Genomic DNA, 57,137 nt, shown 5'->3' with positions numbered 1-57,137 from the left:
GATGCTGGAGGTGCGGCTGGCCAGCGAACGGGCCATGGCGTGCGGCTGGTAGCCGAGTTCCGCGGCGGCGGTCAGCACCGCGCGGCGGCGGTGGTCGCTGACCTTCGGCGATCCGCGCATGACGAGCGAGACCAGCGCGCGGGAGACGCCGGCGCGGGTGGCCACATCCTCCATCGTCGGTCGCGTCATCGGGTCGGCCTCTCCTGTGCTGCGGTGCCCGCGTCGTCGGCGGCCAACGCTACCGGCCGTCGGCGAGCCGTTCAATAGAGCGCTCCAATCGGGCGAACTTCCCCATTCGGTTCTCGGAATTCTCCCAGGTAGGGACTTATTTTCCGAGGTGAGGGCCATATTCACGAGGATGCGTCGACCCTTGACACCGGCGTGATCCAGGTTACATAGTTGGAGCGCTCCAATGACGGGGATATGTCAGCTGGCATCGACAGGCCGGAGATTCCGATGATCGAAACGCCGCATCCGCTACGCATCGCCGCCGCGCCGATCTCCTGGGGAGTGTGCGAGGTCCCCGGCTGGGGCCACGTGCTCGACGCGCACACCGTGCTGGCCGAGATGGCGGCGCTGGGCTTCACGGCCACCGAATTCGGGCCGCCCGGATATCTGCCCGAGGATCCCGGCGCGCGCCGGGCCCTGCTGGAGCGGTACGGCCTCAGCGCGGTCGGCGGATTCCTGGCGTTGCCGCTGCATCTCGACCGCGATCCGATCCTGGACGCCGCGGGCCGCACCGCCGCGCTGTACGCCGCCGCGGGCGCCGAGGTGCTGGTCCTGGCCGCCGCCACCGGCGCGACCGGCTACGACTCCCGCGTCCCGCTCGATGCCGCGGGCTGGCGGGCGCTGATCGACACCGCCGCGGCGGTCCGCGATCTGGCCGGTACGCACGGGTTGCGCACGGTTCTGCATCCGCACGTCGGCACCCAGGTGGAGACGGCGGCCGAGGTCGAGCGCTTCCTGGCCGGCAGCGATGTCGACCTGTGCCTCGACACCGGACATCTGCTCATCGGCGGCGCCGATCCGGTGGCGCTGGCCCGGCGCTGGGCCGATCGCATCGGGCATCTGCACCTCAAGGATGTGCGGCGCGACCTCGCCGACGAGATCCGTTGTGGCCGAATCGAATACAGCCGGGCCGTGCGGCGGGGACTGTATCCGCCGCTGGGCGACGGCGATGTCGACCTCGCCGCCATCGTGGCGGCCACCGAGGCCGCCGGATACCGCGGCTGGTACGTGATCGAACAGGACACGACGCTGTCGCCGGGCGACACCGCGTCCGGTCCGAGTCGTGACGCCGAGCGCAGCCTGCGATATCTGTCGCCGGATCGGCGGCACGGTGGCCTGCGGCCACTGGAATATCGCTAGGAGAGCAGGAAATCATGACAACGAAGTCGACACCGCGCCGCCTGCGACGTCTCGCACCCTGGATCGCCGTCGCCGCGGTGCTCGCCGCGTGCAGCGGGCCCGCCTCCGAGACCCCCACGGCACAGACCGGGACCCCGTCCCCGGCGCCGGCCGCGGCCGGCGCGCTGCACAATGTCGCGGTGGTCACCCACGGCAGCTCCGGCGACGCGTTCTGGAACGTGGTCAAGAACGGCGCCGAGGCCGCGGGTAAGGATCTCGGCGTACACGTCGACTATCAGGCCTCCGGCGATCCGGCCCAGCAGGCCAAGCTCATCGACAACGCGGTGGCCCAGCACGTCGACGGGCTGGTGGTGTCGATGGCCAATCCACAGGCATTGCAGACGTCGGTGCGCAACGCCGTGACCGCCGGGATCCCCGTGGTCACCATCAACTCCGGTGAATCCGCCAGCGCCGCGCTGGGCGCGATCGGACATGTCGGGCAGAGCGAGGAACTGGCCGGGCAGCAGGCCGGTAAGCGGTTGAAGGATGCCGGAAAGACCAAGCTGCTCTGCGTGATCCACGAGGCGGGCAATATCGGCGCCGCGCAGCGCTGCGCCGGGGCGACCACCGGGTTCGGCGTCACCACCACCCTCCAGGTCGACATCAACAATCCGACCGACGCGCAGGCCCGGATCAAGGGCGCGCTGGAATCCGATCCGGCGATCGACGCCGTGCTCACGCTGAACTCGCAGATCGCCGCGCGGGCGGTGGCGGGGGCCGGGGAGGCGCATTCGAAGGCCGTGGTCGCCACCTTCGATCTCAACAGCGACGTGGTGGACGCGCTGCGGGCGGGCACGCTGCTGTTCGCGATCGATCAGCAGCAGTACGAGCAGGGATATCTGCCGATCGTGATGCTGCGGCTGTACAAGTCGAACGCGAATACGCTCGGCGGCGGCACCCCGATCCAGACCGGACCGGCCTTCGTGGACAAGGGCAACGTCGAGGCCATCGCCAAGCTCATCGGCCAGGGCACCCGCTGAGGCCCGGGAAGACCATGGTCTCCGCTACCGGGACACCGCCGCCGCGCGGCTCGTCGGAACCGCCGTCGCGCGGCTCGTCGGAACCGCCGTCGCGCGGCTCGTCGACACCGCCGCGGCGCGGACTGTTGCACCGGCTGCTGGTGCGGCCGGAGATCGGCGCCGCGCTCGGCGCGCTGCTGGTCTTCGCGTTCTTCTCGCTCGCCACCGGCAGATTCCTCAGCGCGCTCGGCGTGGCCACCTGGCTCGACGACGCGTCCACGCTGGGGATCATGGCGGTGGCGGTGGCGCTGCTCATGATCGGCGGTGAATTCGATCTGTCCGCCGGTGTGATGACCGCGTCCACCGCGCTGGTCACCGCGCTGCTCGCGACGCGCTGGGGGTGGAACGTGTGGCCCGCGCTGGTGGTGTCGCTGCTGTTCGCGCTGGCCGTCGGCGCGCTCAACGGCTGGCTCGTGATGCGTACGGGACTACCGAGTTTCATCGTCACGCTCGGCACGTTCCTCGCGCTGCAGGGGATCAACCTCGGGGTGACCCGGCAGATCACCGGCACCGTGCAGGTCTCGGGGATGCGGTCGGCGGCCGGATACTCCTCGGCCGGTTCGGTATTCGCCTCCACCGTCGACATCGGCGGCACCCGGTACCAGTCCTCGGTGCTGTGGTGGCTGGCGCTCACCGCGATCGCGGCAGTGGTGTTGCTGCGCACCCGATTCGGCAATCGGACCTTCGCCGTGGGCGGTTCGCTGTCCGCCGCGCGGGCCGTCGGCGTGCCGGCGGTGCGCACGAAGATCCTGTTGTTCATGACCACGGCGGGCGCGGCGTGGATCGTCGGCTCGATGAACGTCCTGCGGTTCGCCGGGGTCCAGGCGAATCAGGGGGTGGGACTGGAGTTCCAGTACATCATCGCGGCGGTGGTGGGCGGTTGCCTGCTCACCGGCGGCTACGGTTCGGTGATCGGGGCGTCGATCGGCGCGCTGATCTTCGGGATGGCGCGGCAGGGAATCGTGTTCGCGCGCTGGAACAACGACTGGTTCATGCTGTTCCTCGGCGTGCTGCTGCTGGCGGCGGTGCTGGTGAACAATGCCTTCGCGAAGCGAGCCGAAAGGGTGCGCCGATGAGCCCGTTGATCGAAACCGCCGGTGTCGGAAAGAGTTACGGCGGCGTGGTGGCCCTGCGGGATGTGTCGATGGTGGTCGAGCCCGGCGAGGTCACCTGTGTGCTCGGCGACAACGGCGCCGGGAAGTCGACGCTGATCAAGATCCTCGCCGGGGTGCACCGGCACGACACCGGTGAACTGCGGGTCGAGGGCGAGGCGGTGCGGTTCGCCTCGCCGCGGGCGGCGCTGGACCGCGGAATCGCCACCGTGTACCAGGATCTGGCGGTGGTTCCGCTGATGAGCGTGTGGCGCAATTTCGTCCTCGGCGCCGAACCCACCCGGGGGATCGGGCCGATCCGGCTGCTCGATCGCACCCGCGCGCTGCGCACGACCCGGAACGCGTTGTCGGACATGGGTATCGAGCTCGACGATCTGGAACAGCCGGTGGGCACGCTGTCCGGTGGGCAGCGGCAGTGCGTGGCGGTCGCCCGCGCGGTCCACTACGGGGCGAAGGTGCTGATCCTCGACGAACCGACCGCGGCGCTGGGGGTGAAACAGGCCGGGGTGGTGCTGCGCTACGTCGTGCAGGCGCGTGACCGCGGGCTGGGGGTCGTGCTCATCACCCACAACCCGCACCACGCGTATCCGGTCGGCGACCGCTTCGTGCTGCTCGAACGCGGTGCGGTGTGCGGTTCCTATCGGAAGTCCGAGATCGATGTGAACGAGCTGACCCGGCAGATGGCCGGTGGCGCGGAACTCGAAGCGCTGCAGCACGAATTGCGGCGGGTGGTCCGGCCGTGAGCGGATTCGGCGGTTCGCGGGGTGAACTCGGCGGGCTGCCGGAGGCGTTGACGATCGGGCGGGTCGGGGTGGACCTGTATCCGGAGCAGAGCGGGGTGCGGCTGGCGGAGGTGCGGACCTTCGCGAAGTCACTGGGCGGCACCGCGACCAACGTCGCCGTGGCCGCCGCTCGGCTGGGCCGGCGTACCGCGGTGCTGACGAAGGTCGGCCCCGACGGCTTCGGCGACTACGTGCGAACCGCGTTGCGGGAGTTCGGGGTCTCGCCCGATCATGTGGCGACCGCGCCGAATCTCCAGACGCCCGTGGTGTTCTGCGAACTGAACCCGCCCGCGGATCCGCCGCTGCTGTTCTATCGCGCGCCCATCGCACCCGATCTCACCCTCACTCCGGCCGATGTTCCGTGGGAGGTGGTGGATGCCGTGCCGCTGTTGTGGGTCACGGGCACCGGTGTCAGCGCCGAACCGGCGCGCGGTACCCAGCACGAGGTGCTGCGCCGCCGTGCTCGGCGTACCCACACCGTGCTCGACATCGACTACCGGCCGATGTTCTGGCCCGATACCGAGACCGCCGCGCGCGAGATCGGCGCGATGATCGACCATGTGACCGTGGTGGTCGGTAATCGGACCGAGATGCAGGTGGCCGTCGGTACCGCCGATCCGGACGAGGCCGCCGACCGGCTGCTCGCGCGCGGGGTCGGGCTGGCGGTGGTCAAGCGCGGCGCCGATGGTGTCCTGGTCGCCACCGAGTCCGAACGCTGGACGGTACCGCCGTGCCGGGTCGAGGTGGTGTGCGGACTCGGCGCCGGCGACGGCTTCGGCGGCGCGCTGATCCACGGTCTGCTCGCCGGCTGGGATCCGCACCGGATCGCCGTGTACGCGAATGCGGCCGGGGCCCTGGTGGCTTCGCGGCTGGCGTGTGCCGACGCCATGCCCACCGCCGCCGAGATCGAGGGGCTGCTGTGTGAGTGAGGTCGCCGGCGTTCCGGTGTGGCCGGTATCGCTGGCAGTCGGCTGTGAAGTCGATGTGCCGGAACATAATTCGGTCGAGTCGAGGGAGGTGTGGTGTATCTGACCGGTGAGCGGTGGCGGGAGCTGCTGCGGGTGCGGGTGGAGGAGCCGGCGGCGGTGCGGCGGGCGTATGCCGATCGGCGGCGGCGGTCGCGGCTGTTGTCCGCGCGGGGCACGCTGTTTCTGCTCGCGGCGGACCATCCGGCGCGCGGTGCGCTGGGGGTCGGGGCGGACCGGACGGCGATGGCGGATCGGCGAACATTGTTGGAGCGCTTGTTGATCGCACTCGACAATCCCGCCGTGGACGGGGTGCTCGGTTCGCCGGACGTGGTCGAGGAGCTGTTGCTGCTCGGGGCGCTGGACGACCGGATCGTGATCGGCTCGATGAACCGCGGCGGACTCGCGGGCGCGGACTGGGAGATCGACGACCGGTTCACCGGATACGACGCCGAATCGCTGGTGCGATTCCGGCTCGACGGCGGCAAAATGCTGCTGCGGCTGGTGGATTCGGATGCCCGGACCATTCCCACACTGCACGCCTGCGCCCGCGCGGTGTCGGAGTTGGCCGCGCACGGGCTCATGGCGATGGTCGAGCCGCTGCCGTACAGCCGCGACCACGCGGGATCGCTGGTGATGCACAAGGATTCGGCCGCCTTGCAGCGGGCCGTCACCGTGGCGTCCGGGCTGGGGGTCACCAGTGCGCACACCTGGCTGAAAATCCCCGCGCCGGAGGACATCTCGGTCCTCGACGCGACCACACTGCCGGTGTTGCTGCTCGGCGGCGCACCGTCCGGTGATCCGGCCGTCGATCTGGCGGCCTGGGGCGGAGCGCTCGGTCACGATGTGGTGCGCGGGTTGGTCGTCGGCCGCAGCCTGCTGTACCCACCGGACGGCGACGTCGCGGGCGCGGTCGCCGCGGCCGCCCGGCTGCTGGGAGCGTGAGGGCGGTGGCAACCGGATCGGGGGTGTGGCAACGCCGGGGTTGCCCTTCCGGTGGGACGGCGGCAGACCGGTGTGCCGGGTACGCTCGCGGGCGGGATCTCGCAGGACGGCCGGGTTCTCGGCCGCGGGTCCGGCGGCGGTGGGCAGCGTCCGGAATGTCCAGGCTGCAACGGGTGTGGCTGGATCGGGACGGGAGTCCGGAGGTGAGGTCGGTATGAGTTCATTGCATCGGCCTGCCGGAACTCTCGCCGACGGCGGCGATCCGGTGTTGCTGACGCCGGAGGGGGCCGGATGGACCTATGCCGGGTTGCGGGTGCTGCGATTGGCAGCCGGGCAGCAACGTATCGTGCACACTGGTGGGTACGAGGCGTTCGTGCTGCCGCTGGCCGGTGGTTGTACGGTACGGGTGGACGGGCAGGTGTTCGAATTGGCCGGGCGCGATTCGGTATTCACACGCGTGACGGATTTCGCGTACGTGCCGCGCGATGCCGAGGTGGCGCTCACCGCGGCGGCCGATGCCGAGATCGCCCTGCCCATGGCGCGGTGTGCGCGCCGGCTCGAGCCGAGATACGGTCCGGCCGAACAGGTTCCGGTGGAGGTTCGCGGTGCGGGCCGGGCCACCCGGCAGGTCACCAACTTCGGGGTGCCGGGGGTGTGGGAGCATGCCGACAAGCTCAATGCCTGTGAGCTGATCACCCCGGACGGGAACTGGTCGTCGTATCCGCCGCACAAGCACGATCGGGCGACCGAGTGCGAGGTGGTCAACGAGGAGATCTACTACTTCCGCATCGCCGGGCCCGACGGGATCACCCCCTCGCCAACGGGTTTCGGGCTGCACCGGACCTACACCGCCGACGGGTCGCTGGACGAGAACGTCGCGGTCCGCGACGGCGACGTGTTCCTGATCCCGCGCGGCTACCACGGTCCCTGCGTCGCGGCGCCGGGATATCCGATGTACTACCTGAACGTGCTGGCCGGTCCGGCGCCGCAGCGTTCGATGGCCTTCTGCGACGATCCCGCCCACGGCTGGGTGCGCGACAGCTGGGCGGGTGTGCCGGCCGACCCTCGTTGCCCGGTCACCGGTTCCGCCGGCCGGGTGCGCTGAGACCACATCACTGTCGATTTCACTGAAACGGTTACGGAGCACGAGGGGCCATCGAGATGGAACTGACTACTGCGCAGGCACTGGTGGCCTGGTTGATCGCTCAGCACTCCGAAACCCTGGACGGACGTGAAGTGCCGTTGTTCCCAGCGGTTTTCGCGATCTTCGGGCACGGCAACGTGCTGGGGCTGGGTACCGCGCTGCAGGAACGCAGCGATCTGATCCCGGTGTGGCGCGGGCACACCGAGCAGGGCATGGCGCTGGCCGCGGTCGGCCTGGCGAAGGCGGCGCACCGCCGCCAGGTGGGTGTCGCGACCTCCTCGATCGGGCCCGGTGCGCTGAACATGGTCACCGCCGCCGGGGTCGCGCACGCGAATCGGCTTCCGCTGCTGCTGCTTCCGGGCGACACCTTCGTCGGCCGGGCCCCCGATCCGGTGCTGCAACAGGTGGAGCACTTCGGGGACGGCACCGCCACCGTGAACGACGCGTTCCGTTCGGTCAGCCGGTATTTCGATCGGATCACCCGGCCCGAGCAGTTGCTCGCGGCGCTGCCCCAGGTGGCGCGGGTGCTCACCGATCCCGCCGACGCCGGGCCGGTGACGCTGGCCCTGCCGCAGGATGTGCAGGCGGAGGTCTTCGACTTCCCCGAATCGCTGTTCGAGCCGGTCGTGCACTCCGTCGCGCGCCCACGCGCCGACCGCACCCGGCTCGCCGTGGCCGCGGCCGCGCTGCGGGACTCCGATCGGCCGCTGCTGGTGCTCGGCGGCGGCGTGCGGTACTCCGGGGCCGGTCCGCGGGCGCTGGAATTCGCGCAGTGGCACGGTATTCCGATCGTCGAGACCACCGCGGGGCGGACCCTGGTGCCGCACGACCATCCGCTGTACGCGGGGCCGCTCGGCATCACCGGTTCGACCTCGGCGAATGCCCTTGCCGCCGAGGCGGATCTGATCCTCGCGGTGGGAACCCGGTTGCAGGACTTCACGACCGCGTCCTGGACGGTGTTCGCCCCCGAGGCCCGGCTGGTCAGTATCAACGCCGCCGGATTCGACGCGGTGAAGCACGGTTCGGTGGCCGTGGTCGCGGATGCCGATGCGGCGCTGCAGGATCTGCCCGGCCTGCTCGACGGCTGGGAGGCCGACCGGCAGTGGACCGACCGCGCCGCCGAGGTGCGCGCCGAATGGGACGGTTACGTCGACAAGTTGCGCGCGCCGGCGGCCGGGCAGCCCAGTTATGCCCAGATCGTCGGCGCCGTCAACGACCTCAGCGGTTCCGGTGACTACGTGATGACCGCGGCCGGCGGCCTGCCCGGCGAGGTGGTCGGCGGCTGGCGCGCGAGCGGGGGCGAACCCACCATGGATGTCGAATACGGCTTCTCCTGTATGGGATACGAGATCGCGGGTGCGTGGGGCGCGGCCATCGCCCACCGGCGCGGGCTGGTGACCACACTGCTCGGTGACGGTTCGTATCTGATGCTGAATTCGGAACTGTTCTCCGCGGCCTTCGCCGGGCACCCACTGGTCGCGGTGGTGTGCGACAACGGCGGGTACGCGGTGATCGCGAGATTGCAGGAGAGTCAGGGCGGCGTGCCGTTCAACAACTTCTACGCCGATTGCCGCACCAATCATCCGGCGCCGCCACGAGTCGATTTCGCCGCGCACGCGCATTCACTCGGTTGCGCCGTATTCACCGCCGACGATCTGGTCGGATTCCACGAGGCGTACGCGCAGGCGCGGGTGGCCGCCCGGACCGGATCGCGGCCCGCGGTGGTCGTGGTCCGCACCCAACCGGCGACCTGGACGGACACCGGCGCGTGGTGGGAGGTCGGCGTGCCCGAACATCTCGGCGGGCGAGTGGATTACGACGCCGGAAAACGGGCACAACGGCGTTACCGCTGACGGCGAACCGGTATCGCGGCTCGTCTGGACTGCGGGCGGTTGTCTGGCTATCGTTCGCCGGGGCGTCTGTTCCGATCGATGACGATCAGACGACGAGAAGGTAAGGGCGAATGGCACACGGCACGGTCAAGTGGTTCGACAGCAAGAAGGGTTTCGGGTTCATCGCCGCGGACGACGGCGGACCGGACGTCTTCGTCGAGTACACGGCGGTCGTCGGAGAGGGCTTCCGTTCGCTGGTGGCCGGGCAGCGGGTGCGGTTCGAGGTCCGCCGGGCGAAGGCGGGCCCCGAGGCCGTCGACGTCTTCGTTATGCCCGCGCTATAGTGTGTCGTAGCCCACAGTCGTGGTAATTCTGTTGCATCGGTCACTTCTCCGCAATTCTGGTTAACGGGTATTTATCAACCCGAGATACAACGGGGTGCCGGCCAGTTCAACTGGATAGCACGATCGAAAGGTATTTCATGATCCCCGTAATCATCGACACCGGAAGTGCGGCTGTGAACGGTGTGTTCAACACCCTGGGTGCGGCCTTCAATGGCCTGGTCAACACCCTGTCGACGGGCTCTTTCGGCCACTGAGCTCGCACGATGGCCGTGTGACGCGGCCGTGCACGGGCCCCGGGCGGACGCCGCCCGGGGCCCGGCGCCTTTCCGGCCGACCATTACCCGCGAGCCGCGTACAGCATTCTCGGAGCATTTTCACAGATCTGCGTGACGACAATCACGAGATGATCACAAGGCCCTGGTTGCGGCGGTTATGGGTACCCGGCAGACCCGCGGCAACCACCACTGGTGAGGGGACTTGTGGCGGATGTGGTCACCGGCGTGGCAATCTGGGTACATCGAGACTGGGTCGCCCGGAAGGTTGGTCGGCCGAGCTCGTCTACAGAAGGTATGAAATGGCGCAAGGCGTAGTGAAGTGGTTCAACAGCGAGAAGGGCTTCGGCTTCATCGCTCAGGAAAACGGCGGCCCGGATGTGTTCGTGCACTATTCGGCCGTGGCGGGTTCGGGCTTCCGCTCCCTCGATGAGGGACAGCGTGTGGAGTTCGAGATCGGGCAGGGCCAGAAGGGCCCGCAGGCCCAGGGCGTCCGCGTGATCGCCTGATCGGCGGTCCCACCGACTTTGTCAGCGGCCCCGCGCCTCACGGCGCGGGGCCGCTGCGTTTCTCCCGGCCGGATCGAACCGGTCGGTAACCGATTCGAGATGTACGCCCGGCGCCGGGATCGGGTTGTGACGGGCTGGTGGGCTGGTGTTCAGGCCCTGGTCAATGCCACGGACGAGGATGGCGCTCAGCGGTAGCTGAGTGGCGGCTGCCCGATCGGGCGGAGATCCGAATCATGGACAGCGACGTGCATGCCGACCACAAGTACACGATGCGCATCAGTCGGCTCGCGATCGACAAGCTGGGAATCAAACTGTACGACCGGGTTTCGGCGGTTCTCGCCGAACTCATCGCCAACTCCTACGACGCCGACGCCACCGTGGTCGAGGTGGTGCTGCCGTGGGGTGTCACCCTCGCCGGAACCGTGCGGGTGGCCGAGGAACCGCAGTACGAGATCATCGTGCGGGACAACGGACACGGCATGACCGCGGCCGAGATGAACGAGCACTATCTGATGGTCGGCTCCGACCGGCGGCTGCGCACCGGCTCCGATCTCTCCCGCGAACGGCAGCGACCGGTCATGGGCCGCAAGGGAATCGGGAAACTCGCGGCCTTCGGGATCTGCCGCACCATCGAAGTCGTCACCGCCGGTAGCGAACCCGGCGACCGGACCGACGCGGGCTGGCCGGTGTCGCACATCGTGATGGATCTGCAGGACATGCTCTCCGACACCGAGAGCGACTACTTCCCGGCCGTCGGCGAACTCGACGGTACGGTCGCCGCCGAGCGCGGCACCACCGTGATCCTGCGCGACTTCTTCCGCAAGCGGGTGAACTCCGGTCCGGAGCTGAACCGGCAGCTGGCCGCGCGGTTCGGTATCGAACGCTCGGATTGGCGGGTGGAGGTCCACAACAGCGCCGGCGAGGGTGAGAGTTTCACCCTCAGCGACCTGCCGGTCGACGTGATGGAGGAGACCCGCGTCGACGTCGCCGACCGGCCGGTGCGCTACGGCCGCGGCCAGCTGCCGGTGTCCGGCTGGGTGGCCTATTCGCGGCAGCCCTACAAGGACGAGGCGATGGCCGGGGTGCGGCTGTACGCCCGCGGCAAGATCGTCGCGCAGACCCGGGACTTCGGTATCCCGGCCGGATTCACCGGCGAGTTCAAGCTGCGTTCCTATCTGGTCGGGGCCATCCACGTCGACTGGCTCGACGACGACGAGGATCTGGTCCGCTCCGATCGCCAGGACATCATGTGGAATTCGCCGCGCGGCGAGGCGCTGGCCGTGTGGGGGCACGAGCTGATCCGGGAGATCGGCCGGATGGGGGAGCGGTCGATCCGGCGCCGGGTCTGGGAGGAGTTCGTCGAAAAGTCGCACATCTACCAGACCCTGGACACGATCGCGCCGGGCGACCGGATGTTCCGCGATTCGGTGGTCGACGCCGCGCGAATCCTGGTGGCCAACAAGGACCGTGCCGCGCTCGAGGATCCCGGTCATGTGGAAAGCATTGTGCGGCTGGCACTGTCGCTGGGCCCGCAGCGCAGTCTGCTGGAGACGCTCAAGGAGATCGCCGACGAGACCGATCCGCGGATGGATGTGGTGGTGGCGTTGTTCGAGCGGGCGCGGGTCGCCGAGATCTACTCGCTGGGCCAGATCGCCAGCGAGCGGGTCGCGGTGGTGGGCCGCCTGCACCGGCTCGTCGACGACCGGCGCTCGCTGGAGCGGCCGTTCCAGGAACTGATCGAGCGGGCGCCGTGGCTGCTGGCCCCGGAATGGACGCCGCTGGGCATGAACGAATCGCTCAAGCGGGTCCGGGCGAGCTTCGAGCGTTGGTACGCACAGAAATACGGCGAGACGCTGCTCACCACCTCGATCGGCAGCGAGAAGCGGGAACCGGATTTCGTACTGCTGCACGACTCCGGCGAGCTGTGGATCGTGGAGATCAAGCGGATGGACTACCACCTCACCGACGAGGAGTACAACCGCGCCATCAACTATCTCTACGCGCTGGACACCTTCCTCACCGAGAACCCGCGCATCGGCGCTCAATTCCCGCGCCGCCGATTGACATTCATCGTCGACCACATCGACCGGCTGCGTCCCGCCTCGCGCTCCTCGCTGGACAGCGATGCCCGCATCGACCGCCGCACCTGGCGGGAACTGCTGGATTCCACCCTCCGCGCGCACCGCGACTTCCTGGAGCGGGTGTACGAGATGCGCGCCGAGGAGGACGCGGGCCCGGCGGACGGTGTGCGCGCGGGCTGAGCCGGTGACCGGCCGGATGCGGCCCGAGCGAGGGGTTCGGGCCGTCCGGTGCCCGCGCCGGTCCGGGGCGGCGCCCCCGCAGGCGGATGAGACGCCGTATCCACCGGTGGTCACACGGTACCGATGATGCAACCGGTGTCGAACGGGACCGGTAGCGCCGCGAGCCGGGCCGGATCGGTGACCCGGCCGACGACCGGTGTATCCGGGATCGGCTGCGAGGGATCGGCGGAACCGCCTGTGCGCATGGATTTTCCGTCCAGTTCGGGGACCGGGGGCAGGCCGAACAGGTCCAGTACGGTCGGGGTCAGGTCGATCAGCGAGTAGCCGTTGTACTGCCGTCCCGCCGCGAAGTCCGGTCCGCGCGCGATCACGAAACTGGCTGTCTCGTAAGCGCTCTGGCCGCCGTGCCCGCCCTCGGGCTTGTGGCCGTGATCGGTGGTGACCAGGATCGTCCAGCGCTCGCCGTGCGCGCGGGAGCGGGTGTCGACCGCGTCGACGATGCCGCCGACCAGGACGTCCACCCGGCTGATCGCGTCCCGGTACGCCTGCGGGTTCGCCGCGCGCAGCCGGTGACCGGCGATGTCGACCTGGTCGAGGTGGGTGAACACCAGGTCGGTGCCCGCGGTGATCGCGGCGACCGTGGCCGCCGCGGTCTCGGTGTCGATATCGGCCTCGCAGCCGTAGGTGCCGTACCGGTTGGCGCCGGCGGTGACGATCAGATCGGCGTGCGGTTCGCCGGTGCGGGCGATCGTGCTGATCGTGTCCCAGGTCGCGATCGATGCCGTCCGGCGTTGCGCCGCTGCGGTTTTCACGCGGTGGAAGACCGTCGGATAGGTGGCGAAGACCTCCGGGCGGCAGGTGCCGTCGTTGTCGCAGATGCCGGTGCGGGTGTCCCAGTAGCCGGTCAGGGCCGCCGACCAGGACGGGCACGAGATCGTCGTGTGCGGCGCGATCGAGTAGCGGGAGAGGGTGCCCTCGGCCGCGAGCCGGCGCAGATTCGGCGTGACCGCGGCGAGCAGTTCGGTATAGAGGCAGCCGTCGATGCCGATCACCGCGATCTTGTTCGCCGCGGCGCCGCGGGCGGGGTCGGGACGGGTGGCGTCCGGCGCCGGATCACCGGACACCGCCGCCGCATTCGGTGCCACGGCCGCCGCGAGGGTGGCCGTGAGTCCGGTGGCCAGCAGTGCCGAGAAGGTGCGCCGGTCGAGGGGCATACTTCGAAAATGCCCGCGGAAACCGGCCGTATCCAGGCGGAACGTCGCTGTTCGCGAAGGTTTCGCGCCCCCGGCACGGGGTGGACGTATCGGGTTCATGCGTTCACCGTGATGTTCCCCGGGATGTTCCCCGCGCGGCCCGAACAGGTCGACAACGGTGGCGGCTGCGGCCTGCGGATTCTCCGGGCAGTGGGTGCGGCCGACGGGTGGGGCCGATGGTCCGGGGCTCGCCCATTAAGCTGGTCGGCGGTAACTGCCGACCCCCATCTCCCCAGGAGTGCCCCACAGTGAGCCAGAATGGCCGTCCTGTTGTTCTGATCGCCGACAAGCTCGCCCAGTCGACCGTCGATGCGCTCGGTGACGGAGTCGAGGTTCGCTGGGTCGACGGCCCGAATCGTCCCGAGCTGCTGGCCGCCGTGCCGGAGGCCGACGCGCTGCTGGTGCGCTCGGCGACCACGGTCGACGCCGAGGTGCTCGAGGCGGGCCGGAAGCTGAAGATCGTCGCGCGCGCCGGTGTCGGCCTCGACAATGTCGACGTGCCCGCGGCCACCGAGCGCGGCGTCATGGTCGTCAACGCGCCGACCTCGAACATCCACACCGCCGCCGAGCACGCGGTCACGCTGCTGCTGGCCGCCGCGCGGCAGATCCCGGCCGCCGACGCCACCCTGCGCGAGCACACCTGGAAGCGCAGCAAGTTCAACGGTGTCGAGATCTTCGGCAAAACCGTCGGCGTGATCGGCCTGGGCCGGATCGGCCAGCTGTTCGCCGCCCGCCTCGCCGCGTTCGAGACCAAGATCGTCGCGTACGACCCGTACGTATCGCCGGCCCGCGCCGCTCAGCTCGGTATCGAGCTGCTGTCGCTGGACGAGCTGCTGCAGCGCGCCGACCTCATCTCGGTCCACCTGCCCAAGACCCCGGAGACCAAGGGCCTGCTCTCCGCGGAGAAGCTGGCGCTGACCAAGCCGGGTGTGATCATCGTCAACGCCGCGCGTGGCGGCCTGATCGACGAGACCGCCCTGGCCGACTCGATCAACTCCGGTCACGTGCGCGCCGCCGGTATCGACGTGTACGAGACCGAGCCGTGCACCGACAGCCCGCTGTTCGAGCTGCCGCAGGTCGTGGTCACCCCGCATCTGGGCGCGTCGACCTCCGAGGCGCAGGACCGCGCGGGCACCGACGTCGCCCGGTCGGTGCTGCTGGCGCTGGCCGGTGAGTTCGTGCCGGGTGCGGTGAACGTCACCGGCGGCGCGGTCGGCGAAGAGGTCGCCCCGTGGCTCGAGATCGTGCGCAAGCAGGGTGTGCTGCTCGGTGGGCTGTCCGACGAGCTGCCGGTCAGCGTCGAGGTCCAGGTGCGCGGCGAGCTGTCGTCGGAAGATGTTGCGGTGCTGGAACTCTCGGCGCTGCGCGGCATCTTCTCGGCACTGGTCGAGGATCAGGTCACCTTCGTCAACGCGCCGGCGATGGCCAAGGAGCGCGGTATCGAGGCCACCGTCACCACGGTGTCGGAGAGCCCGAGCCACCGCAGCCTGGTCGATCTGCGCGCGGTGTTCGGCGACGGCCGCACCCTGAACGTGGCCGGTGCGCTCACCGAGCCCGAGCAGGTGCAGAAGATCGTGAACATCAACGGCCGCAACTACGATCTGCGGGCCGAGGGCCTGAACATCGCCATCCTCAACTACGACGATCGCCCGGGTGCGCTGGGCAAGATCGGCACCAAGCTGGGTGAGGCCGGTATCGACATCCTGGCCGCCCAGCTGACCCAGGACGTCGACAAGGAGGGCGCCACCGTGATCCTCCGCGTCGCCGAGCCGGTTCCCGCCGAGGTGCGGGCCGCGATCGCCGAGGTCGTCGGCGCCGCCAAGGTCGCCCAGGTCGACCTGAGCTGAGCCGTTACGGCGCACGGCCGCGATGCCGTGCGCCGCACTCGGTTCCGTCGCGTCCGAACCCCTCCGGTCACGGGTTCCCGGCGGACTTGCGGGCCCGAGCCGTACCGACGAAATGGAGCAATGGTCCTATGAAGCTGGCTGTCATCGCGGGTGACGGTATCGGTCCCGAGGTCATCGGCGAGGCGCTGAAGGTGCTCGACGTGGTCGTGCCGGGGGTCGAGAAGACCGAATACGATCTGGGCGCCAAGCGGTACCACGCCACCGGCGAGATCCTGCCGGATTCGGTGCTGCCGGAGCTGCGGCAGCACGACGCGATCCTGCTCGGCGCGATCGGTGATCCGTCGGTGCCCAGCGGCGTCCTCGAGCGCGGCCTGCTGCTCCGCACCCGGTTCGCGCTCGATCACCACGTGAACCTGCGGCCGTCGAAGCTGTATCCCGGCGTGACCAGTCCGCTCAGCGGCGATCCCGATATCGACTTCGTGGTGGTGCGCGAGGGTACCGAGGGCCCCTACACGGGCACCGGCGGCGCGATCCGCGTCGGCACCCCGCACGAGGTGGCCACCGAGGTCAGCACGAATACCCGCTTCGGGATAGAGCGGGTCGTGCGGTACGCCTTCGACAAGGCGCAGGCGCGGCGCCGGCATCTGACCCTGGTGCACAAGACCAATGTGCTCACCTTCGCGGGCTCGCTGTGGCTGCGCACCGTCGAACAGGTCGGCGCCGAATATCCGGATGTGCGGGTCGCGTATCAGCACATCGACGCCGCCACCATACACATGGTGAACGATCCGGGCCGATTCGATGTGATCGTCACCGACAACCTGTTCGGCGACATCATCACCGACCTCGCCGCGGCCGTCTCCGGCGGTATCGGCCTGGCCGCCTCCGGCAACATCGATGCCTCCGGCGTCAACCCGAGCATGTTCGAGCCCGTGCACGGCAGTGCGCCGGATATCGCGGGCCAAGCGAAGGCCGACCCGACCGCGGCGATCCTGTCGGTGTCGCTGCTGCTGAACCATCTCGGCGAGACCGAGGCGGCCGCCCGGATCGAATCCGCGGTCGCGAAGGATCTGGCCTCCCGCTCGGGTGCCGCGTCCACGGTGGCGATCGGCGATCGGATCGCCGCCGCCGTCTGATTCGCCGCCGACGGGCCCTGCACTCGAGTATCGTTCGGGTGCAGGGCCTTTCGCGTGCATGGTGGCGTGTGGCCGGTCAGGCGCCGCCGGTGGTCACCGCACGACGACGGTGACCTGCCAGGGCACCGGATCCGGGCAGGCGGTGCCCGGCTCCGGAACGCAGCTGCGGGCGCTGACGAGCGTCCCACTGCCCGGCCCCACCGCCGTGAAGATCGACTCCGCCGTACCGGCCTGCGGCGCCCGGCCGCCGTGCTGCCGCAGCACGGCCGGATCCGCCGAAACCGGTGTGTCCCATGCCCAGGCCCCCTGCTCGTCCCGTCCGCCGACGAGCAGCACCCGTACGAGATCGCCCGGCCCGGCCGCGATCGTGCGGCCGTCGTCGCGATAACCGAGCATGATCAGGGTCGGCTCGTCGGCCCGCGCCGGTGCCGGCCCGAACCAGGGCACCGGGCCGAACGAGAGATATGCGACGGCCAGGGCCGCCAGGAACGAACGCGTGAACTTCGACATCGCCCTCCTACTCGTGTGAACCGATCGACGGCAGAGCAAGAACCACGAAACGCGGTTGGACGGTACCGTTCGGGGTTCCGCGGCCCGTCGGCGGCCCCCGGACGTGTCCGTGAACATGCAGCACTCGGCATGCCGCGGTGCCGGACGGCCGGGCTCGTCCCATGATTCGTATCGAGCGGGCGGTCCTCGACGACGCGTCCACCGGAGTCGGCGGTCGTGGCCGAAGAGTAGTGAGTGCTGCGCAGATATCGAGGCGGACAAGACTTTTCGGTCACCTCGGGCCCCGCCGCGCATGCCCGGTTCCGATCTCCGACCGTACGGGAACCGGCCCGGAACGTAGAAGTTGTTGTTTCGAAGTAGGTTTCGTACGCCGCGTATGCCGATCTGTCATGTCCCCGCGGTATGACCGTCCGGTTGACCGTCCAAGCCGGGGGTGGGGGATGGGCAAGGCGGACAAGGCATCCGACGGACCTCCGGTGTGGCAGGATATGTTTGTAGCTCCAACCGTTTGGGTACCGGAACCTCCGCCGGCACTCCGGTCCGGCGGGCCGGGATCGGAGCACCGGATGTCCTCGATACCAACGCGGTTCGGAAACCACCGTCGATCCGGGTGATCGATCGGCCGGCTGCCGCGTACCGAGTTCCCCTCTACTCGTGGGCATCTGAATCGATCGGATCTCGGATTTGTTGCGCCGGCGTGACGAATTCGCCCGGCCGTGACCGTGCCGCCGCCGCGATCCGCGCGTCGCCGGAAGAGAATTTCGGGGCCCAGCGAACTCGTGGCATCCGCCGGAGGTGCTCGCTCGCCGTTAGCCGGTGCCCCGCGGCGGCCGTGCCGACGGCCACGCCCCCGCTCGAATACGGCTGCGCGAGCGGGGGTGTGACGGTCGGCGGGTCAGGCCGCGGCGGGGACGCGGGAGCGGTCCCGGGGTACCAGTGGGACGGCGGCGGCCGCCACGAGGGCGGCGGCCAGATAGGCCGACGGGAAGCCCGCCGCGGTGATCAGGGCGCCGAAGACCGGGGCGATGGCCGCGGCGGCCAGATTCTGCCCGGTGTTCTGGATGCCCAGACCGCGGCCGCTCCAGAAGGGTCCGGCGATCTCCGCGACCGCGGTGAAGGCCAATCCGTTGTCCGCCACCGTGATCACCGACGCGACCGCCAGGATCGGCAGCGCGAGCCACCACCAGTGCAGCCACGCGGTCAGGGCCAGGCCCGCCATCGAGAACACCGCCGCGATCGCCACCGTGCGCAGCGGCCGCAGCCGGCTGCCGACCCGGTCGGACCAGGCGCCCGCGCCGATGCGGCCCGCCGCGCCCAGCAGCTGGGTGGCGGTGACCACCGCACCCGCGGCGGTCAGGGACAGGTGCGCGTCGCGGTGCAGCCACAGCAGTGCGAAGGTCCAGACCGTGGACTGCGGGATCACCAGCAGCACCGAGACCAGGTGGATGCGCCACAGCGTGCTGTCGCCACGGTAGGGGTTGGCGGGGCGCGCGTCGCCGGTGGCCGGCGGCCGGGGCGGATCGACGATGCCCAGCAGGCAGCCGATCGCCGCCACCCCGGCCATCGTCGCGGGTATCAGGATCGCGAGGGAAAACCCGTGTGCCGCAGCGACGGCCGGGATCGTCAGGGCGCCGACGGCCACCCCCAGCGGTTGCGCGGTCTGCCGGATGCCCATCGCCAGGCCGCGCTGATCGGCCGGGAACCAGCCCACGATCACCCGTCCGCTGGCCCCGTTGGTGCTGCCCGCGCCGAGTCCGGCCAGGAACAGCAGGGCGCCCAGGACGACATACCCCGAGGCCGGGACGGTGCGGCCGGCCGCGTACGCCGCCATGGACGCGGCCGCGCCGGCGCCCGCGGCGCAGGTCAGCGCGGGTCCGGCCACCAGGGCGGCCCGTTCGCCGAACCGGTCCACCACGTAGCCCCAGGCGATCAGGGTGCACACCAGGCCCACCGTCGGCATCGAGACCAGCAGACCCGCTGTGGCCAAAGGCATTCCGCGATCGGTCAAGGCGGGCAACAGGAACGGGGTGCCGTTGACGATCACGGCGCTGGAACCCTGCGCGAACACTCCGAGGCCGAGCATGCTCCACCGGCGGGTCGCGCTGATCGGGGTCGCGGCGGTCATATCCTCACCTCGGTATCTCATATAATGGGATTCAAGTCTTACTCCTTGAACACGACGCTCACGGTACACCCCGGGCGCGACCGGTGTGCGCCGACCCGATCCGGCGACGCGCGGTCCCGCCCAGACCGGGTGGTCCGGCCTATCGGGGCAGGTGGATAGACTGCGAGCCATGCGTCTAGGTCGTGTAGCCAGCCCGGATGGGCTCGCGTTCGTCAGCATCGAGGGATCCGATGCGGAGACGGTCGCCCGTGAAATCGCCGATCACCCCTTCGGCACGCCCACGTTCACCGGTCGCAGCTGGCCGCTGGCGGACGTCCGGCTGCTCGCGCCGATCCTGGCCAGCAAGGTGGTCTGCATCGGCAAGAACTACGCCGCGCACGCCCGCGAGATGGGCGGGGAGGCACCGGCGGATCCGGTGATCTTCATCAAGCCGAGTACTTCGATCAACAACCCGAACTCGCCGATCCTGTTGCCGCCCAGTTCGTCTCAGGTGGACTACGAGGGCGAGCTGGCGGTGGTGATCGGCCGCCCGTGCCGGGACGTACCGGCGCAGCGCGCCGCCGACGTGATCCTCGGATACACCGTCGCCAACGATGTCACCGCCCGTGACCAGCAGCGGCACGACGGTCAGTGGACCCGCGGCAAGGGGTACGACACCTTCTGCCCGCTCGGCCCGTGGATCGAAACCGAGCTGGATCCCTCGGATCTCGAACTCGTCACCGAACTCGACGGCGAGGTCCGCCAGCGCAGCCGGACGTCCCTTCTGCTGCACGACATTCCGAAGCAGATCGAATGGATATCCGCGGTCATGACGTTGCTCCCCGGTGACGTCATCCTCACCGGCACCCCGGAAGGTGTAGGACCGATGAAAGATGGGCAAACCGTTTCCGTGACGGTCGAGGGAATCGGTACCCTCACCAATCCCGTTGCCACCAAACGCTGATCGAGGAGGGCAGACATGACCGACGTCAGAGTTCGCTTCTGTCCGTCACCGACCGGCACCCCGCATGTCGGTTTGATCCGGACGGCGCTGTTCAACTGGGCGTTCGCCCGCCACTTCGGCGGCGCGTTCGTCTTCCGCATCGAAGACACCGATGCCGCACGGGATTCGGAGGAGTCGTACCGGGCGCTGCTGGACGCGCTGCGCTGGCTCGGCCTCACCTGGGACGAGGGGCCGGAGATCGGCGGCTCGTTCGGGCCGTACCGGCAGTCGTTGCGCCGTGACATCCACCGGGATGCGGTGCGGCGCTTGCTCGAGGCGGGGGAGGCCTACGAATCCTTCTCCACTCCAGAGGAAGTCGAGGCTCGGCATCGGGCCGCCGGCCGCGACCCGAAACTCGGCTACGACAACTTCGACCGCGAGCTGTCCGCGGAGCGGATCGCCGCGTACCGGGCCGAGGGCCGCCCGGCGGTGATCCGGTTGCGGATGCCCGATCGCGACATCACCTGGCGCGATCTGGTGCGCGGCGAGACCACCTTCAAGGCCGGGGTGGTACCCGACTTCGCGCTCACCCGCGGCACCGGCGATCCGCTGTACACGCTGGTCAATCCGCTCGACGACGCGATGATGCGGATCACCCACGTGTTGCGCGGCGAGGATCTGCTGTCGTCCACGCCGCGGCAGATCGCGTTGCACGAGGCGTTGCAGCGCATCGGCGTTTCCGAGTTCACCCCGCAGTTCGGTCACCTGCCGTTCGTGATGGGGCAGGGCAACAAGAAGTTGTCCAAGCGCGATCCCGAGTCGAATCTGTTCCTGCATCGCGAGCGCGGATTCATCCCTGAGGGTTTGCTGAATTACCTGGCTTTGCTCGGCTGGAGCCTCGCCGACGACCACGACGTCTTCTCGATGGCCGAGATGGTCGAGGCCTTCGAGATATCGAAAGTAAATTCGAATCCCGCCCGCTTCGACCAGAAGAAGGCGGACGCTCTCAACGCCGAGCACATTCGTTTGCTGGATCCGGGTGATTTCACCCGCCGGCTGCGCGAGTACCTCACCGAGCACGGCCACATCGGCGCCGAGGTGGACGAGAAGGTTTTCGCCGCCGCGGCGGAGTTGGTGCAGACCCGGATCGTGGTGCTCGCCGATGCCTGGGACCTGCTGAAGTTCCTGTTCCGCCCGGAAACCGAGTTCACCGTGGATCCGGCGGCGGCGGAAAAGAATCTGGGACCGGATGCGGCACCGGTGTTGCAGGCCGCCATCGCCGCGCTGGAGGGCGTTCCGGAGTGGACGGCTCCCCGACTCGAAGAGACGTTGAAAACGGCGCTGGTGGACGATCTGGGCCTGAAACCGCGCAAGGCCTTCGCGCCGGTGCGGGTCGCGGTGACCGGATCGCACATCAGCCCGCCGCTGTACGAGTCGCTGGAACTGCTCGGCCGGGAGATCACCATGGACCGGCTGCGGGCCGCCTCGGTGCTCACCGCCGCGCTGTAGTGGCCGGGGCCGCGAACGGAAGACGCCCCGTTCGCGGCCCGGCCCGGTCCTGGACCGACGGAGGCGGGGGAGCGAAGCGGAGGAGCCGGAGGAGGGAAGGACCGGGCCTCGAGGGCCGCGAACCCGCCGGAGCGAAGCGGAGGCCAAAGGCGCAGTGCGACCCGAAAAACAACCTCTGACCAGACGATTTGTATAACACCGGCATCTCTTTGGTAATCTTCTCCTCGGCCGGGAACGAGGTCGGACGCCCCACAAGGGAGCGACCGAGGGTCCGGTCATTGGGGTATGGTGTAATTGGCAACACAGCTGATTCTGGTTCAGCCATTCTAGGTTCGAGTCCTGGTACCCCAGCTTTGGAGTTTTCTCCAAAATCCTGGTCCCGTCGTCTAGCGGCCTAGGACGCCGCCCTCTCAAGGCGGTAGCGCGGGTTCAAATCCCGTCGGGACTACGCGGAAAAAGGGCCCTCCGGCATATGCTGGAGGGCCCTTTTCCGTTGCCGGTCGCTCAATCCCGCGGCGGCCACGTGCTGCCGCCCGGCGGCATCTCGGGCATACCGAGCTTGCGGTGATCCCAGCTGCGCGTCCGCTCGGCCACCAGCCGGACCGCCACCCGCTTGTTCAGCATGGCCTCCACCAGCGGCCGGGCCTCCTCGGTGTAGGGCGCGGTGTAGCGCTCCCAGACGCTGACCCCGACCCGGAACAGCGCCTCCGGATCGTCGACGATCTCCGCGCGCCCCTCGATGGACACCCCGCGCAGCCGGTCGTAGCTGTCGCCGGCCTCGACCAGCACCGTCACCCGCGGATCGCGGCGCAGGTTGACCGCCTTCTGCGACTTCGCCTTGGTCTCCAGCCAGATCTCCCCGTCGACCAGGCCGTACCACATCGCGGTGAGGTGCGGCAGGCCCGATCGGCCCACGGTGGCCAGGGTGAGAATGCGGGACGACGCGAGGAAATCCCGAATCTCGGCCTCGGCCATGACGATCTGTGCGCGTTGATTCGCTCCCATGCGCCGACTGTACTTTACGGCGTACGCGAGAACGTGGAACCGGTTACAGTCGCTTGTGCAGCGCGTCCGCCGCGGCGACCAGATCCGCGGCCCAGCGCGCGCCGGGCCGCCGGCCCATCCGATCGATCGGACCGGAGACCGAGACCGCCGCCACCACAGTCCCCGCCGAATCCCGGACCGGCGCGGAGACGCTGGCCACCCCCGCGGCCCGCTCGCCGGCGCTCTGTGCCCAGCCGCGCCGGCGCACCTCGGCCAGCGCGCGTTCCCCGAACACCGCGTCGGCCAGGATCGCCTGCTGCAGGTCGGGATCGGCCCAGGCCAGCAGGACCTTGGCGGCCGAGCCCGCGGTCAGCGGCAACCGCGCGCCGACCGGGACGGTGTCGCGCAGGCCGGAGGCGGGTTCCACCGCGGCCAGGCACACCCGGGAGTGGCCGTCGCGGCGGTAGATCTGCACACTCTCCCCGGTGATCTCCCGCAGCCGGGGCAGGACCGCCGCGGCCGCGTCCAGCAGCGGATCCCCGGCGGTACTGGCCAGTTCCGACAGGGCCGGACCGGGCCGCCACTGACCGGCGGCGTCGCGGGCCAGCATCCGGTGCACCTCGAGGCCCACGGCCAGGCGGTGCGCGGTGGCGCGAGGCAGCCCGGTGCGGGTGCACAGCTCGTTGAGCCCGCAGGGCTGCTCGGCCACCGCCCGCAGCACGGCCATGGCTTTGTCGAGTACCCCGATACCGCTATGCTGTCTCATAGAACGATATTAAAATCTCATACTCTGAGATTTCAAGCAGTGAATCGCAGGTCCGGCGTCGCCGGTCGGCGAGGAGCCCGGAAACAGCATGTGTCGTCGCGCCGCCAGCCCCGGCGCGGCGGATGTCTACCGAAAGGTGAACGGAGATGGCGGAGACGGCCGATCGGCCACGTACCCTGGCGGAAAAGGTCTGGGACCAGCACGTCGTCGTGCGCGGCGAGGGTGACGACCCGGATCTGATCTACATCGACCTGCATCTGGTGCACGAGGTGACCAGTCCGCAGGCGTTCGACGGCCTGCGCGCCGCCGGCCGTCCGGTGCGCCGGACGGACCTCACCATCGCGACCGAGGACCACAACGTCCCGACCGTCGACATCGATCAGCCGATCGCCGATCCGATCTCCCGCCTGCAGGTGGAGACGTTGCGGCGCAATTGCGCCGAATTCGGCGTGCGGCTGTATCCGATGGGCGATATCGAGCAGGGCATCGTGCACGTGGTCGGCCCGCAACTGGGCCTGACCCAGCCGGGCACCACGGTGGTCTGCGGTGATTCGCACACCTCGACCCACGGCGCGTTCGGCGCGCTGGCAATGGGTATCGGCACCAGCGAGGTCGAGCACGTACTCGCCACCCAGACGCTGTCGCTGCGGCCGTTCAAGACCATGGCGATCACCGTCGACGGCGCGCTGCCGGACGGAGTGACCAGCAAGGACGTCATTCTCGCGGTGATCGCGAAGATCGGCACCGGCGGTGGTCAGGGTTACGTGCTCGAATATCGCGGCGAGGCCGTGCGCGCCATGTCGATGGAGGCGCGGATGACCATGTGCAATATGTCGATCGAGGCCGGCGCCCGGGCCGGGATGATCGCTCCCGACGAAACCACCTACGAATTCCTGAAGGGCCGCGCGCACGCGCCGCAGGGCGCCGAATGGGACGCGGCCGTGGCGGCGTGGGAGGCGCTGAAGACCGACGAGGGCGCGACATTCGACGCCGAGGTGCACATCGATGCCACCGCGCTGAGCCCCTTCGTCACCTGGGGCACCAATCCGGGCCAGGGTGTGCCGCTGAGCGCCGCGGTGCCCGATCCGGCGGAGATCGTCGACGAGTCCGCGCGCGAATCCGCGGAGAAGGCACTGCACTACATGGACCTGGAGCCCGGTACGCCGCTGCGCGACGTGCGGGTCGACGCGGTGTTCGTGGGGTCGTGCACCAACGGCCGGATCGAGGATCTGCGGGCCGTGGCCGATGTGCTGCGCGACCGCCGGGTGGCCGACGGGGTCCGGATGCTGATCGTGCCGGGCTCTATGCGGGTTCGCGCACAGGCCGAATCCGAGGGCCTGGGTGAGATCTTCACCGCCGCCGGCGCCGAGTGGCGGCAGGCCGGCTGCTCGATGTGCCTGGGAATGAACCCGGATCAGCTCGAACCCGGTGAGCGCTGCGCCTCGACATCGAATCGCAACTTCGAGGGCCGGCAGGGCAAAGGTGGCCGGACACATCTGGTTTCACCGTTGGTGGCCGCGGCTACGGCGGTGCGCGGAACCCTGTCCTCACCTGCGGATCTGAACTGATCCGCCCACCCTCCACAAGACTTCGGGAGTTCTCATGGAAGCGTTCAAGGTACACAAGGGGATCGGCGTTCCGTTGCGCCGATCCAACGTCGACACCGACCAGATCATCCCCGCGGTGTATCTCAAGCGTGTCACGCGAACAGGATTCGAGGACGGGCTGTTCGCGGCCTGGCGGTCGGATCCGCACTTCATTCTGAACGTGGAGCCCTACAACCGCGGCTCGGTCCTGGTGGCGGGTCCGGATTTCGGTACGGGCTCCTCACGCGAGCACGCCGTATGGGCCCTGATGGACTACGGTTTCCGGGTTGTGATCTCGGCCCGCTTCGCGGACATCTTCCGCGGCAACGCCGGGAAGGGCGGGCTGGTGGCCGCCCGGATGTCACAACATGATGTCGAATTGCTCTGGAAGTTGCTCGAGGAACAGCCCGGTCTCGAATTGATCGTGGACCTGCAGGAGCGCTCTGTCACGGCCGGAACCACCGTGTTGCCGTTCGATATTGACGACTACACGCGGTGGCGGCTGCTGGAGGGACTGGACGACATCGGGCTGACCCTCCGCCGGGAAGAGGCCATCGACCGGTTCGAAAAGGCAAGGCCGGGTTGGAAACCGATCACCATTCCGGCGGCTAATTCGCCCGCCTAATCGCTCCCGGTCGTTAGCTGAGAGCTACCAAACCGGGTTGCTGGACGTGTGCCACGCCACATGAAATTTGGCGTGGCACATAGACTCTTGCCCATTGAGGGTTTACCGTGGTACCTAGTCGGTCCGACGACGGGCCATTAGTCTGCGGAGGATTCAATGAACAAGGCGGAACTGATCGACGTTCTGACCGAAAAGTTGGGTACTGACAGGCGCACGGCCACTGCGGCAGTCGAGCAGATTGTCGACACGATCGTGCGTGCGGTGAACAAGGGACAGAGCGTGACCATCACCGGTTTCGGTGTGTTCGAGCAGCGCAAGCGCGCCGCCCGGGTCGCTCGTAACCCCCGCACCGGCGAAACTGTCAAGGTGAAGCCGACTTCGGTGCCCGCTTTCCGTCCGGGCGCGCAGTTCAAGGCGATCATCGCCGGCAAGCAGAAGATCGCGGCGGTGGGTCCCGCCGTCAAACGCGGTGTTGCCGCGCCGGTGTCGGGTGCTGCCAAGAAGACCACGGCCCGGAAGACCACGGCCAAGAAGACGGCCGCCAAGAAGACCGTGGCCGCCAAGAAGGCCGCCACCAAGGCGCCGGCCAAGAAGGCCCCCGCCAAGAAGGCCCCGGCCGCCAAGAAGACGGTCGCCGCCAAGAAGACGGTCGTGAAGAAGACGGCTCCGGCCAAGGCCGTGGCGAAGAAGACCGTCACCGCCAAGAAGACCGCGGCCAAGAAGGCTCCCGCGAAGAAGGCCGCTGCCAAGCGGACTCGCTAGGTCTCGAACACGAAACGGCTCCTCGGGCACACCGTGCCGGGGAGCCTTTTTCGTGTCCCGAGTGTCGGTGCGGGACTTGGGTTGTCGGCACAAGCTCGTGACCGGACCGCGACAACCGCTGGGGGCGGGCGTGATTCAGTCGTTATCCACGCGCAGCGCGCGGTCCACGTGGTCGGCCGCCATCAGTCGCCCGTTCGTTATCGACAGCACCCACAGGCTGCCCTTGTGGTTACGCGCCGGTGGCAGTGTGAGACCGTCGTTTTCGGCCCAGCGGCGCAGTAGATCGGGAATCACCTTGCCCTGACTGCAGATCACGCGGACCCGGTCCGGCGACGCCAGATAACGGGCCCGCGCCAGCGCCGCCTGCGGGGCCTCCGCGTAACCCGTCTCGGACAGTTGCGGTTCCAGCACGATGCCGCTACCCAATTCGTGCGCCAGCGGCGCCACCGTCTGGCGGCAGCGCAGCGGTGGCGCCGAATGTACCTCGTTGGCCCCGAAGGCCCGCAGGCTCGCCGTCAGCACCTCGGCCTGGGCCCGGCCGGCCTTGTCCAGCGGCCGCTGCCAGTCCGGGCCGGCGAAGTGGTTGCGGCGCCCGGCCTTCGCGTGCCGGACCACCAGCAGGGTGGCCGTCTCCGGCGGCAGCCGCAGGAAGGTGCGCAGGATGTGACGATCCATCGGATAGGACAGTTCGTCCATCACCCGATCCAGCGGATACCAGCGCAGCTCGTCGACCTCCGAATTGGCGGCGAACTGCCCGCCGGTGGGCTGGGCCGACCAGTAGTCGACGCGCTTCAATTTGCGGTGTCCCGTCACGGGATACGTGACATGACCGAGATATCGCCCCAGCCGGCACGACAGCCCGGTCTCCTCCTGGACCTCCCGCACCGCCGCCACCATCGGCGTCTCACCGGCGTCGAGTTTGCCCTTCGGCAGCGACCAGTCGTCGTACTTCGGCCGGTGCACCACCGCCACCTCGACGGTACGGTCCGGCTGCTGCCGCCACACCACCCCACCCGCGGCGAGCACGTTGGGTGTCACACGGCGGTCGGAGAACCAGATGTGTTCGGAAGCTTTTGCGTCCGAACGACTCACGGTTGGTCCGGTCGGCGCAGCCGCATCAGGAACTCCTGGTGGTCACGGACCTGGTCGATCCCTTCCCCTGCCTCCGGGCTGGCCTGCCAGCTGCCGTCGGCCTGCAACACCCAGCAGCGGGTGGACGGGTAGAGCGCGGAGTCGAACATCTCGGTCAGCCGGTCGCACAGCTTCGGATCCTTGACCTGGACCATGACCTCGACCCGGCGATCCAGGTTGCGGTGCATCATGTCCGCGCTGCCGATCCAGAACTCGTCCTGCGCCTGGAAGTGCAGGACGCGCGAATGTTCCAGGTAGCGGCCGAGAATCGAACGCACCTCGATGTTCTCGCTCATGCCGGGCACACCGGGGCGCAGCCCGCAGATCCCGCGCACCACGATCTGCACCGGAACCCCGGCCTGGGACGCGCGATACAGCGAATCGATGATCTGCTCGTCGACGATCGAGTTGCACTTCAACCGAATTCGGGCCGGCAGACCCTGCGCGGCCAGTTCCGTCTCGCGCCGGACGCGTTCGACGATGCCCGCCCGCACACTCGACGGCGCCACCAACAGGTTGCGGTAGTTGGCCTTTCGGGAGTAACCGGTCAGCGAGTTGAACAGGTCGGTCAGGTCGGCGCCGATCTCCGGTGCGGCGGTGAGCAATCCGATGTCCTCGTACAGCCGGGCGGTCTTCGGGTTGTAGTTGCCGGTGCCGATGTGGCAGTAGCGGCGGATGGTCGCGCCCTCGCGGCGCACCACCAGGCAGGTCTTGCAGTGCGTCTTGAGGCCGATGAGGCCGTAGACCACGTGCACGCCCGCCTGTTCCAGCTGCCGCGCCCACTTGATGTTGGCCTGTTCGTCGAAGCGGGCCTTGATCTCGACCAGCGCGACCACCTGCTTGCCGGCCTCGGCCGCGTCGATGAGCGCGTTGACGATCGGGGAGTCGCCGGAGGTGCGGTACAGCGTCTGCTTGATCGCCAGCACCTGCGGGTCGGCCGCGGCCTGTTCGATGAAGCGCTGCACGCTGGTGGAGAACGAATCGTACGGATGATGTACCAGCACATCGCCTTCGCGCAGCGCGGCGAACACGTTGCGCGGGGTCTCGCGCTCCCCGAACGCCGGCGGCGTGGCCGGGACGTAGGGTGCGTCCTTCAGCAGCGGACGGTCCACGCCGTACACCTGCCACAGGCAGGACAGGTCCAGCAGGCCGGGCACCTCGATCACATCGGCCGGATCGACGTCGAGTTCGCGCAGCAGCAGATCGAGCATGTGCTCGGTCATGTCGTCCGAGACCTCCAGGCGCACCGGGGATCCGAAGCGCCGGCGGGCCAGCTCCCGTTCCAGGGCCTGCAGCAGATCCTCGTCGCGGTCCTCGTCGACGGTGAAGTCGGCGTTGCGGGTGATGCGGAACGAATGATGTTCCACCACATCCATTCCCGGGAACAGCTGATCGAGGTGGGCGGCGATCAGGTCCTCCATCGGCAGGAAGGCCCGCGTGCTGCCGAGCGCGCCCTCGCCGTCGGTGCGGCCGGGCTCGGTGCCGGGACGGCGCACCCGGACGAACCGGTCCACGTTGTCGGGCACCTTCACCCGCGCGAAATGCTCACCGCCGGTGTCGGAGTCGCGCACGGTCACGGCCAGGTTGAGGCTCAGGCCGCTGATGTAGGGGAACGGGTGCGCGGGGTCGACGGCCAGCGGGGTCAGCACCGGGAACACCTGATCCTGGAAATAGCCGGACATCCGCAGGCGCTCGTCGGGATCCAGGTCGTGCCAGCCGATGATCTCGATACCCTCGGCGGACATCGCGGGCCGCACCTGATCGAGGAAGACGCGGGCGTGCTGCACCGCCAGATCCTGTGCGCGGGCCGTGATCAGGGTCAGCTGTTCGGTGGGCGACAACCCGTCCGCCGAGCGCACCGACAGCCCGGCCTCGGCGCGGCGCTTGAGGCCCGCGACCCGGACCATGTAGAACTCGTCCAGGTTGGAGGCGAAGATCGCGAGGAATTTCGCGCGCTCGAGCAGGGGCTCCGATCGGGCCTCCGCCAGAGCCAGCACGCGAGCGTTGAAATCGAGCCAGCTCAGCTCGCGATTGACATAGCGATCCGGCGGCAATTGCGCCAACTCGGTGGCGGTGGCTGCGGGCGTGGCGGCCGGTGGCGCAACTGGTAGTCGGGGCCGCTGCGGGACGGTTTCCGTATCGCTCACGTCAATCCTAACGACTCACTCCGGTGGTGGCCGGGACGGCACCCGAGTAGACAGCGTACGTCGTCAATCGGGCAATTCGCCCCGCGCATGGCAATTCTTGCCCGCCTGGCAATCATCTAGCAGACATGTGACCTCACCGGATACTTCCGGATGACATCTTCATCGACAATCGGTGACCATCCGATTTCGTGCAGTACCGCGGTGGTGGCCGGTCCCACCCCGAGCGCCACGGCCGCGGTCAGATCGGCCGCGGTGTCGACGTCCAGTCGCAGGCCGGGCCAGTCGCCGGCCAGATCCTTTGCGCCCGAGTCGATGTGCCGCCGGGCCGAACCCCCGCCGAAAAGCGGTGCCAGCGGTGCCGTTCCGTCGCGGACGAGCAGGGCGGTGGTGCCGACGCCGGCGTGGTCGACCACGACCGCGCGGCCCTGCGGCGGGGCCGCCACCAGCATATCGATCAGCTCCGCCGGACGCAGGGCCGGCAGGTCCGCTTGCAGGGCAAGCAGATTCACCGGGCCGTGCCGGTCGCGCACGGCCGCGGCCGCCGCCGCCAGGGCGGTGTTGAGACCGTCCGGATCGCCCGGGACCGCCGGATCCGGGAGGGTGTCCGCGCCCAGCGGCCGCACCGCCGCCGTGACGGCCGGATCGGGGGTCACCACCGTCACCGAGGCCAGGCCCGCGGCGAGGGCGGCGGTGACCGTGTCCGACAGCATCGCGAGCACCAGCCGGGACCGATCACCGGGCGGCAACGAGTCGGCGAGACGGCTCTTCGCGTGATCGAGATATTTCACCGCGATCACGGTGTGGACGGCTTCCGGACACATGTGACCCATAGTCCCACCGGTAGCCGACTCCGGCCTCGAGACCCCCGTGCCGGGTGGCATAGTGGCCTGGTGACAAGGGCGGCAGTGATGGGCGCGGGGTCGTGGGGCACGGCATTCGCGAAGGTGTTGTACGACGCGGGCACCGAGGTGACGATGTGGGCGCGGCGGCCGGAGGTGGCCAAAGCGCTGGTGGCCGAGCATCGCAATCCCGGCTATCTGCCCGAGGTCGATCTCACCGGCATCGCCGCCACCGACGACCATCGGGCCGCGCTCGCGGACGCCGACATCGTGGTGCTGGCGGTGCCGTCGCAGACGCTGCGGGCCAATCTGGCCGCCTGGCGCGACGCCGTCGGACCGGACGCCACGCTGCTCAGCCTCGCCAAGGGCATCGAGACCGGCACCCTGCTGCGGATGAGTCAGGTGATCGCCGAGGTCACCGGCGCTCATGTCGGGCGGGTCGCGGTCCTGTCCGGCCCGAACCTGGCCCGGGAGATCGCCGCCCGGCAACCGGCCGCTTCGGTGGTCGCCTGCGCCGACGCCGCGCGCGCCGAGGCCGTGCAGCACGCCTGCGCCACCAGCTATTTCCGGCCCTACACCAACACCGACGTGATCGGCTGCGAGATCGGCGGGGCCTGCAAGAACGTGATCGCGCTGGCCTGCGGGATCGCCGCGGGCATGGGTCTGGGCGACAACTCGATCGCCAGCATCATCACCCGCGGGCTGGCCGAGATCATGCGGCTGGGCTCGGCGCTGGGCGCCAACCCGGTGACGCTGGCCGGGCTCGCCGGGGTCGGTGACCTGGTCGCCACCTGCACCTCGCCGCTGTCGCGCAACCGGTCCTTCGGGCAGGTGCTCGGCGCGGGCGGGGCGATGGAGGCGGCGCAGCAGGCCACCCATGGGCAGGTCGCCGAGGGGGTCAAATCCTGTACCTCGATCCGCACGCTCGCCGAACGACACGGCGTCGAGATGCCGCTGACCACCGCGGTCCACCAGGTGTGTCACGAGGGCGCCTCGGTCGCGGACATGGTCGGGTGGCTGCTCGGCCGCCGGATCAAGCCCGAATAGCCCATACCGGATCGGGCGCGAATGCGACGTTCGGCGCGCCACGGCTGATTCGGTGACCTGAACTCCGGGTACGGTTTGGGCATGAGTCAGCGGATCCGGGTTGCCGTGGTGTTCGGCGGTCGTAGCAGCGAGCACACGGTGTCGTGCGTGTCGGCGGGCAATGTGCTGCGCAGCCTGGACCCGGAACGCTTCGACGTGGTGCAGATCGGCATCACCCGCGACGGCGCCTGGGTGCTCAGCGGGTCGGACCCGCGCGAGCTGGTCATCGCCGAGCGCAGCCTGCCGTCGGTCGACCACACCGGCACCGAACTCGCGCTGACCGCCGACCCCGGTGGGTCCGGCGCCGCGCTGGTACCGCTGGACGGATTCGACGCGGCCGGGCTCGGCGCGGTCGACGTGGTGTTCCCGGTGCTGCACGGCCCCTACGGGGAGGACGGCACGCTGCAGGGGCTGCTGGAACTCGCGGGGGTGCCCTATGTCGGTCCCGGTGTGCTGGCCAGCGCGGCCGGGATGGACAAGGAGTTCATGAAGAAGCTGCTGGCCTGCGAGGGGCTGCCGATCGGCGACTACGTGGTGCTGCGACCCGGCGTCGCCACGCTCGCCGAGGCGGACCGGCGGCGGCTGGGGCTCCCGGTGTTCGTGAAGCCGGCGCGCGGCGGGTCCTCGATCGGTATCACCAAGGTGGACGACTGGGCCGCCTTCGACGCCGCGCTCGCCGAGGCGCGCCGGCACGATCCGAAGGTGATCGTGGAGGCGGCGATCGTGGGCCGCGAGGTGGAGTGCGGCGTACTGGAATTCCCGGACGGGCGGGTCGAGGCCAGCATGATCTCCGAGATCCGGATGCCCGAGGCGGATACCGATCCCGGTGCGGCCCCGGCCTTCTACGACTTCGAGACCAAATATCTGGACGACGTCTGCGAATTCGACATCCCCGCCAAACTCGACGACGACCTGACCGAGCAGATCCGCGAGCTGGCCGTGCACGCGTTCCGTGCGCTGGACTGCCAGGGGCTGGCCCGGGTCGACTTCTTCGTCACCGAATCCGGCCCGGTCCTCAACGAGATCAACACCATGCCGGGCTTCACCTCGATCTCGCAGTACCCGCGGATGTGGGAGGCGACCGGCATCGACAACCGCGCTCTGGTCACCACCCTGATCGATACCGCGCTGGCCCGGGGCACCGGCCTGCGCTGATCGTCGCGGGAGCCGGATCGCGGGTAGCCTCGGTCCGGTGGTGGTAGCGATGACGATTCCCGGTCTGGCGCTGCTGATCATCGCGGTGTCGTGCGCGGAGATCGCCTATCGCAAGGTGACCGGCCGCGCGGCGCTGCCGTGGATGCGTGAGCAGGGCGGACGGGACGCCTCCGCGATCGGATTCGAGCAGTTCGACGCGATGTTCAACTCCGGCAAGCGGTACGAGTTCGAGCAGCGGCAGGCCGTGCTCATGCATCGGGAGAATCCGGGCGACGGAACCCCGGGTGGTCCGGAGATCGATCTGCGCGCCGGCCGGGTGCGGCTGCGCCCGCTCTGACGGTCAGTTCGGCAGCGGGCCCGGGTCGATCGGGCGGGCCGGCAACACCTTGGCGATCGTGTCCGAAATCTCCTGCAGCGGCGTCGGTCCGGCGTGGTCCGGCAGCGTCAGGGCGATGTAGGTGCCGCGGTCGACGGCGAAGTACGTGCCCGAGGACGTGTTGGCGGCCGGATCGCGCAGCGCGAACCAGTTGACGCCGTCGACCACCTGCAGGGCGGCCGCCTTGTCGAATTCCTGCGGTCGGTCCAGGCCGCAGCGCAGCACGATCGGATCGCCCGCGTCGGCGGACTGCCACGCCGCCGTGGCGGGCGGGGCGGGGTCGGCGAGGTCGGCGTGGTGGTAGTCGCCGATCGTGGCGGGCAGCGCGGGCAGCAGAGCGGTACACGCGGGGCCGGTCGCCGCGGGGGCCGATACCGAGCCCAGGGCGAGCGGTCCGCGCGCCGGATTCTGCCGCGCCAGCACGGCCAGCACCAGCACCCCGGCGATCAGGGCGACCGGGAGGGCGATCGCGGTGGCGATCAGGGCGGGGGACGCGCGGTGCGGTGATGCGGCCGGGGTCGTGTCCCCAGTGGCGGCCGAGGCTGTGTCCGGAGTGGTGGCCGAGGCTGCGGTGTCCGGAGTGGCGATTGCACCGTCCGCGTCGGTCCCGGGCTGCTCGGGAGCGGCGGCGGTCTCGGGGACCGCGGTGGGGGAGACGCCGGATTCGGCCGCGTCGGCCGGGGTCGGCCGGGGCTCGGGGGTCGGCTGCTCCGTCTCGCTGCTCATCCGGTGGTTCGTCTCCGCTCGCGCCGGGCCGCGCGGGCGGTGTCCGGCGCGGATCGTGTGGATTTCCGGGTCCGAGGGTAGCGAACGGGTCCGTCACGATCGCGCGCGTGCCCGTGCGGTGGGGGTTCGGCGGTGGCGGTCACGGTAGCGTCGTGCGGTCGACTCGGCCCCGGGAGGGGACCGGGGCAGGAGAGGAGCTCGTCATCACGGACAGCAGCCCGCGTACGGTACGCGAGCTCGGGGAGTTCGCGCTCATCGCGCGCATGAACGCCGGTCGGATCCAGGCCCCGGGGGTGTTGCTCGGGCCCGGGGACGACGCGGCGATCGTGGCGGCGCCGGCCGGGCGCTACGTCGTCACCACCGACATGCTGGTGCAGGACCGGCATTTCCGGCTGGACTGGTCGGACCCCGCCGATATCGGCGCCAAGGCGATCGCGCAGAACGCCGCCGACGTGGTCGCGATGAGTGCGCGGCCGAGCGCGTTCGTCGTCGCGCTGGGCTGTCCGGCGGACACCCCGGTGCGGCTGGTGGACGGGCTGGTCGACGGGATGTGGGCCGAGGCGGCGCGGGCGGGCGGGTCGATCGCGGGCGGCGATGTGGTGCGCAGTCCGCTGCTGGTGGTCTCGGTCACTGCCTTCGGCGATCCGCTGCTGCGGCCGCCGGTGCTGCGGTCGGGGGCGCGATCCGGTGATGTCGTCGCGGTGGCGGGGCGGCTGGGGTGGTCGGCGGCCGGGCTGGCCGTGCTGGCCGCCGGCGCCGATCGGGAGCTGTTCGCGGAAGTTGTTGCCGCGCATCGGGTTCCGCGTCCACCGTACCAGGCGGTGCTGGGTCTGCCCGCGGTCGCGGAGATCTCCGCGCTCACCGACGTCTCCGACGGTCTGCTCGCGGATCTGGGGCATATCGCCGAATCCTCCGGTGTCGCCATCGATCTCGACTCCCGGGTGCTGGTGGATCCGGCGCTGGAGCCGGCGGCGCGGGCACTCGGCGCCGATCCGCTGGACTGGGCGCTCACCGGCGGAGAGGATCACGGCTTCGCCGCCACATTCCGTGCGGGGCTTGATCTTCCGCCGGGCTGGGTCGCCGTGGGGCGGGTCGGGACCGGGTCCGGGATCACCGTCGACGGGGTCCGCCGGGCCGGTTCCACCGGCTGGGAGTCGTTCACGTCGGGGTGATCCGGCAGGCGATCGCGGGCCACGATATGTTGTGCGCTCATGGGCGTAAAACCACTGCCGGAAATCATCGATACGGGCTGGGCCGAGGCGTTGACGCCGGTGGCCGACCGCGTTGCCGAGATGGGAGAGTTCTTACGCGCCGAGAACGCGGCCGGACGCGGCTATTTCCCCAAGGGGGACAACGTACTGCGGGCTTTCCAGCGGCCGTTCGACAAGGTGCGTGTGCTGATCGTCGGCCAGGATCCGTACCCCACGCCGGGGCATGCGATGGGTCTGAGTTTCTCGGTCGCGCCCGAGGTTTCGCCGGTGCCACGGAGTCTTGCCAACATATTCTCGGAATATTCCAAGGATCTCGGATTTCCGACCCCTACCTGCGGTGATCTGTCGCCGTGGTCGGATCAGGGTGTGCTGCTGCTGAATCGGGTCCTCACGGTGCAACCGGGCCAGCCGGCCTCGCATCGGGGCAAGGGCTGGGAGGCGGTGACGGAGCAGGCGATTCGCGCATTGGTGGCCCGTGACCAGCCGATGGTCGCAATTCTGTGGGGCCGTGACGCTTCGACATTGAAGCCGATGCTGGGCTCCGTTCCCTACCTCGAATCCGCCCATCCGTCACCGTTGTCCGCGTCTCGCGGGTTTTTCGGATCGAGGCCGTTCTCCCGTACCAACGAGTTGCTCGGTACATTGGGGGCCGCCCCGGTCGATTGGCGTTTGCCGTGACGGGGTGAAGAGGTTCGAGCGAGTCAGGAGTAGATGCATGCAGATCAAGTCCGTGCGGACAGCCGTGCTCAGCGTCGCTGCCGGAGCGGCCATCCTCGGCACCCCCGCGGTGGCAGGAGCAGCACCGGTGCCGTTGACACCGGCCACTCAGGACACCACGGAGTCCGAGGCGGCCCCGGTGGTGGCGTTGTACGACCCGCAGACGGGGTCGTCCTCGATCTCGTCGGGTGTCACGTCGCGGTTCGTGTGCCTGTTCCAGAGTGTCAGTGCCGCAGGCGGTCTGGACTGCATCAACGGCTCGAACTGAGCCGTACCATGCGGACCTGCGGGGCGAGGGTGAAGTCCTCGACCCCGCGGGCTCCGTCGAATTCGAATTCGTATTTGCGGTAGAAGGTCTGGGCGCGCGGGTTCTCCTCGAACACCCACAGCGAGGTATCGGTGTGGGGATCGAGGACCGCGCGGATCAGATCGTGGGCGACGCCAGCACCGTGGAATGCGGCGCGTACGTACAGGGCGCGCAGTTCCACCGGTGCGGCGGGCGGGTCGTCGCGGGCCGGGCCCGTGTCGGCGAATCCGATGACGGTGGCCGTGCCGATCACCGCGGCGACCGTCGATCCGGGGCCGGACAGGCGGCGTTCCCATTGTTCGGCGCGGCGGTCGAGGTCGAAGGCGGCCAGGACGTGCGCCGGGACCAGATCCCGATGGGACTCGCGCCAGCTGGCGATGTGGCATTCGGCGAGGCCGGATATGAGCTCGCGGGTCGCCGTCGCGGGGGTGAGTGGAACGAGGCGCCAGGTCGGGCCGGTCATATTTCCCCCGTCACAGTGACGACGAAGCCCCGGTCACACCCGTGAGGGATGCGCCGGGGCGTCGTGGAAATGTCTGTTCGGCCGGATCAGCGCGTCACCGCGACCGTCCGGCCTGCGGGCACTCAGCCCCGAACGACCTTGCCGGCCTTCAGGCAGGAGGTGCAGACGTTGGTGCGGCGGGTGTTACCCGGCGCGACCTGTGCACGAACGGTCTGGATGTTCGGGTTCCAGCGACGGTTGGTGCGCCGGTGCGAGTGCGAAACCGACTTACCGAAGCCGGGGCCCTTGCCGCAGACGTCGCAGACGGCAGCCATAGTCGCGAGCTCCTTCATGTCATGGGGGACCGCTGTCGTAACCGACAGCCTGTCCGGAAACCTTATCGTCAATGCCCGCCGACGAAACCACCGGCACCCGCGACCGCTCTCCGCCAGGAAAGAACATGGTCGCGTCAGGCAACCCTGCAAGGGTAGCGGTCGGCCGTCTCCGCTGTCCAATCGCCTCCCGACCTGCGGTTTCGGCCGGCCGGGGGTGTTCACCGGCTCGCTGTGCTCCCGGCGTGTCCCGACGGTGTCGGGGTGGGCGACTACTCTGGCGGGGAACTATGGCTCGGTGCGAGTGCAGGAGCGGAACCTGCCCAGCGACTGGAAGGACGGTGACGGTTGCCCGGGGTCCGGGAGGCGCTCGACGGTACGGCGCTCGTGCGGTGGGGTCACCTCTGTCTGGACGGGCTGGAACGGCACCGTGACGAGATCAACGCCCTGAACGTGTTCCCGGTGCCGGACGCCGACACCGGCACGAACCTGCTGTCGACCATGCGCACGGCGGTGGCGGCGGGGGAGGCGGTGCTGGATGCGGGGTACGGGGGTGTGTCGGTCGGTGATGCGGCGTCTACCACCCCGGTCGGTGACGCGGTGCCTTCGGTCCCCGTAGGTGATGCAGTGCCTGCGGTCTCGGTCGGTGCGGTGGCCGGGGCGATGGCGAGGGCGGCGACGGTCGGGGCGCGGGGTAACTCCGGGATCATTCTTTCGCAGGTGTTGCGGGGGTTCGGGGATGCGGCGGTGGGGGATTCGTTCGCTGCGGACGAGTTGCGGAATGCGTTGCGGCGGGCCGGAATTCTGGTGCGTGAGGCGTTGAGCGACCCCATCGAGGGGACCATGCTGACCGTGCTCGATGCCGCCGCGGAGCGAGCGGCCGAATGTGCTGCGGACGCGACGCTCGGTGAGGTGGCGACGGCCGCTGCGGGCGGGGCGGCGAAAGCGTTGGGGGAGACGCCCTCTCAGTTGGATGTGTTGCGCACCGCGGGGGTGGTCGATGCGGGGGCCCGTGGACTGCTCGTACTGCTGGACGCGCTGGTCGCGGTCACGACCGGGCAGCAGGTGGAGCGGCAGCGGTATACGGCCGGTTTCCGTGCGCCGGGCGGGCGGTTCGGTGCGGGAACTTCATCGCGTGAGAGTTCCGGTGGGGAGCCCGGTGCGGCCGCCGGGGGTGTCGGCGGCCCGGTCGCGGTGGGCGCAGGGGGTCCGGTCACCGCGAATTCGGTTCGGCCCGAAGCCGATCGATCGGGCTCATCCGGCGTTGGGTCCGGTGATCGCTCGGCCGGCGGAATTTCGGACAGCGGGGGTACGGGCAGGTGCTCGATCGGTTCGGGCGATCGCGCCGACGGTGCGGCGTCGCGCGAGTCCGCGATCGGCGGGGATGGTCGTGGGACCGGTGATGCGTTGCGCGAGTTGGGGATTCCGCGGGACAACGCGGGCCCGGAACACGCGGTGCCCGGTGACGCTTCCGGGGTCGGTGGGTCGGCGCCGCACTACGAGGTGATGTATGTGCTGTCCGGTACGGACGAGGAACGCATCGCGGGGTTGCGGCGGGAACTCGCGCGGCTCGGGGACTCCGTCGTGGTGGTCGGTGACGGGTCGGGGACCTGGTCGGCGCATGTGCACACTGCCGACGCGGGTGCGGCGGTCGAGGCGGGGCTGAGTGCGGGGACGTTGCGGGACATCCGGATCGAGGGGCTGGAATCCGGTGCGGTGGCGGCGGATTCGACGGATCGGGGCATTCTGACCGTCGCCTTCGGGCCGGGGGCGGCGCAGTTGTTCGAGGATGCGGGGGCCGTGGTGCTCGACGGCGGCGTGACCGCCGACGCGCTGCTCACCGCGATTCTGGCGATGCCGCACCGCGAGGTGCTGGTGCTGGCCAACGGGGCGCTGCCCGCGCACGAACTGGTCACGGTGAGTGTCGCCGCGCGGGGTACCGATCCGGCGCAGCCGCGGCGGGAGGTGTTGATGCTGCCCAGCGGTGCGATGGTGCAGGGGCTGGCGGCGCTGTCCGTGCACGACGCGCAGCGCACCGCGGTCGACGACGTGTTCGCCATGTCGGAGGCGGCCGCCGGTACGCGCTGGGGGGCGGTGCGGGTGGCCGCGGAACGGGCTTTGACCATCGTGGGTACCTGTGCGCGCGGGGACGGGCTCGGGCTGGTGGGGCACGACGTGGTGGTCATCGATCCGGACGTTCGGGCCGCGGCGCGCACACTGCTCGACCGGATGCTGGGGCTGGGCGGCGAATTGGTCACGCTGCTGGTGGGTGTGGATTCGCCCGCCGGGCTGGGTGACGAACTGTCCGAACACATCACCGCGACCTTCCCGGGTGTGGAGGTCGTCGTCTACGACGGGGGGCAGCCGGTGGACCTCATCCAGATCGGGGTGGAATAGACCGATGGCGACACTGCGGGACCGGCTCGACCATGTGCTGGGTACGAAGGCGGCCGATCAGCTGGCCGAATCCTTCGACATGACCACCGTCGAGGACCTGTTACGGCACTATCCGGTGCGCTACGCGACGCAGGGCCAGCCGCTGGCCGAGGAGGCCCCGGAGGAGGGTGCGCACATCATGGTGATCGGCACGGTCACGAAGACCGAGCTGAAACCGATGCGGCAGCGGCGCGGCCGGCTGCTGCGGGTGGATCTGGACACCGGCGCCGGTAAGCCGATCGAGATCACGTTCTTCAACGGCGACAAGGTGAACTACCTCGTCAAGCAGGGCGTGCGGGCGATGATGTCGGGGACCGCGCACTACTGGCGGCCGGATCGGTGGAATCTGTCGCATCCGTCCTATCTCATCCTGCCGGAGGCGGGGGAGTCGGTGGAGAACCTCACCGCCGTGCGAGGCAGCGGTGCGTTGCGCGGACTGGCCGAGAGCGCGAAAGGCGCCGAGGGCGTGGATGTCTCGTTCTTCGAGCGGGAGTACATCCCGGTCTACCCGGCGACCGCGAAGGTGCAGAGCTGGGATCTGCTGGCCTGCGTGCGGCAGGTGCTCGACCAGCTCGATCCGATCGACGACCCGCTGCCGGCGGACCTGCGCACGGAGCGGAATCTGCTGGCGATCTCGGACGCGTTGCGGCTGATCCATCTGCCCGACCGCAAGTCCGATATCGAGGAGGCAAGGGAGCGTTTGCGTTTCGACGAGGCACTGGCCCTGCAACTGGTGCTCGCGGAACGGCGTCACGAGATGGGCGGCCGCACCGCGCGCGCGTGCCCGCCCCGGACCGACGGTATCGCAGCCGATTTCGAGCATCGGCTGCCGTTCGAACTGACCGCGGGACAGCGGAAGGTGATCGCGGAGATCTCCGCCGACCTGTCGCGGCCGCATCCGATGCATCGCCTGTTGCAGGGCGAGGTCGGCTCCGGCAAGACCATCGTGGCCCTGCACGCGATGCTGCAGGTGGTGGACGCCGGCCGGCAGTGCGCGCTGCTGGCGCCGACGGAAGTGCTGGCGGCACAGCACTATCGGTCGCTGCGCGGGATGCTCGGCGAACTCGGCGCGGGCGGGGAACTCGGCGCCGCCGAGCACGCCACGAAGGTCGTGCTCGTGACCGGGTCGATGTCGGCGAAGGAGAAGAAGGCCGCGCTGCTGGACGCCATGACCGGCGAGGCGGGCATCGTGATCGGCACCCACGCCCTGATCCAGGACAACGTCGAATTCCACGATCTCGGCATGGTGATCGTCGACGAACAGCACCGCTTCGGTGTGGAACAGCGGGATGCGTTGCGCGCCAAGGCGAAGAACGGCATCAGCCCACACCTGCTGGTGATGACCGCGACCCCCATTCCGCGCACCATCGCGATGACCACCCTCGGCGACCTGGAAACCTCGACGCTCACCGAGCTGCCGCGCGGCCGGTCCCCGATCAGCACCAGAGTCGTTCCCGCCAAACAACATCCGACGTGGGTCGATCGCGCCTGGGAGCGCATCCGGGAGGAGGTCGACGCCGGCCGGCAGGCGTACGTGGTGTGCTCGCGCATCGGGGACGGCGAGGAGGAGGGCGGAAAGGGCAAGGGCCGCAAGGGTAAATCGCCGGAGGAGAAGGAGGCGCCGACCACGCACGCCGCCGTCGACGTCTACGAGACGCTGCGCGCCGGGGCGCTGGCCGGCCTGCGGGTGGGCCTGCTGCACGGCCGCCTGCCCGCCGACGAGAAGGACCAGGTGATGCGGGCCTTCAACGCCGGTGAGGTGGATGTGCTGGTGTGCACCACCGTCGTCGAGGTCGGCGTGGACGTCCCGAACGCGACGGTGATGGTGATCGTCGACGCCGACCGCTTCGGCGTCAGCCAGCTGCACCAGCTGCGCGGCCGCGTCGGTCGCGGGAAACATCCCGGCCTGTGCCTGCTGATCACCGAATCCTCCGCGATGGGTACCGCCATGGCCCGGCTGGAGGCCGTCGCCGGGACCCTCGACGGGTTCGAGCTGTCCATCCTGGATCTGCGGCAGCGCCGCGAGGGCGATGTGCTCGGCTCGGCGCAGTCCGGCACGGCCCGCAGCCTGCGTCTGCTGTCGCTGCTGGACGATCTGGAGGTCATCACCGCCGCCCAGGATGTGGCGCGCGAGGTGGTGGCCGCCGATCCCGGTCTCACCGCACACCCCGGACTGGCCACGATGATGCATGCCGCCGTCGACTCGGAACGTCTGGAGTACCTGGCCAAGTCGTGACGGTGGTCGGATCCTGCTGCCGCAGTGTTCCGGTGCCGATGTGGCGTGGCTCGCGCGAATGGGATCGCCGGGTGGTCCGGAGCGAATCCGTCCGTGCTCCGGCGCTGACGGTCCCGCCATAGTTCGGTATCGGTGCGCCTGTCGTGAGTAGATCTGCCCTGTCCGGCGCAAACGGATTCGCCGGTGGTCCAAGGCGATCGGACCGCCGGTGGTTCGGTGTGAGTGGATCCGCCTGCGGCTCGATCACGTGAGCCGGTGTGAGTTGATCCGCCCTGCGGCTCGATCGAGTGGGCCGGTGTGAGTGGGTCCGTCCCTGTCCGGCGCGAAATGGATTCGCCGGTGGTCAGGTGCGAGTGGGCCGGTCAGGGGCCGATGTGCGCGGATCCCTCCGCAGCTCGGCATGGGCGGGGAACCGGGTGTGGGATGCTTCCGGGCAGGTGAAGTCGTCGGCGCGAAGGGGAGCTGCGATGGTGGCGATCGAACTCGGGTGGCGCGGGAAAAACGTACCGCCACTGTGGTTTTCGCGGGGCGCGCGGCAAGGGGTCGGTGGGGTGCCGCCGACTGTGCTGGTGCTGACGGGGATCGTCAGTACGCAGGTGGGGGCGGCGATGGCGAAGCAGTTGTTCGCGCTGACCGGGCCGGTGGGGGCGGTGGGGCTGCGGTTGTCGTTCGCGGGGCTGGTGCTGCTGGTGATGTGGCGGCGATCGCTGCGGGTGGGGTGGCAGGCGGTGCCGGTGGTGCTCGGGTACGGCACGGTGCTGGCGACGATGAATGTCACCTTCTACCTTGCGCTGGACCGGATTCCGCTCGGGATGGCGGTCACCATCGAATTCCTGGGGCCGTTGGTGGTGGCGTTGGCCGGGTCTCGGCGGTGGTCCGATCCGGTGTGGGCGATGTTGGCCGGGGCCGGGGTGCTGTTCCTGGTGCGGACGGACGGTCCGGTGGCATGGTCGGGCGTGGCCTTCGCGGCGGCGGCCGGTGCGTGCTGGGCGGGGTACATCCTGGTGACGGCGAAACTGGGGGAGAAGACCAGTGGCGGAGGGGGTTTGGCGCTGGCGATGGCGATCGGCGGACTCGCGACGCTGCCGGTCGGGATCGTCGCGCTCGGGCCCGAACTGTTGCGGCCGGCCGTGCTGGCCACCGGTCTCTGGGTGGCGCTGCTGTCGTCGGTGCTGCCGTATTCGGTGGAACTCGAAGCGCTGCGGCGCATGCCGCCGCGGGTGTTCGGCATTCTGATGAGCCTCGAACCGGCCGTTGCGGCGGGCGCCGGGTTGATGGTGCTCGGGCAGCCGATGGGGGTCGTGCAATGGGCCGGAATCGGTTGCGTCGTGGCGGCTTCCATCGGTGCGACGCGGTCGGCCGGATAGGACGCGGTCGGTCCGACAGGTATGGCGGGTGCTGCCCTGCACCGGCGGCCATCGGGTGGACGGCGTCCGAGGCGAAGGGCAGCGCGCGGTGGGAGGTGTTGCGCGACAACGGTGGCTGGAATCCCGTCGGTGGCGGGTCGTGTCGGTCTTGCGCTGCCGCTGGTCGGGAACGGTTGTCCGGGGGCCGGATCCGTGCACAGTGGGTGGGTGGGTCAGCGCACGGTGTGTGGGTAGGGGAGGTCGATGGAGGTGTTCTCGGCGACGGCCAGGGGGCGGCCGATCTGGGGGAAGGCGCGTTGCTGGCAGGAGGATCGCTCGCAGACCTTGCAGCCGGCGCCGATGGGGACGACGGCGGCCGGATCGTCGAGTTGGAGGCCCTTGGAATAGGCCAGGCGGTCGGCGTATTCGATGTCGCAGCCCAGGCCGATGGCGAATTCCTTGCTCGCCGTGCCGAATGCGTGCGGGGCGGGGTTGGTGGTGCGGGCGATCCACAGGTAACGGCGGCCATCGGGCATGGCGGCCACCTGGGTGAGGACGCGGCCGGGATTCGCGAACGCCTCGTGCACCACCCACAGCGGGCAGCTGCCGCCGACCCGGGAGAAGTGGAATGCGGTGGCGGACTGGCGTTTCGAGATGTTGCCCGCTCGGTCGGTGCGGACGAAGAAGAACGGCACCCCGCGTTGCCCCTGTCGTTGTAGGGTGCTGAGCCGATGGCAGACCGTCTCGAAACCGACCTCGAAGCGCAGGCCGAGCAGATCGATGTCGTAGTGCAGTTCCTCCGCGGATCGCAGGAACCGGCCGTAGGGCAGTACCAGCGCACCCGCGAAATAGTTGGCCAGGCCGACCCGGGCGAGTTGCCGCGATTCGCCGGTCAGGGACGGGGTTTCGTTGAGGACCTCGTCGAGTTGCGGGCCGTACAGCAGGAAGGCGAGGGTGGTCGCGATCTGGAACGCGCGCTGCCCGGGGCGCAGCCGCCGGGCCAGGGTGAGGGTGCGGGTTTCGGGCTGGTAGTCCCGTTTCGGGATGGCCGGGTCGGCGCCGTCGCCGCGCACCAGCACGGTGACACCCGCTCGCTCCTCGGCGATCCGGGCCAGCTGGCGGTCCAGTGAGCCGATCGACAGTCCGCACTCCTCGAACAGGCGCTCGGCGGCGTGGTCCAGCGGGGCGATGTGGTTGTGGTGGTCGTAGAAGAAATCGCGGACGTCCTCGTAGGGCATCGGTACCCCGGGTGCGCCGGTCGGGGTGGCCACCTTCGACGACAGCAGGTCGAGCTGGTCGGTGGCGGCGCGCAGCCGGCGATGCATCGCGACGATCGTCTTGGCCACCTCCGGTAGGCGGGTCGCCAGATCCTCCACCTCGGCGGCGGGCGGCGCGGTGCCGCCGGCGGCCTCCACCAGGACCTCGTGCAGGTCCGACACCAGCCGCGCGTCCGAGTCGGCGGCGAAGAACTGTACGTCCAGGTCGAAGGTCGAGTTGAGCTTGAGCAGCACCGGAATGGTGAGCGGCCGCTGATCACGCTCCAACTGGTTGAGATAGCTGGGAGACAGGTCGAGGCTCTTGGCCAGGGCGGCCTGCGTCATTCGCCGCTCCTCGCGCAATCGCCGCAGCCTCGCTCCCGCATACATCTTGCGCACGCCGAGATGCTACCCGGAAGTCTTCGCAAACATTGCAATACCGTCCGGAGAAGGCCAAAAACATCTGCTGTCCCACTGTGTTACGCCATATGCGCATTCTGTGTAGAGTGCGAAGCGGGATGGTGTGGCGTATGTCTCACCCCGGTGAGGAGGCAGTCTAGTCCGCGGCCCAGCGTATTTCCGGTAAACCGTGTCCACCGATTAGCTGCTGCCCGCCGGACGACGGCGCGGGGCTTCCGCATCCGGGCCCGGCCGCCGTGCCGGGTACCTTTGACCAATGTTCTCCAAAGTTCTGGTCGCCAACCGCGGGGAAATCGCGATCCGCGCCTTCCGTGCCGCATACGAACTCGGTGTCGGGACCGTCGCGGTGTTCCCGTACGAGGATCGCAACTCGGTGCATCGGCTGAAGGCCGACGAGTCGTACCAGATCGGCACGCCCGGCCATCCGGTCCGCGCGTACCTGTCGATCCCGGAGATCCTGGCGGCCGCCACCAGCGCCGGTGCGGACGCGATCTATCCCGGGTACGGGTTCCTGTCGGAGAATCCGGATCTGGCGGCGGCGTGTGCGGAGGCGGGGATCACGTTCGTGGGTCCGTCGGCGTCGGTGCTGGAGTTGACGGGGAACAAGGCGCGGGCGATCGCGGCGGCGCGGGCCGCGGGGTTGCCGGTGCTGGATTCCAGCGCGCCGTCCGCGGATGTCGCGGAACTGCTCGCGGCGTCGGCTTCACTGGAGTTTCCGGTGTTCGTGAAGGCGGTCGCCGGTGGCGGTGGCCGCGGTATGCGGCGGGTGGCCGATCGGGAGCATCTGCAGGAGTCGATCGAAGCCGCGATGCGGGAGGCGGAATCCGCGTTCGGTGATCCCACGGTGTTCCTGGAACAGGCCGTGGTGAATCCGCGGCATATCGAGGTGCAGATCCTCGCCGACGGTGCGGGCAATGTGATGCATTTGTTCGAGCGGGATTGTTCGTTGCAGCGGCGGCATCAGAAGGTGATCGAGTTGGCGCCGGCGCCGAATCTGGATCCGGTGTTGCGGGAGCGGATCTGTGCGGATGCGGTGGCGTTCGCGCGGGAGATCGGGTACTCGTGTGCGGGTACGGTGGAGTTTTTGCTGGATGAGCGTGGGAATCATGTGTTCATCGAGATGAATCCGCGGATTCAGGTGGAGCATACGGTGACGGAGGAGATCACCGATGTGGACTTGGTGCAGGCGCAGATGCGGATTGCGTCGGGGGAGTCGTTGGTGGATCTGGGGTTGAGTCAGGAGTCGGTGCGGATTCGGGGTGCGGCGTTGCAGTGCCGGATCACGACCGAGGATCCGGCCAACGGTTTCCGTCCCGATACCGGCCGGATCACCGGGTACCGCAGTCCCGGTGGCGCGGGTATCCGGCTCGACGGTGGTGCCACCCTGGGTGCCGAGGTCGGCGCACATTTCGATTCGATGCTGGTGAAGCTCACCTGCCGCGGCCACGACTTCGCCACCGCGGTGTCGCGCGCGCGGCGAGCGGTGGCCGAATTCCGAATCCGCGGTGTTTCCACGAACATTCCGTTCCTGCAAGCCGTGCTGGACGATGCGGACTTCCAGGCCGGCCGGGTGACCACCTCCTTCATCGAGGAGCGGCCGCATCTGCTCACCCAGCGCGGGTCGGCCGACCGCGGCACCAAGATCCTGCGGTACCTGGCCGATATCACGGTGAACAAGCCGCACGGTGAGCGGCCGACCGCGGTGTATCCGCACGACAAGTTGCCGACGATCGATCTGAGCGTGCCGCCGCCGTCGGGTTCGCGGCAGCGGTTGCATGCGTTGGGGCCCACCGGTTTCGCGCGTGCGCTGCGGGAGCAGGAGGCGGTGGCGGTCACCGACACCACGTTCCGGGACGCGCATCAGTCGCTGCTGGCCACGCGGGTGCGCACCAACGGGTTGTTGCAGGTTGCCGGTCATGTGGCGCGGTTGACGCCGGAGTTGCTGTCGATCGAGTGCTGGGGTGGTGCGACTTATGATGTGGCGCTGCGGTTCTTGTATGAGGATCCGTGGGAGCGGTTGGCGGCGTTGCGGGAAGCGGTGCCCAACATCTGTCTTCAGATGTTGTTGCGGGGGCGGAATACTGTGGGGTACACGCCGTATCCGGAGAAGGTGACGCGTGCTTTTGTGCGGGAGGCCACGGATACGGGGATCGATATCTTCCGGATCTTCGATGCGCTCAACAATGTGGATCAGATGCGGCCGGCGATCGATGCGGTCCTCGAAACCGGTACTGCGGTAGCGGAAGTCGCGTTGTCCTACACCGGTGATCTGTCGAATCCGGATGAGAACCTGTACACGCTGGACTATTACCTGAAGCTCGCCGAGCAGGTGGTGGATGCGGGTGCGCACATTTTGGCGATCAAGGACATGGCGGGTCTGCTGCGGGCTCCTGCCGCGCACACGCTGGTGACGGCACTGCGCCGCAATTTCGATCTGCCGGTGCATGTGCACACCCACGACACTCCCGGTGGTCAGTTGGCGACGTATCTGGCGGCGTGGCAGGCGGGTGCGGATGCGGTCGATGGTGCCAGTGCCCCGATGGCGGGGACGACGAGTCAGCCGGCGTTGTCGGCGATCGTGGCCGCGGCGGCGCATTCCCCGTTCGACACCGGCTTGAACCTCCAGAACGTGTGTGATCTCGAACCGTATTGGGAGGCGTTGCGGAAGGTGTACGGGCCGTTCGAGTCCGGCCTGCCGGGCCCTACCGGGCGTGTCTACCACCATGAGATTCCCGGTGGTCAGCTCTCGAATCTGCGGCAGCAGGCGATCGCGTTGGGTCTGGGTGACCGGTTCGAGGAGGTCGAAGCGAAATACGCTGCGGCGGACCGGTTGCTGGGCCGGTTGGTGAAGGTGACTCCGTCGTCGAAGGTGGTCGGTGATCTGGCACTGTCGTTGGTCGGTAGTGGTGTGGATATCGAGGATTTCGGGGGTGATCCGGCGCGGTTCGATATTCCGGATTCGGTGATCGGTTTTCTGCGTGGGGAGCTCGGTACTCCGGCGGGTGGTTGGCCGGAGCCGTTCCGGACTCGGGCACTGGCCGGTCGCGGACCGGCGCGACCGGAGACCGAACTCACACCGGAAGATGAAGCGGCGTTGGATGGTTCGTCACAGCAGCGGCAGGAAACCCTCAACCGATTGCTGTTTCCGGCGCCTACGTCGGAGTTCTTGGCGCATCGGGAGAAGTTCGGTGACACCTCGGGGCTGTCGGCGAACCAGTTCTTCTACGGCCTGCGTCACGGTGAGGAACACCGTGTCCAGCTGGAGAAGGGTGTGACCCTGCTGATCGGGCTCGAGGCCATCTCCGAACCCGACGACCGTGGTATGCGCACCGTGATGTGCATTCTCAACGGCCAACTGCGTCCCATCACCGTGCGCGATCGCTCGGTGGCCAGCGAGATCCCGTCCGCGGAGAAGGCCGACCGCACCAATCCGGGCCACGTCGCCGCCCCGTTCGCGGGCGTCGTCACGCTGAGCATCAGCGAGGGCGATGTCATCGCCGCCGGTGACACCATCGGCACGATCGAGGCGATGAAAATGGAGGCCGCCATCACCGCCCCGCGCGCGGGCACGGTACGACGGGTCGCCATCAGCCGCGTACAGCAGGTCGAGGGCGGCGACCTGCTGATCGACCTGAGCCCGAACGAGGTCGCGGCGGAGTGAACCCGGCCGCAGCACCCGAGCGGCTCGTACCCGGGCCGCTCGGTGTTCGTACCGATCTGCCCGGGAGCAGGCGCCACTCACTACCGGCACACCGTCCGTCACCGGAATGTCCTGGCGCGGTGCACAGTCCGATGGGTCGGTCGTGACCCGGATCGTGGCCGGTGCCGTGGGGGGCCGGCGGTTGCGGGTGCCGCCGGCGGGGACGCGGCCGACCTCGGATCGGGTGCGCGAGGCACTGTTCAGTGTGTTGAACGCGCGCATGGATTTCGACGGTATGCGGGTGCTGGATCTGTATGCGGGCTCGGGTGCGCTGGGGCTCGAGGCACTCTCGCGTGGCGCCGCGCATGCACTGCTGGTGGAATCCGATCGCAAGGCGGCGGCGGTGGTGCGGGGCAATATCGCGGATCTGGGGCTGCCCGGCGCCGAATTACGGCTCGGCCCGGTGGGTTCCGTGCTCGCGACCGCGCCGGCGACCGGGTACGACCTGGTGTTCTCCGATCCGCCCTACGCGCTGTCCGGTGACGACGTCACCGCCGATCTCACGGCACTGGCCGGGCACGGCTGGCTGAATCCCGGGGCGCTGATCGTCGTCGAGCGCGCTACCCGGTCACCCGAAACGCAGTGGCCCACAGGCTATTCCGCCGAGAAACCACGGCGTTACGGCGAAACCCGCATCGAGACGGCCGAATACGACTGACCACCGGAGTGGCCGGACGCCGGACTCAGGAGTTGCGCTCGGCCAGGCGGGCGAGCAGGCGCTTGTGCACCGAGGGCGGCAGCATGTCGGTGACGTCGCCGCCGTAGGTGGCGACCTCCTTCACCAGCGAACTCGACAGATAGCTGAACGCCGGGTTGGTGGCGAGGAAGTAGGTGTCGACGCCGGAGAGCTTCTTGTTCATCTGCGCCATCTGCAACTCGTAGCCGAAGTCGGTGGCGTCGCGCAGGCCCTTGACGATCGCGTGGATGCCCTGCTCCCGCGCGAAGTTCACCAGCAGGCCGTGCCACGATTCGACCCGCACGTTGTGCAGGTCGGAGGTGGCCTCGCGCAGCATGTCCATCCGTTCCTCGACGGTGAACATGCCCTGTTTGGTCTTGTTGATCATCACCGTGACGACGAGCTCGTCGAACTGCGACGCCGCCCGGGTGATCACGTCGAGATGCCCGTTGGTCACCGGGTCGAACGAACCGGGACACAATGCTCCAGCCATATTCGCACGCTAACAGGCCCGGTCCCGCGGCCGGACAGCGCCACCCGCGGGGAGCAACCACGCCGCATTCGTGACGAACCCGAGATCATCGGCCCGCCGCGGCCGCACCCCTCGGCGGGGGCGCGGCCGGGCGTTCAGAGTTCGTGCAGGACGAGCGGTTTCGGCTCCGGTAGGTCGGTGCGGCGGATCCAGCCGTCGGGGCGGGCCCGTTGCCCGGCGTACAGCAGCGCCTGGCGGATGCGGGCCGCCACCTCGCCGCCGGGCAGCTCGTCCCAGGTCCAGCGCACGACCTGGAAGCCGTTGCCGCGCAACGCGTCCGCGCGCCGCTGGTCCAGGACCGCGGCCAGGGCCGGATCCTCGCCGGAGCGCAGCAGGCGGCCGGACCTGGCCCGGCCCTCGAATTCGCCGACCACCCCGGTATCGCCGAAGTAGAAGTCGACCCGGCCGAGCGAGGTGCCCTGCGAGGTGAACACCTCGCCCTGCGACAGCGGCGCCGGGACGCCGAAACGGCGGAACATCACGCGGCTGCGCGACTCGCCGACGCTCGTGCTGTGCGGATCCAGGAACCCGACGACGTGCCGGGCCAGGTGCACACCGTGGCGATGCTTCGCCGCCTCCAGTTCGGCGGCGAGGGCGTCGGCGCCGATGCCGTAGGTGCGGACCAGCGCGTCACCGGCGACCACCGCGGCCTCGAACGGAACCGTGCGGGCCACGTCGACGATCGTGCGCGCGGGGGTGGTCAGCCGCAGGCCCCCGACCTCGGCCACCGTGTCGACCGGCGCGCAGTGCACCTTGAGGTCGGATTTGATCCGGCCGCCGTTGCGCCGGTTGCGGGTGACGCACACCCGCGGCAGCAGCTGGTCCCACACCGGCGCTCCGTAGACGACCGCCGCCGACTGATGGCTGAGTATCGCGTCGCCGGACAGATTGTCGACGACCGCCGCGATCAGCATCCGATGGCGGTCGGCCGCGCCGAGGCCGGCGAAGCCCGCCCGATCGGTATAGGTGCCGCGACGCAGCCGGTGCCAGCTCCCGCCCAGGCACATGCGGCGGATCTCCTCGTCGGTGACACCGGTGCGGACCACGTCCCGCCGGCGGCGGATCCCCGCATCCGAGGTGCGGAATCTCTGGCAATGCTCCAAGACGACCTCCCCAGCTGAGAACAGTTCCGAACATTCGGTTCGCTCTGCTTGGACGTGGAGGTGTCCCGCCCGGTTCCTTACTCCTCCGACCGGCTCGCAGCCGCACACCGTGTCCGGCTTCGCACCCGGCCGATGGCTTCAGAAGACCCAGAATCGCAGCGTGATGAAGCGCAGCGTGCCGACGGCGGCGGTGATGGCGATGACCGCGGCGGCCTCGGCCGCGTCGCCGAGACCGGGGGCCACGTAGTCCAGTCCGGCCAGCGCGGCCGACGAGATCGCCAGCCCGGCCAGGGCCAGGCCGCCGCCCTCCAACTGCGCGGTGAACCAGCCGACCCGGTCGGAGGCGTGGAAGGTGAGGCGGCGGTGCAGTTCGTTGGCCAGCGCGGTACTCACCACCGAACCGGTCAGGTTGGCCAGCTGCGGCCCTTCGGCGTAGCAGGCCAGGAAGAGCAGGAAGTAGCCGATATTGCTGAACCCGCCGACCAGCGCGAACCGGATCAGCTGGGGCAGCCAGTGCTCGCTGCGCAGCCAGGCGCCGAGCCGGGTGAGCAGGCGCGGGGTGGCCTCGGCGGTGGAGTCGGCGACGGCGGCGAGGCGGTCGACCGTGGAATCGGCGACGGCGGCCAGGCGGTCGGCGGTGGAATCGGCGGCCGCGGTGAGCCGGTCGACGGTGGAATCCGCGGCGGCGGCGAGGCGGTCGGCAGTGGAGTCGGCGGCGGCCACCAGACGATCCGTGATCGTCGGCGCCTCCGCACTGCCGGAGGGGGCGCCCGGATCGGGCTGTGGGCTCATCCACCAGCCCGGGACTACCGGAAACAAGACCGCCATCGTCTTTCCGATCGGAACACTCGCCTGCGGGCCGCTGCCGGGTTCCGATGTTCCGGGCCGCGGTCGGCTCTCTCTCGCCGACAACAAAGATAACACCAACCGGAGATATTTCCTCCACTTGATTTGTGTGGCATGGGAAACACTGCGCGACACACCGGGAGCGCACTGGGCAAGCGATCTCCTCGCGGGCACACTGGCAGCAAGGCGGCAACACGGCGGTGGCGTGAGTGCGCCGCCTACGATCGGGCACGAGAGTGGGGTCAGCAGGGATGTATCGCGTATTCGAGGCGCTCGACGAACTGGTGGCGATAGTCGAAGAGGCGCGCGGTATCCCGCCCACCCGCAACTGCATCATTCCGCGCGGCGAGGTTCTCGAACTGCTGGACGATGTGCGCGAGGCGCTGCCCGGCGAGGTCGACGACGCGCAGGACGTGCTCGATCATCGCGACAAGATCGTCACCGACGCTCGCACCCTCGCCGAGACGGCCGTCACCACCGCCACCGAGACCGCCGAGCAGACGGTCACCGGCGCCCGGGAGGAGGCCGACCGCATCCTCGCGGACGCCAAGGCCCATGCCGACCGGATGGTCGCGGAGGCCCGCGCGCACGCCGACCGGCTGATCACCGGCGCTCAGACCGAGTCCGACCGGGTGGTCGCGGAGGGCAAGGCCGAATACGAGTCGCTCGCCGGTCGCGCGCGCGCCGATTCGGAGCGGATGATCGCGGCCGGTCAGGCCTCCTACGACCGATCCGTCGCGGAGGGCCTCGCCGAACAGCAGCGGCTGGTCTCGCAGATCGAGGTGGTCCGTGCCGCGCACGCGGAATCGGCACGGCTGCTCGACGCCGCCCAGGCCGAATCGGACCGGCTGCGATCCGACTGCGACCGATACGTCGATACCAAACTCGCCGAATTCGAGGACACCCTGCACGGCGCGTTGCGCACGGTCGGCCGCGGCCGCCAGCAACTGCGCTCCGCCACCACCGTCCCGGACTACGCCGCCGAGTTCCGGTCCTGATCCCGGCGATTTATGCCGCAGCCCGCACGGGATGTACGGTGGACTGGTCGTCCATTCCCCTGTCGCATGAGTGAGAGTAGTTCCTGATGCCTGCCGCCACCGGTTCCGGTTCGCGTCGTCGTTCGACGACGGATGCGGGCTTCGCGCTGGACACGCGCAGCCTCGGACGCGCTGCGGGCTCGCGACGGGAGATCCAGCGGACGGTCACCCTGCCGGACAAGATCGGGCTCGACCTGATCAACATCCCGGCCGGCGCCGAGGTCGGGCTGGACCTCACCCTGCAGTCGGTGTCGGAGGGTGTGCTGGTCACCGGCACCGTGTCCGGGCCGATCGCGGGGGAGTGCTCCCGATGCCTGGAGCAGTTCACCGACCACCTCGAGGTCGAGCTCACCGAGCTGTTCGCCTATCCGAACAGCGCGACCGAGCAGACCACCGAGGAGGACGAGATCCGCCGGCTGGTCGACGATCTGATCGACCTGGAACCGGTGCTCGCCGACGCGGTCGGCCTCGAACTCCCGCTGCAGCCGCTGTGCGAGCCGGACTGTGCCGGGCTGTGCCCGGAATGCGGCGTTCGGATGGCGATTGCGGGTTCGGATCACAGTCATGAGATACTTGACCCCCGCTGGGCGGGTCTCGCGAATTTCGCGGCCGACTCGCCCGCATCGGCGTCCGGGGACGCCACCGCACGTTAAGACGTAGACCGATACAGATTCCGCATCCGGCCGACCGGCCGGATGCGTGTGACCCAGAGGAGATTCAGTCGTGGCCGTTCCGAAGCGCCGGATGTCTCGTTCCAACACCCGCTCGCGGCGCAGCCAGTGGAAGGCCACCGCCCCCACTCTGGTGACGTGCCCCAACCGCGCCTGCGGCCAGCCGACCCTGCCGCACACGGCCTGCCCGAACTGCGGTACCTACAAGGGCCGCCAGGTCACTTCCGCCGTCTGACCGCATCCTCGAGCCCGACATGACGGCCAAGGACGGAGCGGACGCACCAGCCGTTGGCGAGGCCGCTGATCATTCCAGCCTGCTGGCGGCGCTGGGCGTGGATCTGCGCCCGGACCTGCTGCGACTGGCATTGACCCACCGTTCGTACGCGTACGAGAACGGCGGTCTGCCGACCAACGAGCGGCTGGAGTTCCTGGGCGACTCGGTGCTCGGCCTGAGCATCACCGAGCGTCTGTATCTCGAGCACCCGGACAAGTCCGAGGGTGAGCTCGCCAAGCTGCGCGCGAGCGTGGTTCAGATGAACGCGCTGGCGGAGGTGGCCCGCGGCCTGGGTGCGGAGGGCGGCCTCGGCCGCTATCTGCTGCTCGGCAAGGGTGAGGAACTCACCGGCGGTCGCGACAAACCCAGCATCCTCGCCGACGGGATGGAAGCGCTGCTGGGCGCGGTCCATCTGGAGCACGGTATCGAGGTGGCCCGCGGCGTGGTGCTGCGGTTGTTCGCCGACCTGCTCGAGCGCGGTCCGCGGATGGGCGCCGGGCTGGACTGGAAGACCAGCCTGCAGGAGCTCACCGCCGCGCGCGGCCTCGGCGTGCCCGCGTACGAGATCACCTCCACCGGCCCCGACCACGACAAGGAGTTCACCGCCACCGCGGTGATCAGTGGCCGTGGGTACGGCACCGGCGTGGGCCGGTCCAAGAAGGATGCGGAACAGAAGGCCGCCGGCGCCGCCTGGCAGGCGCTGAACGACGAGGGGTAGCTTGCCCGAACTGCCCGAGGTGGAGACCGTCCGGCGCGGACTCACCGAACATGTGGCCGGTCACGTCATCGAGGCCGTCACGGTGAAGCATCCCCGGTCGGTGCGTCGGCATCTGCCCGGCGGGGACGATCTCGCCGGTCGGCTGGCCGGTCTGCGGGTGCGATCCGCCGAGCGTCGTGGCAAATTCCTGTGGCTGACCCTGGACGAGCCGCAACCGGCCGGCGGGTGGGCCCCCGCCGACGAGGCGTTGGTCGTGCATCTCGGGATGAGCGGTCAGATGCTGGTACAACCGGGGGACGCGCCGCTCGAGAAGCATGCGCACATCGTCGCCACCCTGGACTTCGGGGCTCAGCTGAGATTCGTGGATCAGCGCACCTTCGGCGGCTGGGCCTTGCATCCGCTGGTCGAGGTCGACGGCACCGTGGTGCCGGAGGCGGTGGCGCACATCGCCCGCGACCCCCTGGATCCCGCCTTCGACACCGGCGCGGTGCTGTCGAAGCTGCGCGGTAAGCAGTCCGAGATCAAGCGCGTGCTGCTGGACCAGACCGTGATCTCCGGTATCGGCAACATCTACGCCGACGAATCGTTGTGGCGCGCGAAAATTCATCCCTCCCGGCCGGCGTGCGAATTGAGCCGTCCCGCGGCGTCGAGAATCGTGGCGACCGCCCGGGAAGTCATGACCGAGGCGCTCGTCGCGGGCGGTACCTCGTTCGACGCGCTGTACGTGAATGTGAATGGTAATTCCGGATATTTCGCGCGCTCGCTGAATGCCTACGGACTCGAGGGAGAGCCGTGCGGACGGTGCGGTACGGCAATCCTGCGCGCGAAATTCATGAATCGATCGTCTTATTATTGTCCGCGGTGTCAGCGTCAGCGCTGACGACCGGCCAGATATGTGAGGGCTGATTCCATGGAGCCCTCCTGGTCGGGATGGAACCCCGGCCGCAGATAACGGGGAATCGCGGCGCCGAGCCGGCCCCAGCTCGGCAGCAATCCTTTTCGGACCGCGCGATTGTGGTCGGAGACAAGGTATTTCCCGCCGGGGCGGTGCGGATCGGCGTCCATCAGATAGGCCGCGCCCCAGAACCAGAACCACAGCAGCAGCACGGTAGCGATCGCGAAGCCGGTGACGCGGCGGACGTAGCGGGCCGGGCCGCGGCCGCCGAGGTGGACGAAGACGTCGTAGGCCACCGCGCGGTGCTCGACCTCCTCGGCGCCGTGCCAGCGCAGCAGGTCGAGCATGGTGGGGTCGGCGCCGGCCCGTTCGAAGGCGTGGGCGCCGAGGATCCAGTCACCGAGGACGGCGGTGTAGTGCTCGATCGCCGCGATGACGGCCAGCCGCAGCCGCAGCCATTCCCGGCCCGGTATCGGCAGCCGGCGTGGCGGGTGGTGGCCCAGGGGGCCGTGGAACACCTGCTCGAGCCGGTCGACGAAGGGCCGGCCGTCGAGTCCGGCCTCGGCGAGATGGTCCAGGACGACGGCGTGCTGGACGCTGTGCGTGCCCTCCTGGCCCATGAACCCCTTCATCAGGACCTCCAGCTCCGCGTCGCGGACCAGCGGCAGCGCCTCGCGGAACACGTCGATGAACCATCGTTCCCCCGGTGGCAGCAGCAGATGCAGAGCGTTGACGACGTGGGTGGCGGTCGGCTCGTCCGGGATCCAGTGCATCGGCGTGCGATCCCAGTCGAAGGTGGTACGGCGGGGTTTGAGCCGGCGCGGCATCGGGTTGAACATCACAGTCCCATCACGGCGTTGAGAATAGGATTCTCGTATTGTGAGAGGCCGATGGTAGCAAGTTCTTTCTTTACAATTTCTTGGTATGGCAATGACATATTCGAATGCAGGTATGTGTTCCGGTGATTCCTGGCCCGGCGCCGATATGGGAATCTGGATGGGTGGGAGCACAACGCGACACGGTCTCGGCCCTGAGTGAGATCGGATTCTGGATGGAGCGCTCCCGTGCGGAGACGGCACGGGTCCGGGCGTACCGGCGGGCGGCCGATACCGTCGCCGCGCTGTCCTCGGACGAATTCACCGAATATCGGAAAAATGGCCGCTGGCAGGAACTCCCGGGAATCGGCCCGAAGACCGCGGCCGCGATCGGATCCGCGGCCGCGGGTGACATTCCGGCGAAATTGAGCGAATTACGGTCCGCGGCAAAGCCGATCGGGCCGGCGGGGAAGGCGCTGCGGCAGCGGCTGCGCGGCGATCTGCACACCCACTCCGACTGGTCCGACGGCGGCAGCCCGATCGAGGAGATGATGCGCACCGCGATCGCGCTCGGGCACGAATATGTCGCGCTGACCGATCATTCGCCGCGACTGAAGGTGGCCAACGGCCTGTCGGCGCGGCGGTTGCGGCAGCAGCTGGACGTGATCGACCGGTTGAACGCCGAACTCGCGCCGTTCCGGATCCTGACCGGCATCGAGGTGGACATCCTCGACGACGGCGCCCTGGATCAGGAGGCCGAACTGCTGGAGCGGCTCGACATCGTGGTCGCCAGCGTGCATTCCCACCTGCGCGCCGACCGCGAGACCATGACGAAGCGCATGGTGTACGCGGTGGCGAATCCGAACGTCGACGTCCTCGGCCACTGCACCGGCCGGTTGGTGGAGGGTGGCCGCGGCACCCGGCCCGAGTCCGACTTCGACGCCGAGGTGGTGTTCGAGGCCTGCCGCCGATTCGGCACCGCGGTCGAGATCAACTGCCGCCCCGAGCGCCGCGATCCACCCGGCCGGCTGATCCGCCTGGCCGTGGAGATGGAGTGCTTCTTCTCGATCGACACCGACGCCCACGCCCC

Annotated in this window: 52 protein-coding genes and 2 tRNA genes (2 of these 54 running past the window's edge); 37 read left to right on the top strand and 17 right to left on the bottom strand. The window is 69.2% G+C overall.

What is annotated here, in order from left to right:
• On the bottom strand, positions 1-189 hold the 5' end (the start) of the coding sequence (locus G361_RS0126200; RefSeq protein WP_026343532.1) for a LacI family DNA-binding transcriptional regulator. Its footprint begins 816 nt before the window's first position; the window shows 189 of its 1,005 coding nt (coding positions 1-189); the start codon lies at positions 187-189; its stop codon lies beyond the left edge, outside the window.
• Positions 190-456: 267 nt separating this feature from the next.
• Between G361_RS0126200 and G361_RS0126195 the strand changes: the two genes are divergently transcribed.
• The 11 genes from G361_RS0126195 to G361_RS44940 all read left to right on the top strand — a co-directional run bounded on the left by G361_RS0126195 (position 457) and on the right by G361_RS44940 (position 12,592).
• Complete coding sequence (locus G361_RS0126195) at positions 457-1,368, top strand: sugar phosphate isomerase/epimerase (protein ID WP_019930086.1); 912 nt, start codon at positions 457-459, stop codon at positions 1,366-1,368.
• A 14-nt stretch (positions 1,369-1,382) separates the two neighbouring features.
• Positions 1,383-2,387 carry a sugar ABC transporter substrate-binding protein gene (locus G361_RS0126190; RefSeq protein WP_019930085.1) on the top strand — a complete coding sequence of 335 codons (1,005 nt, stop codon included), beginning with the start codon at positions 1,383-1,385 and terminating at the stop codon, positions 2,385-2,387.
• A 14-nt stretch (positions 2,388-2,401) separates the two neighbouring features.
• On the top strand, positions 2,402-3,502 hold the full coding sequence (locus G361_RS0126185) for an ABC transporter permease (protein ID WP_019930084.1): 1,101 nt from the start codon (positions 2,402-2,404) through the stop codon (positions 3,500-3,502).
• Entirely contained in the window at positions 3,499-4,281 is a 783-nt protein-coding gene (locus tag G361_RS0126180; protein WP_019930083.1) for an ATP-binding cassette domain-containing protein, read from the top strand. The genes G361_RS0126185 and G361_RS0126180 overlap by 4 nt, the downstream gene beginning before the upstream one ends.
• Positions 4,278-5,249, top strand: coding sequence for a 5-dehydro-2-deoxygluconokinase (gene iolC, locus G361_RS0126175; protein WP_019930082.1), 972 nt, complete (start codon positions 4,278-4,280; stop codon positions 5,247-5,249). Before G361_RS0126180 ends, iolC begins: the two co-directional genes overlap by 4 nt.
• Before the next feature lie 90 nt (positions 5,250-5,339).
• Complete coding sequence (locus tag G361_RS0126170) at positions 5,340-6,230, top strand: hypothetical protein (protein WP_019930081.1); 891 nt, start codon at positions 5,340-5,342, stop codon at positions 6,228-6,230.
• Positions 6,231-6,444: 214 nt separating this feature from the next.
• On the top strand, positions 6,445-7,335 hold the full coding sequence (iolB, locus tag G361_RS0126165) for a 5-deoxy-glucuronate isomerase (protein WP_019930080.1): 891 nt from the start codon (positions 6,445-6,447) through the stop codon (positions 7,333-7,335).
• Between the two features lie 56 nt (positions 7,336-7,391).
• Positions 7,392-9,227: a 3D-(3,5/4)-trihydroxycyclohexane-1,2-dione acylhydrolase (decyclizing) gene (gene iolD, locus G361_RS0126160; protein ID WP_019930079.1), complete on the top strand. Its 1,836-nt coding sequence runs from the start codon at positions 7,392-7,394 to the stop codon at positions 9,225-9,227.
• 110 nt (positions 9,228-9,337) lie between these two features.
• On the top strand, positions 9,338-9,550 hold the full coding sequence (locus G361_RS0126155) for a cold-shock protein (protein ID WP_019930078.1): 213 nt from the start codon (positions 9,338-9,340) through the stop codon (positions 9,548-9,550).
• A gap of 574 nt (positions 9,551-10,124) precedes the next feature.
• On the top strand, positions 10,125-10,331 hold the full coding sequence (locus G361_RS0126145; RefSeq protein ID WP_019930076.1) for a cold-shock protein: 207 nt from the start codon (positions 10,125-10,127) through the stop codon (positions 10,329-10,331).
• A 233-nt stretch (positions 10,332-10,564) separates the two neighbouring features.
• Complete coding sequence (locus G361_RS44940; RefSeq protein WP_019930075.1) at positions 10,565-12,592, top strand: ATP-binding protein; 2,028 nt, start codon at positions 10,565-10,567, stop codon at positions 12,590-12,592.
• Between the two features lie 110 nt (positions 12,593-12,702).
• On the opposite strand, the gene G361_RS0126135 is transcribed toward G361_RS44940, so the two are convergent.
• A complete protein-coding gene (locus G361_RS0126135; RefSeq protein ID WP_019930074.1) occupies positions 12,703-13,806 on the bottom strand; it encodes an alkaline phosphatase family protein in 1,104 nt (367 codons plus the stop codon).
• 287 nt (positions 13,807-14,093) lie between these two features.
• Between G361_RS0126135 and serA the strand changes: the two genes are divergently transcribed.
• Positions 14,094-15,692 (top strand): phosphoglycerate dehydrogenase, encoded by a 1,599-nt coding sequence (gene serA / locus G361_RS0126130; protein ID WP_019930073.1) that lies wholly within the window; start codon positions 14,094-14,096, stop codon positions 15,690-15,692.
• Between the two features lie 128 nt (positions 15,693-15,820).
• Positions 15,821-16,828 carry a 3-isopropylmalate dehydrogenase gene (locus G361_RS0126125; RefSeq protein WP_019930072.1) on the top strand — a complete coding sequence of 336 codons (1,008 nt, stop codon included), beginning with the start codon at positions 15,821-15,823 and terminating at the stop codon, positions 16,826-16,828.
• Positions 16,829-16,921: 93 nt separating this feature from the next.
• Here the strand turns inward: G361_RS0126125 and G361_RS0126120 are convergent, their stop codons facing one another.
• Together G361_RS0126120 and G361_RS0126110 are read right to left on the bottom strand one after the other, a co-directional pair.
• Positions 16,922-17,338: a hypothetical protein gene (locus G361_RS0126120; protein ID WP_019930071.1), complete on the bottom strand. Its 417-nt coding sequence runs from the start codon at positions 17,336-17,338 to the stop codon at positions 16,922-16,924.
• 895 nt (positions 17,339-18,233) lie between these two features.
• Positions 18,234-19,463, bottom strand: coding sequence for an MFS transporter (locus G361_RS0126110; RefSeq protein WP_019930070.1), 1,230 nt, complete (start codon positions 19,461-19,463; stop codon positions 18,234-18,236).
• 169 nt (positions 19,464-19,632) lie between these two features.
• On the opposite strand from G361_RS0126110, the gene G361_RS0126105 reads away from it, so the two are divergent.
• The 4 genes from G361_RS0126105 to G361_RS0126090 all read left to right on the top strand — a co-directional run bounded on the left by G361_RS0126105 (position 19,633) and on the right by G361_RS0126090 (position 22,342).
• Positions 19,633-20,406: a fumarylacetoacetate hydrolase family protein gene (locus G361_RS0126105; protein WP_019930069.1), complete on the top strand. Its 774-nt coding sequence runs from the start codon at positions 19,633-19,635 to the stop codon at positions 20,404-20,406.
• A 15-nt stretch (positions 20,407-20,421) separates the two neighbouring features.
• Positions 20,422-21,894: a glutamate--tRNA ligase gene (gltX, locus tag G361_RS0126100; RefSeq protein WP_019930068.1), complete on the top strand. Its 1,473-nt coding sequence runs from the start codon at positions 20,422-20,424 to the stop codon at positions 21,892-21,894.
• A 279-nt stretch (positions 21,895-22,173) separates the two neighbouring features.
• Positions 22,174-22,245: transfer RNA gene (locus G361_RS0126095), tRNA-Gln, on the top strand.
• A gap of 24 nt (positions 22,246-22,269) precedes the next feature.
• Positions 22,270-22,342 (top strand) — tRNA-Glu (locus tag G361_RS0126090).
• A gap of 56 nt (positions 22,343-22,398) precedes the next feature.
• Here G361_RS0126090 and G361_RS0126085 read toward each other — a convergent pair.
• Both G361_RS0126085 and G361_RS0126080 read right to left on the bottom strand, forming a co-directional pair.
• Positions 22,399-22,899, bottom strand: coding sequence for a pyridoxamine 5'-phosphate oxidase family protein (locus G361_RS0126085; RefSeq protein WP_019930067.1), 501 nt, complete (start codon positions 22,897-22,899; stop codon positions 22,399-22,401).
• Positions 22,900-22,942: 43 nt separating this feature from the next.
• The gene (locus G361_RS0126080) at positions 22,943-23,644 is read right to left on the bottom strand and encodes an IclR family transcriptional regulator (RefSeq protein ID WP_036495529.1); all 702 of its coding nucleotides are present in this window, start codon (positions 23,642-23,644) and stop codon (positions 22,943-22,945) included.
• Between the two features lie 146 nt (positions 23,645-23,790).
• Here G361_RS0126080 and leuC point away from each other — a divergent pair, with 146 nt between their 5' ends.
• From leuC to G361_RS0126065, 3 genes are all read left to right on the top strand, one after another.
• Positions 23,791-25,212 (top strand): 3-isopropylmalate dehydratase large subunit, encoded by a 1,422-nt coding sequence (gene leuC, locus G361_RS0126075; protein WP_019930065.1) that lies wholly within the window; start codon positions 23,791-23,793, stop codon positions 25,210-25,212.
• A gap of 34 nt (positions 25,213-25,246) precedes the next feature.
• Positions 25,247-25,855 (top strand): 3-isopropylmalate dehydratase small subunit, encoded by a 609-nt coding sequence (gene leuD / locus G361_RS0126070; protein WP_019930064.1) that lies wholly within the window; start codon positions 25,247-25,249, stop codon positions 25,853-25,855.
• 156 nt (positions 25,856-26,011) lie between these two features.
• Complete coding sequence (locus tag G361_RS0126065) at positions 26,012-26,617, top strand: HU family DNA-binding protein (protein ID WP_019930063.1); 606 nt, start codon at positions 26,012-26,014, stop codon at positions 26,615-26,617.
• A gap of 135 nt (positions 26,618-26,752) precedes the next feature.
• Here G361_RS0126065 and G361_RS0126060 read toward each other — a convergent pair whose 3' ends face one another.
• From G361_RS0126060 to cofC, 3 genes are all read right to left on the bottom strand, one after another.
• Positions 26,753-27,655: a bifunctional NUDIX hydrolase/histidine phosphatase family protein gene (locus G361_RS0126060; protein ID WP_019930062.1), complete on the bottom strand. Its 903-nt coding sequence runs from the start codon at positions 27,653-27,655 to the stop codon at positions 26,753-26,755.
• Between the two features lie 50 nt (positions 27,656-27,705).
• On the bottom strand, positions 27,706-29,895 hold the full coding sequence (locus G361_RS0126055) for an RNA degradosome polyphosphate kinase (RefSeq protein ID WP_026343528.1): 2,190 nt from the start codon (positions 29,893-29,895) through the stop codon (positions 27,706-27,708).
• A gap of 116 nt (positions 29,896-30,011) precedes the next feature.
• Positions 30,012-30,716 carry a 2-phospho-L-lactate guanylyltransferase gene (gene cofC, locus G361_RS0126050; RefSeq protein WP_019930060.1) on the bottom strand — a complete coding sequence of 235 codons (705 nt, stop codon included), beginning with the start codon at positions 30,714-30,716 and terminating at the stop codon, positions 30,012-30,014.
• Positions 30,717-30,785: 69 nt separating this feature from the next.
• On the opposite strand from cofC, the gene G361_RS0126045 reads away from it, so the two are divergent.
• The 3 genes from G361_RS0126045 to G361_RS0126035 all read left to right on the top strand — a co-directional run bounded on the left by G361_RS0126045 (position 30,786) and on the right by G361_RS0126035 (position 33,312).
• Positions 30,786-31,781 carry an NAD(P)H-dependent glycerol-3-phosphate dehydrogenase gene (locus G361_RS0126045; protein WP_026343527.1) on the top strand — a complete coding sequence of 332 codons (996 nt, stop codon included), beginning with the start codon at positions 30,786-30,788 and terminating at the stop codon, positions 31,779-31,781.
• Between the two features lie 81 nt (positions 31,782-31,862).
• Positions 31,863-32,975, top strand: a complete 1,113-nt coding sequence (locus tag G361_RS0126040) for a D-alanine--D-alanine ligase family protein (RefSeq protein WP_019930058.1) — start codon at positions 31,863-31,865, stop codon at positions 32,973-32,975.
• Positions 32,976-33,024: 49 nt separating this feature from the next.
• Entirely contained in the window at positions 33,025-33,312 is a 288-nt protein-coding gene (locus G361_RS0126035; RefSeq protein WP_019930057.1) for a DUF6191 domain-containing protein, read from the top strand.
• A 3-nt stretch (positions 33,313-33,315) separates the two neighbouring features.
• On the opposite strand, the gene G361_RS0126030 is transcribed toward G361_RS0126035, so the two are convergent.
• The gene (locus tag G361_RS0126030) at positions 33,316-34,077 is read right to left on the bottom strand and encodes a DUF3515 domain-containing protein (protein ID WP_019930056.1); all 762 of its coding nucleotides are present in this window, start codon (positions 34,075-34,077) and stop codon (positions 33,316-33,318) included.
• A 203-nt stretch (positions 34,078-34,280) separates the two neighbouring features.
• On the opposite strand from G361_RS0126030, the gene G361_RS0126025 reads away from it, so the two are divergent.
• The 3 genes from G361_RS0126025 to G361_RS44930 are packed head-to-tail and all read left to right on the top strand — an operon-like array spanning position 34,281 to position 36,273.
• The gene (locus G361_RS0126025) at positions 34,281-35,249 is read left to right on the top strand and encodes a thiamine-phosphate kinase (protein ID WP_081635670.1); all 969 of its coding nucleotides are present in this window, start codon (positions 34,281-34,283) and stop codon (positions 35,247-35,249) included.
• A gap of 39 nt (positions 35,250-35,288) precedes the next feature.
• Positions 35,289-35,966, top strand: a complete 678-nt coding sequence (locus G361_RS0126020) for a uracil-DNA glycosylase (protein WP_019930054.1) — start codon at positions 35,289-35,291, stop codon at positions 35,964-35,966.
• Between the two features lie 37 nt (positions 35,967-36,003).
• Positions 36,004-36,273 (top strand): hypothetical protein, encoded by a 270-nt coding sequence (locus tag G361_RS44930; RefSeq protein ID WP_019930053.1) that lies wholly within the window; start codon positions 36,004-36,006, stop codon positions 36,271-36,273.
• On the opposite strand, the gene G361_RS0126010 is transcribed toward G361_RS44930, so the two are convergent.
• Positions 36,257-36,775, bottom strand: coding sequence for an N-acetyltransferase (locus G361_RS0126010; protein WP_019930052.1), 519 nt, complete (start codon positions 36,773-36,775; stop codon positions 36,257-36,259). The two genes, G361_RS44930 and G361_RS0126010, sit on opposite strands and share 17 nt — an antisense overlap.
• Before the next feature lie 122 nt (positions 36,776-36,897).
• Positions 36,898-37,089: a 50S ribosomal protein L28 gene (gene rpmB / locus G361_RS0126005; RefSeq protein ID WP_026343524.1), complete on the bottom strand. Its 192-nt coding sequence runs from the start codon at positions 37,087-37,089 to the stop codon at positions 36,898-36,900.
• Between the two features lie 345 nt (positions 37,090-37,434).
• On the opposite strand from rpmB, the gene G361_RS0126000 reads away from it, so the two are divergent.
• The 3 genes from G361_RS0126000 (at position 37,435) to G361_RS0125990 (ending at position 43,125) form a co-directional block, all read left to right on the top strand.
• A complete protein-coding gene (locus G361_RS0126000; RefSeq protein WP_019930050.1) occupies positions 37,435-39,483 on the top strand; it encodes a DAK2 domain-containing protein in 2,049 nt (682 codons plus the stop codon).
• Between the two features lie 4 nt (positions 39,484-39,487).
• Complete coding sequence (gene recG / locus G361_RS0125995) at positions 39,488-41,758, top strand: ATP-dependent DNA helicase RecG (RefSeq protein ID WP_019930049.1); 2,271 nt, start codon at positions 39,488-39,490, stop codon at positions 41,756-41,758.
• Between the two features lie 551 nt (positions 41,759-42,309).
• On the top strand, positions 42,310-43,125 hold the full coding sequence (locus G361_RS0125990; RefSeq protein WP_231387100.1) for a DMT family transporter: 816 nt from the start codon (positions 42,310-42,312) through the stop codon (positions 43,123-43,125).
• A 212-nt stretch (positions 43,126-43,337) separates the two neighbouring features.
• Here G361_RS0125990 and G361_RS0125985 read toward each other — a convergent pair whose 3' ends face one another.
• The gene (locus G361_RS0125985; protein WP_026343522.1) at positions 43,338-44,759 is read right to left on the bottom strand and encodes a short-chain fatty acyl-CoA regulator family protein; all 1,422 of its coding nucleotides are present in this window, start codon (positions 44,757-44,759) and stop codon (positions 43,338-43,340) included.
• Positions 44,760-45,036: 277 nt separating this feature from the next.
• Between G361_RS0125985 and G361_RS0125980 the strand changes: the two genes are divergently transcribed.
• Together G361_RS0125980 and rsmD are read left to right on the top strand one after the other, a co-directional pair.
• The gene (locus tag G361_RS0125980) at positions 45,037-48,441 is read left to right on the top strand and encodes a pyruvate carboxylase (protein WP_019930046.1); all 3,405 of its coding nucleotides are present in this window, start codon (positions 45,037-45,039) and stop codon (positions 48,439-48,441) included.
• 142 nt (positions 48,442-48,583) lie between these two features.
• Entirely contained in the window at positions 48,584-49,138 is a 555-nt protein-coding gene (rsmD, locus tag G361_RS0125975) for a 16S rRNA (guanine(966)-N(2))-methyltransferase RsmD (protein ID WP_026343521.1), read from the top strand.
• Between the two features lie 25 nt (positions 49,139-49,163).
• Here the strand turns inward: rsmD and coaD are convergent, their stop codons facing one another.
• The 3 genes from coaD to G361_RS51895 form a co-directional block, all read right to left on the bottom strand.
• Complete coding sequence (coaD, locus tag G361_RS0125970; RefSeq protein ID WP_026343520.1) at positions 49,164-49,649, bottom strand: pantetheine-phosphate adenylyltransferase; 486 nt, start codon at positions 49,647-49,649, stop codon at positions 49,164-49,166.
• A 134-nt stretch (positions 49,650-49,783) separates the two neighbouring features.
• Entirely contained in the window at positions 49,784-50,791 is a 1,008-nt protein-coding gene (locus G361_RS0125965; RefSeq protein WP_019930043.1) for a hypothetical protein, read from the bottom strand.
• A 138-nt stretch (positions 50,792-50,929) separates the two neighbouring features.
• Positions 50,930-51,583: a GtrA family protein gene (locus tag G361_RS51895; protein WP_019930042.1), complete on the bottom strand. Its 654-nt coding sequence runs from the start codon at positions 51,581-51,583 to the stop codon at positions 50,930-50,932.
• Positions 51,584-51,888: 305 nt separating this feature from the next.
• Between G361_RS51895 and G361_RS0125955 the strand changes: the two genes are divergently transcribed.
• From G361_RS0125955 to mutM, 5 genes are all read left to right on the top strand, one after another.
• Positions 51,889-52,635, top strand: coding sequence for a DivIVA domain-containing protein (locus G361_RS0125955; RefSeq protein WP_019930041.1), 747 nt, complete (start codon positions 51,889-51,891; stop codon positions 52,633-52,635).
• An 86-nt stretch (positions 52,636-52,721) separates the two neighbouring features.
• Positions 52,722-53,327, top strand: coding sequence for a DUF177 domain-containing protein (locus G361_RS0125950; protein ID WP_019930040.1), 606 nt, complete (start codon positions 52,722-52,724; stop codon positions 53,325-53,327).
• Between the two features lie 70 nt (positions 53,328-53,397).
• Positions 53,398-53,580 (top strand): 50S ribosomal protein L32, encoded by a 183-nt coding sequence (gene rpmF, locus G361_RS48555; RefSeq protein WP_081635583.1) that lies wholly within the window; start codon positions 53,398-53,400, stop codon positions 53,578-53,580.
• 19 nt (positions 53,581-53,599) lie between these two features.
• Positions 53,600-54,337: a ribonuclease III gene (gene rnc, locus G361_RS0125945; RefSeq protein WP_019930039.1), complete on the top strand. Its 738-nt coding sequence runs from the start codon at positions 53,600-53,602 to the stop codon at positions 54,335-54,337.
• A 1-nt stretch (position 54,338) separates the two neighbouring features.
• Positions 54,339-55,217, top strand: a complete 879-nt coding sequence (gene mutM, locus G361_RS0125940; RefSeq protein ID WP_019930038.1) for a bifunctional DNA-formamidopyrimidine glycosylase/DNA-(apurinic or apyrimidinic site) lyase — start codon at positions 54,339-54,341, stop codon at positions 55,215-55,217.
• Here mutM and G361_RS0125935 read toward each other — a convergent pair.
• Positions 55,208-56,059, bottom strand: coding sequence for a metal-dependent hydrolase (locus G361_RS0125935; RefSeq protein ID WP_231387099.1), 852 nt, complete (start codon positions 56,057-56,059; stop codon positions 55,208-55,210). The two genes, mutM and G361_RS0125935, sit on opposite strands and share 10 nt — an antisense overlap.
• 173 nt (positions 56,060-56,232) lie before the next feature.
• Between G361_RS0125935 and G361_RS0125930 the strand changes: the two genes are divergently transcribed.
• Positions 56,233-57,137: the 5' portion of a PHP domain-containing protein gene (locus G361_RS0125930; RefSeq protein ID WP_019930036.1), read on the top strand. Its footprint extends 130 nt past the window's final position; the window shows 905 of its 1,035 coding nt (coding positions 1-905); its start codon is at positions 56,233-56,235; its stop codon lies off the right edge, out of view.

This window comes from Nocardia sp. BMG111209 (genome assembly GCF_000381925.1).
GTDB lineage: Bacteria > Actinomycetota > Actinomycetes > Mycobacteriales > Mycobacteriaceae > Nocardia.
This window is presented reverse-complemented; position numbering and strand designations above follow the sequence as displayed.

Excerpts from the sequence above, each read along its gene's own strand:
- G361_RS0126080 (WP_036495529.1), bottom strand. The coding sequence starts at position 23,644 with ATGAGACAGCATAGCGGTATCGGGGTACTCGACAAAGCCATGGCCGTG.
- leuD (WP_019930064.1), top strand. The coding sequence starts at position 25,247 with ATGGAAGCGTTCAAGGTACACAAGGGGATCGGCGTTCCGTTGCGCCGA.
- G361_RS0125950 (WP_019930040.1), top strand. The coding sequence starts at position 52,722 with ATGCCTGCCGCCACCGGTTCCGGTTCGCGTCGTCGTTCGACGACGGAT.
- G361_RS0126145 (WP_019930076.1), top strand. The coding sequence starts at position 10,125 with ATGGCGCAAGGCGTAGTGAAGTGGTTCAACAGCGAGAAGGGCTTCGGC.
- G361_RS0126105 (WP_019930069.1), top strand. The coding sequence starts at position 19,633 with ATGCGTCTAGGTCGTGTAGCCAGCCCGGATGGGCTCGCGTTCGTCAGC.
- G361_RS0126180 (WP_019930083.1), top strand. The coding sequence starts at position 3,499 with ATGAGCCCGTTGATCGAAACCGCCGGTGTCGGAAAGAGTTACGGCGGC.
- G361_RS0126020 (WP_019930054.1), top strand. The coding sequence starts at position 35,289 with ATGGGCGTAAAACCACTGCCGGAAATCATCGATACGGGCTGGGCCGAG.
- G361_RS0126010 (WP_019930052.1), bottom strand. The coding sequence starts at position 36,775 with ATGACCGGCCCGACCTGGCGCCTCGTTCCACTCACCCCCGCGACGGCG.
- G361_RS0126065 (WP_019930063.1), top strand. The coding sequence starts at position 26,012 with ATGAACAAGGCGGAACTGATCGACGTTCTGACCGAAAAGTTGGGTACT.
- rpmB (WP_026343524.1), bottom strand. The coding sequence starts at position 37,089 with ATGGCTGCCGTCTGCGACGTCTGCGGCAAGGGCCCCGGCTTCGGTAAG.
- coaD (WP_026343520.1), bottom strand. The coding sequence starts at position 49,649 with ATGGCTGGAGCATTGTGTCCCGGTTCGTTCGACCCGGTGACCAACGGG.
- G361_RS0126185 (WP_019930084.1), top strand. The coding sequence starts at position 2,402 with ATGGTCTCCGCTACCGGGACACCGCCGCCGCGCGGCTCGTCGGAACCG.
- G361_RS0126035 (WP_019930057.1), top strand. The coding sequence starts at position 33,025 with ATGACGATTCCCGGTCTGGCGCTGCTGATCATCGCGGTGTCGTGCGCG.
- iolB (WP_019930080.1), top strand. The coding sequence starts at position 6,445 with ATGAGTTCATTGCATCGGCCTGCCGGAACTCTCGCCGACGGCGGCGAT.
- G361_RS0126195 (WP_019930086.1), top strand. The coding sequence starts at position 457 with ATGATCGAAACGCCGCATCCGCTACGCATCGCCGCCGCGCCGATCTCC.
- G361_RS44940 (WP_019930075.1), top strand. The coding sequence starts at position 10,565 with ATGGACAGCGACGTGCATGCCGACCACAAGTACACGATGCGCATCAGT.
- cofC (WP_019930060.1), bottom strand. The coding sequence starts at position 30,716 with ATGTGTCCGGAAGCCGTCCACACCGTGATCGCGGTGAAATATCTCGAT.
- G361_RS0126040 (WP_019930058.1), top strand. The coding sequence starts at position 31,863 with ATGAGTCAGCGGATCCGGGTTGCCGTGGTGTTCGGCGGTCGTAGCAGC.
- G361_RS0125980 (WP_019930046.1), top strand. The coding sequence starts at position 45,037 with ATGTTCTCCAAAGTTCTGGTCGCCAACCGCGGGGAAATCGCGATCCGC.
- leuC (WP_019930065.1), top strand. The coding sequence starts at position 23,791 with ATGGCGGAGACGGCCGATCGGCCACGTACCCTGGCGGAAAAGGTCTGG.
- G361_RS0125955 (WP_019930041.1), top strand. The coding sequence starts at position 51,889 with ATGTATCGCGTATTCGAGGCGCTCGACGAACTGGTGGCGATAGTCGAA.
- G361_RS0126125 (WP_019930072.1), top strand. The coding sequence starts at position 15,821 with ATGAAGCTGGCTGTCATCGCGGGTGACGGTATCGGTCCCGAGGTCATC.
- G361_RS0126030 (WP_019930056.1), bottom strand. The coding sequence starts at position 34,077 with ATGAGCAGCGAGACGGAGCAGCCGACCCCCGAGCCCCGGCCGACCCCG.
- G361_RS0126135 (WP_019930074.1), bottom strand. The coding sequence starts at position 13,806 with ATGCCCCTCGACCGGCGCACCTTCTCGGCACTGCTGGCCACCGGACTC.
- G361_RS51895 (WP_019930042.1), bottom strand. The coding sequence starts at position 51,583 with ATGAGCCCACAGCCCGATCCGGGCGCCCCCTCCGGCAGTGCGGAGGCG.
- rnc (WP_019930039.1), top strand. The coding sequence starts at position 53,600 with ATGACGGCCAAGGACGGAGCGGACGCACCAGCCGTTGGCGAGGCCGCT.
- G361_RS0126110 (WP_019930070.1), bottom strand. The coding sequence starts at position 19,463 with ATGACCGCCGCGACCCCGATCAGCGCGACCCGCCGGTGGAGCATGCTC.
- G361_RS0126085 (WP_019930067.1), bottom strand. The coding sequence starts at position 22,899 with ATGGGAGCGAATCAACGCGCACAGATCGTCATGGCCGAGGCCGAGATT.
- G361_RS0125935 (WP_231387099.1), bottom strand. The coding sequence starts at position 56,059 with ATGCCGCGCCGGCTCAAACCCCGCCGTACCACCTTCGACTGGGATCGC.
- G361_RS44930 (WP_019930053.1), top strand. The coding sequence starts at position 36,004 with ATGCAGATCAAGTCCGTGCGGACAGCCGTGCTCAGCGTCGCTGCCGGA.
- recG (WP_019930049.1), top strand. The coding sequence starts at position 39,488 with ATGGCGACACTGCGGGACCGGCTCGACCATGTGCTGGGTACGAAGGCG.
- G361_RS0126120 (WP_019930071.1), bottom strand. The coding sequence starts at position 17,338 with ATGTCGAAGTTCACGCGTTCGTTCCTGGCGGCCCTGGCCGTCGCATAT.
- G361_RS0126190 (WP_019930085.1), top strand. The coding sequence starts at position 1,383 with ATGACAACGAAGTCGACACCGCGCCGCCTGCGACGTCTCGCACCCTGG.
- iolD (WP_019930079.1), top strand. The coding sequence starts at position 7,392 with ATGGAACTGACTACTGCGCAGGCACTGGTGGCCTGGTTGATCGCTCAG.
- G361_RS0126155 (WP_019930078.1), top strand. The coding sequence starts at position 9,338 with ATGGCACACGGCACGGTCAAGTGGTTCGACAGCAAGAAGGGTTTCGGG.
- gltX (WP_019930068.1), top strand. The coding sequence starts at position 20,422 with ATGACCGACGTCAGAGTTCGCTTCTGTCCGTCACCGACCGGCACCCCG.